45 protein-coding genes and 1 tRNA gene (2 of these 46 cut by a window edge) are annotated in these 57,671 nt (G+C 60.9%); 27 read left to right on the top strand and 19 right to left on the bottom strand.

Annotation, left to right across the window (positions count from 1 at the left end):
• Positions 1-2,300 carry the 5' portion of a DNA gyrase subunit A gene (gene gyrA / locus Q0859_RS04855; RefSeq protein WP_299148143.1) on the bottom strand. The gene continues 445 nt to the left of window position 1, outside the view, so only the first 2,300 of its 2,745 coding nucleotides appear in the window; its start codon is at positions 2,298-2,300; its stop codon lies beyond the left edge, outside the window.
• Between the two features lie 163 nt (positions 2,301-2,463).
• Entirely contained in the window at positions 2,464-3,405 is a 942-nt protein-coding gene (locus tag Q0859_RS04850; RefSeq protein WP_299148141.1) for a radical SAM protein, read from the bottom strand.
• Positions 3,406-3,613: 208 nt separating this feature from the next.
• Here Q0859_RS04850 and zwf point away from each other — a divergent pair, with 208 nt between their 5' ends.
• From zwf to Q0859_RS04790, 12 genes are all read left to right on the top strand, one after another.
• The gene (gene zwf / locus Q0859_RS04845) at positions 3,614-5,065 is read left to right on the top strand and encodes a glucose-6-phosphate dehydrogenase (RefSeq protein ID WP_299148916.1); all 1,452 of its coding nucleotides are present in this window, start codon (positions 3,614-3,616) and stop codon (positions 5,063-5,065) included.
• Complete coding sequence (gene pgl / locus Q0859_RS04840) at positions 5,062-5,730, top strand: 6-phosphogluconolactonase (protein ID WP_299148139.1); 669 nt, start codon at positions 5,062-5,064, stop codon at positions 5,728-5,730. The genes zwf and pgl overlap by 4 nt, the downstream gene beginning before the upstream one ends.
• A gap of 3 nt (positions 5,731-5,733) precedes the next feature.
• The gene (gene pgi, locus Q0859_RS04835) at positions 5,734-7,320 is read left to right on the top strand and encodes a glucose-6-phosphate isomerase (protein ID WP_299148137.1); all 1,587 of its coding nucleotides are present in this window, start codon (positions 5,734-5,736) and stop codon (positions 7,318-7,320) included.
• A gap of 256 nt (positions 7,321-7,576) precedes the next feature.
• A complete protein-coding gene (locus Q0859_RS04830) occupies positions 7,577-9,061 on the top strand; it encodes a peroxidase family protein (RefSeq protein WP_299148135.1) in 1,485 nt (494 codons plus the stop codon).
• A 153-nt stretch (positions 9,062-9,214) separates the two neighbouring features.
• Positions 9,215-10,834 carry a long-chain-fatty-acid--CoA ligase gene (locus Q0859_RS04825; RefSeq protein ID WP_299148133.1) on the top strand — a complete coding sequence of 540 codons (1,620 nt, stop codon included), beginning with the start codon at positions 9,215-9,217 and terminating at the stop codon, positions 10,832-10,834.
• A 598-nt stretch (positions 10,835-11,432) separates the two neighbouring features.
• The gene (locus Q0859_RS04820) at positions 11,433-11,639 is read left to right on the top strand and encodes a hypothetical protein (protein WP_299148131.1); all 207 of its coding nucleotides are present in this window, start codon (positions 11,433-11,435) and stop codon (positions 11,637-11,639) included.
• On the top strand, positions 11,639-12,325 hold the full coding sequence (locus Q0859_RS04815; protein WP_299148129.1) for an adenylate kinase: 687 nt from the start codon (positions 11,639-11,641) through the stop codon (positions 12,323-12,325). The genes Q0859_RS04820 and Q0859_RS04815 overlap by 1 nt, the downstream gene beginning before the upstream one ends.
• 62 nt (positions 12,326-12,387) lie before the next feature.
• Positions 12,388-12,648 carry a DUF4212 domain-containing protein gene (locus Q0859_RS04810; RefSeq protein WP_299148127.1) on the top strand — a complete coding sequence of 87 codons (261 nt, stop codon included), beginning with the start codon at positions 12,388-12,390 and terminating at the stop codon, positions 12,646-12,648.
• A 4-nt stretch (positions 12,649-12,652) separates the two neighbouring features.
• Positions 12,653-14,437, top strand: coding sequence for a sodium:solute symporter family protein (locus tag Q0859_RS04805; RefSeq protein WP_299148125.1), 1,785 nt, complete (start codon positions 12,653-12,655; stop codon positions 14,435-14,437).
• Positions 14,438-14,539: 102 nt separating this feature from the next.
• Positions 14,540-16,360, top strand: coding sequence for a DUF294 nucleotidyltransferase-like domain-containing protein (locus tag Q0859_RS04800; protein ID WP_299148123.1), 1,821 nt, complete (start codon positions 14,540-14,542; stop codon positions 16,358-16,360).
• Between the two features lie 4 nt (positions 16,361-16,364).
• A complete protein-coding gene (locus Q0859_RS04795; RefSeq protein WP_299148121.1) occupies positions 16,365-16,883 on the top strand; it encodes a hypothetical protein in 519 nt (172 codons plus the stop codon).
• Positions 16,884-16,890: 7 nt separating this feature from the next.
• Complete coding sequence (locus Q0859_RS04790) at positions 16,891-18,279, top strand: 3'-5' exonuclease (protein ID WP_366523175.1); 1,389 nt, start codon at positions 16,891-16,893, stop codon at positions 18,277-18,279.
• Positions 18,280-18,330: 51 nt separating this feature from the next.
• On the opposite strand, the gene Q0859_RS04785 is transcribed toward Q0859_RS04790, so the two are convergent.
• The 3 genes from Q0859_RS04785 to Q0859_RS04775 all read right to left on the bottom strand — a co-directional run bounded on the left by Q0859_RS04785 (position 18,331) and on the right by Q0859_RS04775 (position 21,174).
• On the bottom strand, positions 18,331-19,974 hold the full coding sequence (locus Q0859_RS04785) for a pyridoxamine 5'-phosphate oxidase family protein (protein ID WP_299148117.1): 1,644 nt from the start codon (positions 19,972-19,974) through the stop codon (positions 18,331-18,333).
• Between the two features lie 74 nt (positions 19,975-20,048).
• Positions 20,049-20,669 carry a glutathione S-transferase family protein gene (locus tag Q0859_RS04780; RefSeq protein ID WP_299148099.1) on the bottom strand — a complete coding sequence of 207 codons (621 nt, stop codon included), beginning with the start codon at positions 20,667-20,669 and terminating at the stop codon, positions 20,049-20,051.
• Between the two features lie 28 nt (positions 20,670-20,697).
• Positions 20,698-21,174: a nuclear transport factor 2 family protein gene (locus Q0859_RS04775; RefSeq protein ID WP_299148097.1), complete on the bottom strand. Its 477-nt coding sequence runs from the start codon at positions 21,172-21,174 to the stop codon at positions 20,698-20,700.
• A gap of 133 nt (positions 21,175-21,307) precedes the next feature.
• Here Q0859_RS04775 and Q0859_RS04770 point away from each other — a divergent pair, with 133 nt between their 5' ends.
• On the top strand, positions 21,308-22,204 hold the full coding sequence (locus Q0859_RS04770) for a LysR family transcriptional regulator (RefSeq protein WP_299148095.1): 897 nt from the start codon (positions 21,308-21,310) through the stop codon (positions 22,202-22,204).
• An 85-nt stretch (positions 22,205-22,289) separates the two neighbouring features.
• Here Q0859_RS04770 and Q0859_RS04765 read toward each other — a convergent pair whose 3' ends face one another.
• Entirely contained in the window at positions 22,290-23,171 is an 882-nt protein-coding gene (locus Q0859_RS04765; RefSeq protein WP_299148093.1) for a bile acid:sodium symporter, read from the bottom strand.
• A 28-nt stretch (positions 23,172-23,199) separates the two neighbouring features.
• On the bottom strand, positions 23,200-24,921 hold the full coding sequence (locus tag Q0859_RS04760; RefSeq protein WP_299148091.1) for an AMP-binding protein: 1,722 nt from the start codon (positions 24,919-24,921) through the stop codon (positions 23,200-23,202).
• Positions 24,922-25,314: 393 nt separating this feature from the next.
• On the opposite strand from Q0859_RS04760, the gene ugpB reads away from it, so the two are divergent.
• The 4 genes from ugpB (at position 25,315) to ugpC (ending at position 29,511) form a co-directional block, all read left to right on the top strand.
• On the top strand, positions 25,315-26,628 hold the full coding sequence (ugpB, locus tag Q0859_RS04755; RefSeq protein WP_299148089.1) for a sn-glycerol-3-phosphate ABC transporter substrate-binding protein UgpB: 1,314 nt from the start codon (positions 25,315-25,317) through the stop codon (positions 26,626-26,628).
• A gap of 75 nt (positions 26,629-26,703) precedes the next feature.
• Positions 26,704-27,585 (top strand): sn-glycerol-3-phosphate ABC transporter permease UgpA, encoded by an 882-nt coding sequence (gene ugpA, locus Q0859_RS04750; RefSeq protein WP_299148086.1) that lies wholly within the window; start codon positions 26,704-26,706, stop codon positions 27,583-27,585.
• Between the two features lie 20 nt (positions 27,586-27,605).
• Positions 27,606-28,442: a sn-glycerol-3-phosphate ABC transporter permease UgpE gene (gene ugpE / locus Q0859_RS04745; protein WP_299148914.1), complete on the top strand. Its 837-nt coding sequence runs from the start codon at positions 27,606-27,608 to the stop codon at positions 28,440-28,442.
• A gap of 4 nt (positions 28,443-28,446) precedes the next feature.
• Positions 28,447-29,511, top strand: coding sequence for a sn-glycerol-3-phosphate ABC transporter ATP-binding protein UgpC (ugpC, locus tag Q0859_RS04740; protein WP_299148084.1), 1,065 nt, complete (start codon positions 28,447-28,449; stop codon positions 29,509-29,511).
• 16 nt (positions 29,512-29,527) lie between these two features.
• Here the strand turns inward: ugpC and Q0859_RS04735 are convergent, their stop codons facing one another.
• From Q0859_RS04735 to Q0859_RS04720, 4 genes are read right to left on the bottom strand one after another with little or no spacing between them, the layout of a single operon-like run.
• Positions 29,528-31,804 (bottom strand): glycosyltransferase, encoded by a 2,277-nt coding sequence (locus Q0859_RS04735; protein WP_299148082.1) that lies wholly within the window; start codon positions 31,802-31,804, stop codon positions 29,528-29,530.
• Entirely contained in the window at positions 31,789-32,241 is a 453-nt protein-coding gene (locus tag Q0859_RS04730) for a pyruvate/2-oxoglutarate dehydrogenase complex (RefSeq protein ID WP_299148080.1), read from the bottom strand. Before Q0859_RS04730 ends, Q0859_RS04735 begins: the two co-directional genes overlap by 16 nt.
• A gap of 10 nt (positions 32,242-32,251) precedes the next feature.
• Positions 32,252-35,197, bottom strand: coding sequence for a caspase family protein (locus Q0859_RS04725; protein ID WP_299148078.1), 2,946 nt, complete (start codon positions 35,195-35,197; stop codon positions 32,252-32,254).
• Positions 35,181-35,504 carry a hypothetical protein gene (locus tag Q0859_RS04720; RefSeq protein ID WP_299148076.1) on the bottom strand — a complete coding sequence of 108 codons (324 nt, stop codon included), beginning with the start codon at positions 35,502-35,504 and terminating at the stop codon, positions 35,181-35,183. The genes Q0859_RS04725 and Q0859_RS04720 overlap by 17 nt, the downstream gene beginning before the upstream one ends.
• 118 nt (positions 35,505-35,622) lie before the next feature.
• Here Q0859_RS04720 and Q0859_RS04715 point away from each other — a divergent pair, with 118 nt between their 5' ends.
• From Q0859_RS04715 to Q0859_RS04705, 3 genes are read left to right on the top strand one after another with little or no spacing between them, the layout of a single operon-like run.
• Positions 35,623-36,690, top strand: coding sequence for a glycosyltransferase family 4 protein (locus tag Q0859_RS04715; RefSeq protein WP_299148074.1), 1,068 nt, complete (start codon positions 35,623-35,625; stop codon positions 36,688-36,690).
• A complete protein-coding gene (locus Q0859_RS04710) occupies positions 36,687-37,139 on the top strand; it encodes a hypothetical protein (RefSeq protein ID WP_299148072.1) in 453 nt (150 codons plus the stop codon). Before Q0859_RS04715 ends, Q0859_RS04710 begins: the two co-directional genes overlap by 4 nt.
• A complete protein-coding gene (locus Q0859_RS04705) occupies positions 37,136-38,062 on the top strand; it encodes a hypothetical protein (protein ID WP_299148070.1) in 927 nt (308 codons plus the stop codon). Before Q0859_RS04710 ends, Q0859_RS04705 begins: the two co-directional genes overlap by 4 nt.
• 30 nt (positions 38,063-38,092) lie before the next feature.
• Here the strand turns inward: Q0859_RS04705 and Q0859_RS04700 are convergent, their stop codons facing one another.
• Complete coding sequence (locus Q0859_RS04700; protein ID WP_299148068.1) at positions 38,093-39,883, bottom strand: caspase family protein; 1,791 nt, start codon at positions 39,881-39,883, stop codon at positions 38,093-38,095.
• A gap of 201 nt (positions 39,884-40,084) precedes the next feature.
• Here Q0859_RS04700 and Q0859_RS04695 point away from each other — a divergent pair, with 201 nt between their 5' ends.
• The 4 genes from Q0859_RS04695 to Q0859_RS04680 all read left to right on the top strand — a co-directional run bounded on the left by Q0859_RS04695 (position 40,085) and on the right by Q0859_RS04680 (position 44,306).
• On the top strand, positions 40,085-40,687 hold the full coding sequence (locus tag Q0859_RS04695) for an OmpA family protein (RefSeq protein ID WP_299148066.1): 603 nt from the start codon (positions 40,085-40,087) through the stop codon (positions 40,685-40,687).
• A gap of 46 nt (positions 40,688-40,733) precedes the next feature.
• Positions 40,734-42,887 (top strand): serine/threonine-protein kinase, encoded by a 2,154-nt coding sequence (locus Q0859_RS04690; RefSeq protein WP_299148063.1) that lies wholly within the window; start codon positions 40,734-40,736, stop codon positions 42,885-42,887.
• A gap of 127 nt (positions 42,888-43,014) precedes the next feature.
• Positions 43,015-43,596, top strand: a complete 582-nt coding sequence (locus Q0859_RS04685; RefSeq protein ID WP_299148061.1) for a hypothetical protein — start codon at positions 43,015-43,017, stop codon at positions 43,594-43,596.
• Entirely contained in the window at positions 43,593-44,306 is a 714-nt protein-coding gene (locus tag Q0859_RS04680) for a hypothetical protein (RefSeq protein WP_299148059.1), read from the top strand. The genes Q0859_RS04685 and Q0859_RS04680 overlap by 4 nt, the downstream gene beginning before the upstream one ends.
• A gap of 82 nt (positions 44,307-44,388) precedes the next feature.
• Here Q0859_RS04680 and Q0859_RS04675 read toward each other — a convergent pair whose 3' ends face one another.
• The 7 genes from Q0859_RS04675 to speB all read right to left on the bottom strand — a co-directional run bounded on the left by Q0859_RS04675 (position 44,389) and on the right by speB (position 52,650).
• On the bottom strand, positions 44,389-46,296 hold the full coding sequence (locus Q0859_RS04675; protein WP_299148056.1) for a PhoX family phosphatase: 1,908 nt from the start codon (positions 46,294-46,296) through the stop codon (positions 44,389-44,391).
• A 153-nt stretch (positions 46,297-46,449) separates the two neighbouring features.
• Positions 46,450-48,096 (bottom strand): sulfatase-like hydrolase/transferase, encoded by a 1,647-nt coding sequence (locus tag Q0859_RS04670; protein WP_299148054.1) that lies wholly within the window; start codon positions 48,094-48,096, stop codon positions 46,450-46,452.
• 6 nt (positions 48,097-48,102) lie between these two features.
• Positions 48,103-48,351 (bottom strand): nitrate/nitrite transporter NrtS, encoded by a 249-nt coding sequence (gene nrtS / locus Q0859_RS04665; protein WP_299148051.1) that lies wholly within the window; start codon positions 48,349-48,351, stop codon positions 48,103-48,105.
• 96 nt (positions 48,352-48,447) lie between these two features.
• Positions 48,448-48,521 (bottom strand) — tRNA-Gly (locus Q0859_RS04660).
• 36 nt (positions 48,522-48,557) lie between these two features.
• Positions 48,558-49,394, bottom strand: a complete 837-nt coding sequence (locus Q0859_RS04655; RefSeq protein WP_299148049.1) for a methyltransferase domain-containing protein — start codon at positions 49,392-49,394, stop codon at positions 48,558-48,560.
• Positions 49,395-49,419: 25 nt separating this feature from the next.
• Entirely contained in the window at positions 49,420-51,465 is a 2,046-nt protein-coding gene (locus Q0859_RS04650; protein ID WP_299148046.1) for an ASKHA domain-containing protein, read from the bottom strand.
• Between the two features lie 228 nt (positions 51,466-51,693).
• Positions 51,694-52,650: an agmatinase gene (speB, locus tag Q0859_RS04645; RefSeq protein ID WP_299148045.1), complete on the bottom strand. Its 957-nt coding sequence runs from the start codon at positions 52,648-52,650 to the stop codon at positions 51,694-51,696.
• Between the two features lie 118 nt (positions 52,651-52,768).
• Between speB and guaB the strand changes: the two genes are divergently transcribed.
• The 3 genes from guaB to Q0859_RS04630 all read left to right on the top strand — a co-directional run.
• The gene (gene guaB / locus Q0859_RS04640) at positions 52,769-54,217 is read left to right on the top strand and encodes an IMP dehydrogenase (RefSeq protein ID WP_299148039.1); all 1,449 of its coding nucleotides are present in this window, start codon (positions 52,769-52,771) and stop codon (positions 54,215-54,217) included.
• A 44-nt stretch (positions 54,218-54,261) separates the two neighbouring features.
• Positions 54,262-55,419: an RsmB/NOP family class I SAM-dependent RNA methyltransferase gene (locus tag Q0859_RS04635; protein ID WP_299148036.1), complete on the top strand. Its 1,158-nt coding sequence runs from the start codon at positions 54,262-54,264 to the stop codon at positions 55,417-55,419.
• A 245-nt stretch (positions 55,420-55,664) separates the two neighbouring features.
• Positions 55,665-57,671, top strand: partial view of an ATP-binding protein gene (locus Q0859_RS04630; protein WP_299148912.1) — the 5' portion only. 195 nt of this gene lie beyond the right edge of the window; the window shows 2,007 of its 2,202 coding nt (coding positions 1-2,007); it begins with the start codon at positions 55,665-55,667; the stop codon falls past the right edge of the window.

Below are 57,671 nucleotides of genomic sequence, written 5' to 3'. Positions count from 1 at the left end.
ATTTTCAGATACGCGGCCCGTTCGTCGCTGGTGGCGTCAAAGTGGCGGATGATCGACATGGACACGACCTTGTCGGCCCCGTTCAGCTTGATCCCGCGCACCCCAACCGAGCTGCGCGAGTTGAACACACGTACATCCGTTGCCGGGAAGCGGATCGCGCGGCCCGAATTTGTGACCAGCATCACGTCATCATCGTGGCTGGCGATACGGGCATTGATCAGGGTGGTGTTGGCGTGCTCGTCCTCGAACTTCATCGCGATCTTGCCATTGCGCATGACGTTGGTGAAGTCCGACAGCTTGTTGCGCCGCACCGTGCCTGCCGAGGTCGCAAAGACCACCTGCAAGTCATCCCATTCCTTTTCGTCGCGGTCCACCGGCATGATGGCGGCGATGCTGACCCCTTGGGGGATCGGCAGAATGTTGATGATCGCCTTGCCTTTGGAGGTGCGACCGCCTTGCGGCAAGCGCCACGTCTTGAGCTTGTAGACCATCCCGTCGGTGGTGAAGAACAGCAGTTGGGTGTGGGTATTGGCCACGAAGAGGGTGGTGATCACGTCCTCTTCCTTGGTCTGCATGCCGGACACACCTTTGCCGCCGCGTTTTTGGCTGCGGAAATCAGCCAACGGAGTCCGCTTGATGTAGCCGCCCGAGGTGACGGTCACGACCATGTCCTCGCGCTCGATCAGGTCCTCGTCTTCCATGTCGCCAGACCAGTCGACGATCTCGGTGCGGCGGGGGACGGCGAAAAGCTCACGCGTCTCGGTCAGCTCGGCGGCGATAATGCCCATAATGCGTTCACGCGAGCCCAGAATTTCGAGGTATTCCTTGATCTTACCTGCCAGCTCTTCAAGTTCGTCAGTGACTTCCTTGACCCCGATCTGGGTCAGGCGTTGCAGGCGCAGTTCGAGGATCGCGCGGGCCTGGGTCTCGGACAGGTTATAGGTGCCGTCCTCGTTCGCGGTGTGGGTCGGATCGTCGATCAGCGCGATATAGGGCAGGATCGATTCCGCGGGCCAGCGGCGTTCCATCAGACGGCTGCGCGCCTCGGCGGCGTCGGCGGATTGACGGATGGTGGCCACCACCTCGTCGATATTGGTGACCGCAACCGCCAGACCGCAGAGGATATGGCTGCGCTCACGGGCTTTGCGCAACTCGAACGCGGTGCGGCGTGCAACAACTTCCTCGCGGAAGTCTATGAAACTGGTGAGAAAACGGCGCAGTGTCAGTTGTTCGGGGCGCCCACCATTCAGGGCCAGCATGTTGCAGCCGAAATAGACCTGCATCGGCGTGAAACGGAAAAGTTGGTTCAGCACCACTTCGGCGGTCGCATCACGCTTGAGTTCGACCACCACGCGCACGCCGTTGCGGTCGGATTCGTCCTGCACATGGGCGATGCCGTCAATCTTTTTGTCGCGGGCCGCTTCGGCGATCCGCTCGATCATGGTGGCCTTGTTCACCTGATAGGGAATCTCATCAATAACAATGGCGTAGCGGTCTTTCCTAATCTCCTCGACCCGTGTTTTTGAGCGCACAATGACCGAGCCGCGCCCCTCAAGATAGGCTTTGCGCGCGCCTGTGCGGCCCAACATGATGCCACCTGTGGGAAAGTCGGGGCCGGGCACGTAATCAATCAGTTGCTCACTGCTCAGGTCCGGGTCTTCGATCAGGGCAAGGCAGGCATCGACCACTTCGCCTAAGTTATGGGGCGGGATGTTGGTGGCCATGCCGACCGCGATGCCGCCTGCGCCATTGACCAGCATGTTCGGAAAACGGGCGGGCAGGACGGTGGGTTCGCGATCTTTGCCGTCGTAATTGTCCTGAAAATCGACGGTGTCCTTGTCGATATCGGCCAGCACGAAGGCGGCAGGCTTATCCATGCGCACCTCGGTATAGCGCATGGCGGCAGGGTTATCGCCGTCCATGGAACCAAAGTTGCCCTGACCGTCGAGCAGCGGCAGCGACATCGAGAAATCCTGCGCCATGCGCACCAGCGCGTCATAGATCGCAGAGTCGCCATGGGGGTGGTATTTCCCCATCACGTCACCCACGGGGCGGGCCGACTTGCGGTAGGATTTGTCGTGTGTGTTCCCCGTCTCGTGCATGGCATAAAGAATGCGCCGATGCACCGGTTTCAGACCGTCGCGCAGGTCCGGAATGGCACGGCTGACGATGACGGACATCGCATAGTCCAGATAGGACGTGCGCATCTCATGCTCGATGGAAACCGTGGGCCCCGTATATTCGGGGCGTTCGGGCAGTATTTCATCATCATTTTCAGGGGGTTGTGGCGTGTCGTTCACGTGGGGCAGCCCGTTTATATGTGGGGTCTATATCTTGCGGTTCACCCTAGCAGATACAGCATATGAGGTGCAATGCCTGTTGGTGGATCCAGGTCGCCGCGATCCGAAGGCGCGCCCTGCGGCGCACGACATTCCAAAGGCCGTTTGCTGAAACGGGCCGCGATCAGGCCGAGCAGGACGCCCCGCCCAGCACACAGAATTTGGCGCAGTGAGGGTGGTTCAGCGCCACGTCACGCTCTGCCTCTTGCAGGGTTGTACCCAGTTCGAATTGCGGATCATAGGGCAGCAGCGTGCAGGCCAGAACCGCAGGTGCGACCGCCCCTTTGCGTTTGACCACCATGCGTGAGGACGAGCACATGACCGCCTCGGGGTGTTTGTTCAGGATCGACCAGCATTGCGTTGTAATTTCAGGCACTTCGACCTGTGCGTCCATCTCGGGAAACAGAACGGTTGCGCCCGGATTGAACGCGTCGATGTTCCAGCCATGTGCGGCATAGAGGGCGGCATATCCATCACGCGCCTCGCCCTCGCTTTCGGCCATTTCAATGCGCCCCGCCACGGCCAGCCGCGCCCCGATGGAGGACAGCCAGTTGATGCCCGCAAGCGTCTTTTCAAACGTGCCGACACCGCGTTCGGCGTCGTGAATGTGGGCGGCATGGTGATCGACGCTGATGCGGAAGGTCAGCTTGTCACCATATGTCGCGACCAGTTCGGTCAACCCCTCCTTGATCTTTGGGCGCATCATCGGGGCCATGGCATTGGTCAAAACCAGCACGTCATAGCCGCGCACAAGGCTACGCCCGAGCATGTCGAGGAATGCGGGGTTCATAAAGGGCTCGCCGCCGGTAAACGCGATTTCGCGCACGTTCCACTGGCGCGCCTCAAGCTGGTCAAGGTAGTCCGACACCTCGTCAGCCGTGATGTACACCAGCGCATCGTTCGTGGGCGAGCTTTCGATATAGCAGTTTGTGCAGGCGATGTTGCACAGGGTGCCGGTGTTGAACCACAGCGTCTCGGGGTTTGAGAGAGCCACACGCGCGCGGGCCTCGCCCTTGGCGGTGACATCAGGGTCCTGAAACTTGCCCAGATTTGCGAGGTCTTTCATCGAGGGAATTCCGTTTGTTGTCGGCGTGCAAAGGCCTTGTGCCGTGACTAGACCTAAAGCCGCAAGTCTTTGATAGAAAGAGCATCTATTCCGGTTTGACGCCTTTGTGATAAACAGTGCCAGAAGCCACCGTCGCGGGCGCTTTCCTGCGTTGAGTATCCGTTTGAAACTGTTTATGTTTGCGCAAACATATCGAGGAGCACTTGCCATGGTGTCGCGCGTCATTCCGGTCGAACCTTTTGACCTGGTTATCTTTGGGGGCACGGGCGACCTGGCACGTCGCAAGATCTTGCCGGGCCTGTTCCGCCGCTATTGCGCCGGTCAGATGCCTGAAAATTCGCGTGTGATCGGCGCGGCACGCGGTGACATGGACAACGCGGGATATCGCAGTTTTGTTGCCGAGGCGGTGCGTGAATTTGGCGGGCAGCGCAGCTGCGAAGACGGCACGCTTGAGGGGTTTCTTGAGCGCATGGCGTTCGTGTCCATTGATGCGCGCGGTGAAAAAGGCTGGCGCGAGATGGCCGAGCTGATGCGTCCGGACGTGGTGCGTGCGTTTTATTTCTCGGTCGCGCCTGGCTTGTTTGGGGATCTGGCCGAGCGGCTGAACCAGCATGGCCTGACCGATGACAGCAGCCGCATCGTTGTCGAAAAACCCTTTGGCCGTGATCTGGAGAGTGCGCGTGCGCTGAACCGCGATCTGGCCGCCTATTTTGACGAAGGTCAGATTTACCGGATTGACCATTATCTTGGCAAAGAGACGGTACAAAACCTCATGGCCGTCCGCTTTGGCAACATGCTGTTCGAACCGCTGTGGAATTCGCAGTATGTGGACCACATCCAGATCACGGTGGCGGAAACGGTCGGTGTGGGCGGGCGTGGTGAGTATTATGACAAGTCTGGCGCGATGCGCGACATGGTACAGAACCATCTGATGCAATTGTTGTGTCTGATTGCGATGGAACCCCCCTCCAAATTCGACCCTGATGCGGTACGTGATGAGAAACTCAAGGTCATCCGTGCCCTTGACCCGGTTGAGCCGCACCATATCGTGCGTGGACAGTATGACGCGACCGAGGACGAGATGAGTTATCGTGAGGGCGTTGGCGATCCGCGCTCGCGCACCGAAAGCTATATCGCGATGAAGCTGGGGATTTCGAACTGGCGGTGGGCGGGTACCCCGTTTTATCTGCGCACCGGCAAACGACTCAAGGCGCGCAGCAGCGAAATCACCATCGTGTTCAAGGAACTCAACCACTCGATCTTTGGGGATGGGGGCGATCATCGCAACGAACTCTCGATTCGTCTGCAACCCAATGAGGGGATCGAGTTGGGCGTGACCATCAAGGAGCCGGGGCCGGGGGGCATGCGCCTGATCAATGTGCCCCTTGATATGTCCTTTGCCCAGGCTCTTGGGGCGGATGCCGCAGATCCGCCGGATGCTTATGAACGCCTCATCATGGATGTGATCCGGGGCAACCAGACCCTGTTCATGCGCGGCGACGAGGTCGAGGCCGCCTGGGCCTGGACCGATCCGATCATCAACGGTTGGGACGCGCGCGGTGATGTGCCCAAAATCTACGAAAGCGGCAGTGAAGGACCGGTGGATGCGGTCCAATTGCTGGCCCGCGATACCCGTGTCTGGCGTAAGGTGTCCCCATGAAACTGATCGAATATCCCGACCGCGAAATTCTGGCCATGGGTCTGGCCGATACTCTGGCGAGTGAGTTGAAGAATTCTTTGCTGGTGCATCCCTGGGCCTCGTTTGTGGTGCCGGGGGGGACAACGCCGGGGCCGATCTTTGACAGCCTGTGTGCGGCGCATCTGGATTGGGACCGGGTGCATGTCATGCTGAGCGATGAGCGATGGGTGCCCGATGATCACGACCGCTCAAACGCCAGACTGATCAAAGAGCGTTTGTTGATCGAACGGGCAGCGCAAGCGCAGTTCATCCCCTTTCATAAGCCCGGTGAAACCCCCGAGACGGCAGCGGCGGCGCTGTCGGATCAGCTGCACGTCAAGATGCCGATTTCCATCCTGTTGCTGGGCATGGGCGCTGATATGCACACCGCCTCCCTGTTTCCCGGCGCGGAAGGGCTGGATGCGATGCTGGCGGATGATGCGCCCTTGGTGGTGCCTGTGTCGGTCGAAGGCCAGGAGCCGCGCATCTCGTTTTCCGGCCCGGCCCTTGCGGGGGCGCTGGCCAAGCATCTTGTGATCTTTGGTTCCGAAAAGCGGGCCGCTTTGGAGGCCGCGCAATCCCTTGATCCCCGTGAGGCCCCGATCCGGGCTGTGCTGAGCGGCCTGACTGTGCATTGGGCGGATTGAACCATGTGGAGTGAATTACAGGCCAAACAGGCCGATGTGGCGGATCGCGCGATCCTTGATTTGTTTGATGGGGCCCGCGCCGATGCGTTTTCGGTGCGCACCCAGCACATGCGGTTTGATTATTCCAAGACCAACATCGATGCCGACACCCGCGCGCTGCTGCTTGAGTTGGCGGACAGGTGTCAGGTTGCCGCCCGCCGTGATGCGATGTTTTCAGGGGCCAGGATCAACGAGACCGAAGGGCGCGCCGTCCTGCACACCGCCCTGCGCAATCTGGATGGCGATGCGATCGAAGTAGACGGTGTCGACGTTATGCCGGAGGTGCTCGCCACCCTTGATCGCATGAGCGTCTATGCGGACACCGTGCGCGGCTCTGGTATCACGGATGTGGTCAATATCGGCATTGGCGGGTCCGATCTGGGCCCTGCCATGGCGGTGCAGGCCTTGTCACCCTATCGCGACGGGCCACGCTGTCATTTCGTGTCGAACGTGGACGGGGCGCATATTGCGGATACGTTGCGCGGGCTTGATGCCAAGACCACGCTGGTGATTGTCGCCTCCAAAACCTTCACCACAATCGAGACGATGACCAATGCCCGCACTGCACGCGCATGGATGAAGGATCACGGCGGCGATCCGGGTGCGCAGTTTGCCGCACTGTCGACGAATATGGAAAAGACGGCCGATTTCGGCATTCCGGCAGACCGTGTCTTTGGGTTCGAGGACTGGGTGGGGGGGCGCTATTCGCTTTGGGGCCCGATCGGTCTGAGCATCATGCTGGCCATTGGCCCTGAGGCATTCCGGGCCTTTCTGCGCGGGGCGCAGGACATGGATCGCCATTTCTGTGCTGCCGAGGGTGCCGAGAACATGCCCCTGATGCTGGCGCTGGTGGGTATCTGGCATCGGCAGGTCTGTGGCCATGCGACCCGTGCAGTGCTGCCCTACGATCAGCGCCTTGGCCAATTGCCCGCCTACATGCAACAGCTTGAGATGGAGTCCAACGGCAAATCCGTTGGCATGGATGGCGCGCCCTTGCCGGTGGACAGCGGCCCCGTGGTGTGGGGTGCGCCGGGTACAAACGGGCAGCACGCGTTTTATCAGCTGATCCATCAGGGCACCTCGGTGATCCCGTGTGAGTTCATGGTGGCGGCCAACGGGCATGAGGACGATCTGCGCCATCACCACGACCTGCTGGTCGCCAATTGTCTGGCCCAGTCCGAGGCGTTGCTACGTGGCCGCACGCTGGACGAGGCGCGCGCCAGAATTTCCGGATCGTTTGAGGGGGCCGAGTTGGAGCGCCAGGCAGCGCACCGGGTGTTTGCAGGCAATCGGCCTTCGACCACGCTGATCTATCCCATGCTGGACCCGTTTACGCTTGGCCAGATCATCGCGCTGTATGAACACCGGGTGTTTGTGGAAGGCGTCATTCTTGGTCTGAATTCCTATGACCAGTGGGGGGTCGAGCTGGGCAAGGAACTGGCCACAGCCTTGCAGCCCGTGGTCGAGGGCGCGGCGTCCGCGGACGGCAAGGATGGATCCACGCAAAGCCTCGTCGCCTATCTGCACGCCCATCGCCAGGACGCACCCTAAGAATTGAGCGCCTGACGGCGCATATGATGTTTTGCGCCCGCCTTTGGCGGTCGCGCTGCCTCCGGCGGCGGTATTTTTGGTCAAAAGAAACAGGTTTTTTCGACCTACATAGGCCCATACGTGTGCGGTTGTCCGCTTGCGTATGGACCTTATGGGGGATTTCCTGACCTGCGGTGCTGTCCCCACAGCGCGTATCCTGATGTCAGGCGAGACTTATTTTCGCTGATCACTTTCAACATATCAGGAGGCCAATATTATGGCTGGTACACATCACGGGCTGTCACGGCTCGACCAACTTATGAAATCATGCATCAACGGTGAGGGACCCGCACGCCCCTTTGCCCAGACCCTTGGGCGGCTCATGCCGGCCAACCCGGTGCGCATCAAGAATATCACCCATGCGGATGTCATTCAGGCGCTTGATGATCTGTCCCAGACCATGGCCGCGACCGACAATACGGATGGGCCTGCGGATGCGGGCATGACCTTTTTCGGTCAGTTCGTCGATCACGATATCACACTGGATGCCACGTCGGCTTTGGGCACCCGGATTGATCCGTCGACCATCCCCAATGTGCGCACCCCGAGTCTGGATCTGGATTGCGTTTATGGCGCAGGCCCGGAGGCGTCGCCGCATCTTTATGGTGCGGGTGAGGCCGAGCAATTTCTGGTCTTTGGCCGTGATGACAACCATCGCGATCTGGCACGCACCTGTGCGGGCAAGGCCCTGATCGGGGATCCGCGCAATGACGAAAACATTCTGGTGGCCCAGGTCCAGTCGATCTTTATCCAGTTGCACAACATTCTGATGAGCAAGCGGGTGGAGGGCGGCGATGCGGCCCATGACATCAGCACATGTGCCCATGAGGGGCTGCCAAAACATGTCTGGCATGACCACGTCTCGCCCAAGCTGGCGAATTTTCAGGAGGTGCGCCGTTTTATCCGTCTGCATTATCAGTGGATTGTGTGGTGTGAATTGCTGCCATCCTTCGTCACGCAGGACTGTCTGGACTGGGCTCTTGAGAACCACGCCTTTGGCTGGGATGCGCCTGTGATGCCGGTAGAGTTCACCGGAGCAGGTTATCGTTTTGGTCATGCTACGACGCAGTTTGAATATGCGCTGCGTGATGGGGAGGCGGCGCGTGCGCTGTTTGCCTTGCCCGGCTTTGGTCCGCGCCCGGAGGATGGCAATATCGACTACCCGATGTTCTTTGGCATGAATGGTGGTGTGAGCGCGCAAAAGGCACGGCCTGTGGGCCCGAAACTTGGCGCTCCCTTGCTGAGCCTGCCCTTTGTGCATGACACCATTGAATTGGCGGATATTGACGAAGAGTTGACGCTGGCCCAATCGCGCAATCTTGCCCTGCGCAATATGGTCCGGGATCGCTATACCTATCAGCTTGCCAGTGGTCAGCAGGTTGCGGCCCGTTTGGGCACGGACCCTGTCCAAGTGCCCGATGTGCTGAAACACAAGGGCATCACCAAGACCCCGCTGTGGTTCTACTGCCTGCAAGAGGCCGAACAGCACGGCAACGGCAAGTTGACCGGGGCGGGGGGCCGCCTGGTTGCCTCTGTCTTTGCCAACCTGTTGCGCCGTGATCCCACGACCTTCCTGCATATCCCGCATTTCAAGCCCTGGCACGGGTTTGCGGGCCAACCCAGTGTGCTTGCGGGTCTGATCGCCTATGTGGAGGCCAATCGCGGGCATATTGCCCATGCCGACGCCTTGCGCTGCGGGTAGGTGCAAAGATAACGGCATGGGGGCGGGCATTGCGTTCGCCCCCTTTTTGCTGCGCATCAATCCCTTGCCAGTTGCACCGCCCCTTGGCAGGGTTGGTGTAACTGGGGACGTGCGGAGACACGCGCGCCTTGCCACACCAACGGGAGGCCCGCCATGCTTGGCCAAATGATGAACTTTCCCCTGACGATTTCGTCGCTGATCGACCATGCGGCGCGGTTTCATGGGGACACCAGTATCGTGTCGGTCAATACCGGTGGCGGCGTCGAGGACACCACGTGGGGGCAGGTGGGGGCGAATGCGCGTCGATTGGGGGACGCGCTGTTGGGCCTTGGCCTTGAGCCGCAGGCGCGCTGTGCCACGATCGCGTGGAACAACCGACGCCACCTCGAGATCTACTTTGGCGTCTCGGGCGCGGGCCTTGTGTGCCACACGATTAACCCGCGTCTGTTTCCCGAGCAACTGGTCTATATCATCAACCACGCAGAGGACCGCGTGTTGTTCATCGACCGCACCTTTATCCCGCTGGTCAAGGCGATCCGCGACAAGCTGCCGGGGGTTGAGCATATTGTGCTGATGGAGGGTCGGGATGAGGCGGCGGCTGCCGAGATCGAGGGCCTCAAGTTCTATGACGAGTTGATTGCCGACGGCGCGCCCGATTTCACATGGCCCGAGTTCGATGAAAACACGGCCTCATCGCTGTGTTACACGTCCGGCACCACGGGCAATCCCAAAGGGGTGCTCTATTCGCACCGCTCAACCGTGCTGCATTCCTTTGCCTCCAACCTCAATGACTGCATCGGCTTTTCGGCGATGGATGTGGTGCTGCCCGTGGTGCCGATGTTCCATGTGAACGCATGGGGCACGCCCTACGCCTGCGCCATGGTGGGTGCGCGGATGGTGCTTCCGGGGCCGGGGCTGGACGGGCCGTCGCTGGTGGGATTGATCGACACCTACCGCGTGGGTATCGCCCTGGGGGTGCCCACGATCTGGCTGGGACTGTTGGGCGAGGCCCAGAAATCCGGCTCAAAGCTGGAAAGCCTGACGCGGACGGTTGTGGGTGGGTCCGCCTGTCCGCCGTCGATGATTACTGCCTTCCGCGAGGAATACGGGGTCGAGACGATCCACGCCTGGGGCATGACCGAAATGTCACCGCTTGGCTCGTCCAACCAACCGCTGGCCAAGCATATGGACCTGCCGCTGGTCGAACAGCACGCGCTGCGTGAAAACCAGGGGCGTCCGCCCTGGGGTGTCGACCTCAAGATCGTGGACGCCGATGGGGTCGAATTGCCCCGTGACGGGGTGGCCCAAGGCAATCTGATGGTCCGAGGTCACTGGATCCTCGACAGCTATTTCTTGAGCACCCGAGACGAGACGCTGACGGACGATTGGTTCCACACGGGCGATGTCGCCACGTTGGATGCGGACGGATATCTGTCGATCAAGGATCGGTCCAAGGATATTATCAAGTCAGGGGGCGAATGGATTTCCTCCGTCGATCTGGAAAATATCGCCATTGCACACCCCGCGCTCGCGGATGCTGCGGTGATCGGTGCGCGTCACGAGAAATGGGATGAGCGGCCCGTGCTGGTGGCCGTGGCCGCTGAAGGGCAGGACCCGTCCGAGGCGGAGGTACTGTCGATTTTCGAGGGCAGGATCGCCAAGTGGCAGGTGCCGGACCGTGTCGTGTTCACGGATGTGCTGCCGCGTAACGCGACGGGCAAGGTGCTGAAGCGGAACCTGCGTGAATCCTTTGGGGACGTGTTGATCGGGTAGGGGGCTTGGGGGCGGTCGCTGAAAACCGCCATTGGCGGACAGCAAGCCCATCGTTGTCAGATATCGCTTTGAGAAGGTCGATTCGCGCTGTGCCGCGCGCACGGCGGACATGTCGGTTCGGTGCGGTCTTGGGGTTAGCGCCAAAGGGCGGTGACATCCTGCGTGTGATTGGTGGCGCACAGCGCGCGGACACAGATTTCAACTCGGAGTTAGACGGCCGAAATTGCAGGTAAAAACCGTCTTCAAGAAAAATTGTTAACCAATTCACTTCTTTTGACGCAAATGAATTTACAAAAAATACATTCAAGACCAGTATATTGGCGGCATTTTTGCAATTTGGTATAGCCTATCTCGCGGGCGCAGCATTTTCCTAAGATGCGGAAAGCTGTTGGCCAAGTGTGAGGAAGACACCCGTGATCATTGAGAATCTGGAAAGATCGGCACGGACGGTATCGCCCAAGGTGACACGACAGAACCCGTATGCCGCCGCTGACGAGAACGTGCCGATATACGCCGTATCTGTCACTGGCCTGACGTGCATTGGCCTGACTTGACCATGTGCGTCGATACCCTGCCTGATAGGGGGCCGCTGTGTCTGATGGCACAGTTACGCATCGAGATCGGACTGATTGCCAAACCGGACCTCATTCAATGGGTGCCGGGCCTGCCCAAGATACGTTTGCGCAAGATCATCGCCGCAATTTGGGCAAATTCACCGAGGATGAATTCGGCACGCCTGGCGGATATCTCCGTCGTGGACGGCCTCGTCAAAAATCGCATGGACATGAACCGGGGAGAGGCCTGATGGAAGGCGCTGTGACACATACCGTTGCTCCCGTTTTGATCCTGCTCGGGCCGCCAGGAGCGGGCAAGGGCACGCAGGCCCGTATGCTCGAAGCGGCCCATGGGTTTATCCAGCTGTCGACCGGAGATCTGCTGCGTGCCGCAGTTGCGGCCGGAACGGATGCGGGCCACCGGGCCAGCGCCGTGATGGAGGCGGGTGATCTGGTCAGCGACGAGATCGTGATCGCGATCCTGCGCGACCGGCTGTCAGACCCGGACTGTGCCAAGGGGGTCATCCTTGACGGCTTTCCACGCACGACCGTTCAGGCCGAAGCGCTGGATGCGCTGCTGAGTGATAGCGGGCAACGCATCAATGCGGCGATCAGTCTGGATGTAGTCGATGCGGCCATGGTCGAGCGTATCTGCGGGCGCTACACCTGTGGCGGCTGCGGCGAAGGCTATCACGACAGTTTCAAGCCCACAGCGACCACAGGCCTGTGTGATCGCTGCGGCGGTACGAACATGAAGCGCAGGGCGGATGACACCGCTGAAACCGTGGCACAGCGGCTTGCCGCCTATCACGCCCAGACTGCCCCCCTGATCGACTACTATCACAGCCAAGGGGCGCTTTGCCGCGTTCCGGCCATGGGGGCGATCAACGACATCGCCGCCCGGCTCAACGTGGTTGTGTCAGAGGCCACGGCATAACGCATTTCAAAGAAAGGCCCGGCATGGGCCTTGAGGGAACCAACCCAAGGAGGGAACCACACATGTCCCAAGACACTGACAAGAACGCCTATTGGTCCGCCAATGTGCGTCTGATCCTGATCAGCCTTGCCATATGGGCGCTGGTCTCGTTCGGGTTCGGGATCATCCTGCGCCCGCTGCTGTCCGGCATCGCGGTGGGCGGCACCGACCTTGGGTTCTGGTTTGCCCAACAGGGGTCGATCATCATCTTCCTGATTCTGATCTTTTTCTACGCGTGGCGCATGAACAAGCTCGACCGGGAACACGGCGTGGACGAGGAATAGGACCATGGATCAGTTTACACTCAATCTGCTGTTCGTGGGCGCGTCTTTCGCGCTTTATATCGGCATCGCGGTCTGGGCCCGTGCAGGCTCCACGTCCGAATTCTATGCAGCCGGGCGGGGCGTTCATCCGGTAACCAACGGCATGGCGACGGCGGCGGACTGGATGTCTGCGGCCTCTTTCATCTCGATGGCGGGGCTGATCGCCTTCACTGGCTATGATAATTCCAGTTTTCTGATGGGCTGGACGGGCGGTTACGTGCTGCTGGCGCTGTTGCTTGCGCCGTATTTGCGCAAGTTCGGCAAGTTCACGGTGTCCGAGTTCATCGGCGAACGTTTTTATTCCAAGACGGCGCGCATGGTGGCGGTGATCTGTCTACTGGTGGCCTCGATCACCTACGTGATTGGCCAGATGCAGGGGGTGGGCATCGCCTTTGGCCGTTTTCTCGAAATTGACGCCTTCTGGGGCCTCCTGATCGGTGCCTGTGTGGTGTTCGCCTATGCCGTGTTTGGTGGCATGAAAGGAGTGACCTACACGCAGGTGGCCCAATATTGCGTGCTGATCACGGCCTACACGATCCCGGCGGTGTTTATCTCGTTGCAGTTGACGGGCAATCCGATCCCCGCTTTGGGGCTGTTTGGCGCAACCGAAAGCGGTGAGCCGCTGCTGGCCAAGCTGAACCAGATCGTCACCGACCTTGGCTTTGCCGAGTACACGGCGGCGCATGGGTCGACCATCAACATGGTGCTCTTTACCCTGTCGCTGATGATCGGGACAGCGGGTCTGCCCCACGTGATCATGCGCTTCTTTACGGTGCCGAGGGTGTCGGACGCTCGCTGGTCCGCGGGCTGGACGCTGGTGTTTATCGCGCTGCTCTATCTGACCGCCCCTGCGGTGGGTGCGATGGCACGGCTGAACATCTCCGAACTGATGTGGCCCAACGGGACCAGCGGCGAAGCGGTCAGCCTTGAGCAGATCGAGAGCGACCCGGACTACGCATGGATGGCGACGTGGCAGAAGACCGGTCTTCTGGGATGGGAAGACAAGAACGGCGATGGCAAGATCCAGTATTACAATGATGCGAACGAGGATCTGCAAGCCAAGGCGGCTGAGAACGGGTGGGAGGGCAATGAGCTTACCAACTTCAATCGCGATATCCTTGTGCTGGCCAACCCCGAGATCGCGTCATTGCCGGGCTGGGTGATTGGTCTTGTGGCCGCAGGTGGTCTTGCGGCGGCGCTGTCCACGGCGGCGGGTCTGTTGCTGGCGATTTCGTCCGCGGTCTCGCATGACCTGCTCAAGGGCCAGCTGACGCCGAACATGTCCGAAAAAAGCGAACTGATGGCCGCGCGTATTTCAATGGCGGTGGCAATTGTGGTGGCGGTCACTCTGGGCCTCAACCCGCCGGGATTTGCGGCGCAAACCGTGGCGCTGGCCTTTGGACTTGCGGCGGCGTCAATCTTTCCTGCGCTGATGATGGGCATCTTTTCGACCCGCATCAACAATGTGGGTGCGGTTGCGGGCATGCTGGCCGGGCTGGCGGTCACGTTGCTCTATATCTTCCTGCACAAGGGATGGTTTTTCATTCCCGACACCAACTCCTTCACGGATGCCGATCCGCTGCTTGGGCCGGTCAAGTCCACGTCCTTTGGGGCGATCGGTGCCATGGTCAACTTTGCGGTGGCGTTCATCGTCTCTGGTATGACCAGGGAAACCCCGCAGGAGATCAAGGACCTTGTCCAAAGTGTCCGCGTGCCGCGCGGTGCGGGCACAGCGGTTGAGGGTCACTAGCCTGCCGAAAGCCGGGCGTATCTTTTGCGGATGCGCCCGGTGATGCGACACAATCCTGTCCGCACCCATGTGGGCAGGACATGCCACAAGAAGGCCAACTGCATGCCCCTGCCGGCACATCTCGCGCAATTCCTCGCCTCGACACATCCCTATGACGGTGTGCCGGATGCTGCGCTCAAGGCGGTGGCCGAGGCGTCTTCCGAGATGTCCTTTGGCGTGGGCGATACGATCTTTGCATTGGGCGACACGGTTCAGAATCTCTACATCGTTGTAGACGGAGAGGTGGAAATCACCGACGACACAGGCGTCCAAATCTCGCTGCTCGGCGCCCGCAATTCATTCGGCGAACGCGCCTTGCTGCGCGACGGGATTGCAAGCCGGACGGCACGGGCGGTGGCCTCAGCCACGTTGATCGTGATGCCCGCAGAGACGCTCTTTGGGCTGATAGAGGCGCATGCCGGGGTGGCGCGGTTCTTTGACCGCGGCCCGTCCCTGTCGAACAAGGGCGCTGATCTTGCCGTGCTGCAAGTTGCCCAACTGATGAGCCGCGATCCGATCACATGCCTGCCAGAGGCTCCCATCCGTGAGGCCGCCGCGCTGATGCACGCGCACCGCATTTCCTCGATCTGTGTCGGCACGCCCGGACACTTCCAGGGGATCGTCACCCTGCGCGACATGAATTCCCGCGTGATCGCGCAAAACATCGCGCCAACCGCGCCGCTGTCTTCGATTATGACTGCCGATCCACTCACCCTGCCACCACAGGCGCTGGTGACGGATGTTTTGCACCTGATGGTCGAACGGGGCATTGGTCATGTGCCCATTGTGGAGGGGCACGTGCTGCTTGGGATCGTGACCCAAACCGATTTGACACGGGCCCTTGCAACATCTTCAGCCGACCTTGTTGGTCGTGTGGCCCAAGCCGAAACGCCTGCCGAAATGGCGTCGGTCACGGCCGAGATCCCACAGCTTCTTGTCCAACTGGTGAGTGCTGGAAACCGGCACGAGGTTGTGACCCGCCTGATCACGGATATCGCGGACACCGCGACGCGCCGTTTGCTGTCGCTGGCCGAGGCGCAGCTTGGCCTGCCGCCCGTCGCTTATGTGTGGCTCGCCTGTGGCAGCCAGGGACGGCAGGAGCAGACAGGCGTGTCCGATCAGGACAACTGCCTGATCCTGTCGGATGATGTGACCCCGGCGCACATGCCCTATTTCGCCGCTCTCGCCAAGTGGGTGAGCGATGGGCTGGACGGATGCGGATATTTTTACTGCCCGGGCGATATGATGGCGACAAACCCCCGCTGGACCCAACCGCTGCACGTGTGGCGCGACTACTTCAAAGGGTGGATCGCCAGGCCGAACCCCGAAGCGCAAATGCTGGCCTCTGTTATGTTCGACCTGCGACCCATTGGCGGCGATGATACGCTGTTTCATGCCCTACAGGCTGAAACGCTCAAGGCGGCGACGCAGAATTCGATTTTCACAGCGCACATGATCTCGAACTCGCTCAAACACCAGCCGCCTCTGGGGTTGCTGCGCGGGTTGGCCACGATCCGGTCGGGGGATCACCGCAACCAACTGGACCTCAAGCACAAGGGTGTCGTCCCGGTTGTCGATCTGGGGCGGATCTACATGCTGCAAGGCACGCTGGACCCTGTGAACACCCGCGCGCGGCTGACGGCGGCTATGGCTGCCGGGGTGGTGTCCGCTTCGGGTGGTGCTGATCTGCTGGACGCTTATGACCTTATTGCGAACCTGCGTCTGGCGCATCAGGCCGCGCAGATCAAAAGCGATGACAAACCAACCAACTACCTTGACCCGTCCGTGCTGTCCGACTTTGAACGCAGCCACCTGCGCGATGCGTTTGTCGTTGTCAAAACCATGCAATCGGCTGCCGGGTCCGGTAAAGCTGCGCTAGGATGAGCTCATGTTTCTGGAACTGATCGCCACCGTCTTTGCCGGGATCGCCTGCGCGGGCGTCGCATTGCTGCTCAACATCGCCACGGGATGGCGCTTGCCCAAATGGGTGATGCCCGTGACTGCGGGTCTGGGCATGATCGGTATGACCATCTCGAACGAATACACCTGGTTTGAGCGCACGGCAGAACGCTTGCCGCAAGGGGTGGACATCGCCATGACCGTGCAAGAACAAAGCTGGCTACGCCCCTGGACCCAGGTGTGGCCCTATACAAAACGCTTTGTCGCAGCCGATATCGCGACCACGCGCACCAACGAAAACCTGCCTGATCAGCGGCTGACCGATCTGTACTTCTTTGGTCGCTGGTCGCCTGTCACGCAGGTTCCGGTCTTGTTTGACTGTGTCGGCGCGCGCTCGGCGGTGCTGATTGATGGTGCGGATTTCGCCGCGGATGGCACCGTGTCGAACGCAGATTGGGATGTGCTGCTGGTGGACGATCCCGTCCTGACGCTTGTGTGCGAGACCTGACATGGGCATGCGGCTCAACTTGCGCCTGCGGATTTTCCTGTTCTTCTGCCTGTTGGCCATAGCGGGACTGGCGCTGGCCGCCGGTGCGATGGCGTTCGGGTGGTTCCGCGCGCCGGATGTGCGCCCCACGGGCCCTTTTCTGACGGCTTTTGTCGTCTTTGGATTTCTCAACACAGGGCTGATCCTGGTCGTCTGGCTGTTGTTTGATGAACATGTGGCAAAGCCGATCAACCGGCTTTCTGCACACCTGCGCCTGCGCGCCCATGCCGGGGTGGATTGCGATGTGACCCCGGATACCGCTCAGTACCTTGGCGACCTTGCCCCCGCCGTTGATGCGCTGGCGCAGACCGTCAAAACCGCGGGCTCTGGCGATGATACAAAGCAACTGTCAGACGATCACGCGCGGCTGGTCGCCTTGCTGAGCGAGATTCCCATTGCCACGATCCTGCTGAATGCCGCGGATGAGATCATCCTTTATGACGGGCAGGCCGCCGCCCTCCTGTCTGCGGGCGGAACGCCCTGCCTCAAGGCCCCTTTGGCCGAGTATTTTGATCTGAGCGGGTTTGCCGAGGCCAAGAGCCGTCTGTCGGCCAAGACCGATTGCGTCTCCTTTGCGTTGCATGCTTCCGCGCAGGGGGCCGGGCAAAATGCCAAACTGAAAGCACTGGAGGGCGGCGGGCACATGATCTGTGTCGATGTTGAAACCGGGGCGGTGGCGCGCACAGAACCGCGCCCGCTGGTCTTCGATTTCGACCTGATCAACGCCGCCGGGACAACCGAGGTCTCTACAACACCGCTGTCCGAACTGTGCTATGTCGTGTTCGACACCGAGACGACAGGACTGTCGGTCGAACAGGATCACATTATTCAGCTTGGCGCGGTGCGGGTGTTGAACGGTCGCAGGGTGCCCGGCGAAGTGATGGACGCCTACGTTAATCCGGGCCGCCCGATCCCGCTGTCGTCCACCAAAATTCACGGGATTGCCGACGCGGACGTTGCGGATGCAACCGACATCGGTGCTGTCGGGCGCGCGTTTTATGACTTCGCGCGGGATGCCGTGCTGGTCGCCCACAACGCCCCCTTCGACATCGGCCTGCTGCGTGCCGCCGAGGCGCAAATGGGGGTAAAATGGAACCACCCTGTGCTTGACACCGTGTTGTTGTCCGCCGCCGTGTTCGGCACAACCCAAGAGCATTCGCTGGACGCGTTGTGTGACCGGCTGTCGATCACGATCCCCGTGCAAGACCGCCACACGGCTTTGGGCGATGCTAAGGCAACGGCTGAGGTTCTAGTCAAACTGTTGCCTCTGCTGGAGGCGCGCGGGTTCGTCACCTTTGGTGACTTGATCGCGGAGACTCGACGCCACAGTCGGCTGCTTGAGGACCTGAACGCCTAGCCGCACGGGCAGGGGCCTCGCCTGCTATCCCAATGTTCGCGGCAGAGCGGCTTAACTGTGCGCGATGCTCGGCCCGAAAGTCTCAAAATGGACGCGGTCCTTTGGCACTCCAAGGTCCTCCAAACCGGACATGATGGCGGAGATGAACTTGGCCGGGCCGCACAGCAGATAATCCGCATCGGGCCCAACTTGCATCGCGGCGATGTCCTTAGCCGTGATGCGACCGCTGCGGGCGACCTCCCGGTCCGCAAGGTCAGCGTCCTGCGCCCGGCTATAGAAGGTGCGCTGGTGCAGGGTTTCATTGCATGCAATCAGATCGGCAACTTCCGTTTGAAGTGCGTGATCGAGTTGCGAGCGCGCGCCATGCACATACCATGCGGTCCGGCTGGTGGCGGCGGCAGCATGCAGCATCGACACCATCGGGGTCAGCCCGACACCTGCGCTGATCAACACAACCGGCCCGTCGCCCTTGGGCAGCACAAACGTGCCCGAAGGATCGCGCGCCTCTATGATGTCGCCGACGCGCAGGTGATCATGCAGAAACCGGGACATGCCCCCGTGGTCTTCGCGTTTGACGCTCAGCCTGTAGTGCGCCTGATCCGATGGGCTGCCGGACAAGGAATAGTTGCGCGATGTCAGCCCGGTTTGCCCCGGGATTTGCACGGAAATAGGCAGATGCTGACCCGGCGCGAACGACGGCAAAGGGCGGTCATCCACAGGTGCAAAGTAAAACGAGGTGATGCTGGTCGTTTCGGGTGCGCGCCGCACAAGCCGCAGTTGCCGCGATTGAGCGACCGGTCTGTCCCACCGCAACGAGGTGGCACCGGGGCGCCAGATCACGCGGTCGATTTCGACATTGATGAAGCGCCACGCGTCGGGGTCACGGGCGTTTAGAGGGGCCCAATCAACCTCGGCGACCCCGGTCACGTGCAGCAAGCCGCCCGTTTCAAAGTCGACAAACAAAAGCCCGATGCGCGGGTCCGAAATCAGATTGCCGATCGTGTTGAAAAAGTTGTTGCCCGCGTAGTCCGGGATTTGCAGATGGGTGCCGTCCACCACGCGCACAAAACCGGGCGCGCCGCCCCTGTGCGATGCGTCATACCCGTTGGATACTGCACCTGTTTCGCCTTGGTGGCCGGACCCGATGAACATGGTATCCGCCGCACCGATCAAGGCGATTTGGGTGTCACTCAGCGCGTCACTCTGGTGCGCTTCAACCGCGTCGGTCTTGGTGACACGAGCCCAGGTGCGTTCGTGGATATATTGGGGGCAATTTCCAAAAGTTTGCTTGATATCAATCGCATAGCTATCATCCCGCGCGCGCATCACCCCGCTGAAACGGTTACGGCGGCGGTTCGCCAATTCGATCCCCAAAACGCCGATCTCTGTGCCGCTCCGAAAGGCATCGGCCAGCGGATCGGTTGGGTCAACATCTGTGTCCAGTTCAATCAGACGCGGGTGGGGTGCGCGTGCAAAGCCATCGGCCCCTTCAACCATGGTGACCCAGGCACGCCCCTCGGCATCCCCACCAGACACCACAAGGAAGGGCAGCGATGTGTGAAACGTCCGGTGCTGTTCTGGCAGGTGGTCACGAATGAACCCGCCGGCCCATTGCGCCACATCGCCGGCGCCAGCGCGCGCTTGTGCCTCCAATTCACCCGCGTGAAACGGTTGGTCGAGGTCCAGCCTGATCATGGCATTGGTCCTTTCAAGTGGGGGAGGAACGGCAATGCCGAGGCGGAATGTGCCGTCGGCATGCCGCAGATCCACTATGCCAGTTCGGGGACCGGCGATGTCGCCATGCCGATAAAATTCGGCGTGGCCTCGATCCGGGAGAGCCAGCTTCGGATATTTGGATAGGGGGCCAAATCCACGCCGCCCTCGGGGGCATGCGCGATGTAGCTGTAGCCTGCCACATCGGCGATGGTGACGTTGTCCGTGACCAGCCAGTCACGGTTTGCCAAGTGCGCCTCTATCACTTTGAACAGGTCATGTGACTTGGCGAGTGCGGCGGCATGATCATGTTTGGTGCCAAACACCTTGACCAGGCGGGCAGCGCAGGGACCCGAATAGATGTTGTCAGCCGCGATGGTCAGCCACCGCTGCACCTCGGCAGCCTCCTTGGGATCAGCAGGCATCCAGTCTGAACCTTTTGCATAGGTCTGCACCAGATAGATCAAGATCGCGTTGCTGTCCGCCAGCGTGTAGCCATCATCGTCAATCGCGGGCACAAGGCCAAAGGGGCTGATCTTGAGATAATCCGGTGCCTTGTGCGCCCCGTTGGCCATATCGAGGTCAATGGTCTGATAGGGCACACCGAGAAAGGCGAGCATCAATTCGACCCGGTGACAATGGCCGGATTTCGGATTGCGATAGAGTTTGACAGTCATTGTGTTGTCCTTTGAAACCGGGGGAAGGTCAGAGGTTGAGGTCACTCAGCCCAGGGTGGTCGTCCGGGCGACGCCCAAGCGGCCAGTGAAATTTGCGTTCGGTTTCCGAGATGGGCATTTCATTGATCGAGGCGTGGCGTTGCGCCATGTAGCCGTTCTCGTCAAATTCCCAGTTCTCGTTGCCGTAGGCGCGAAACCAGTTGCCGCTGTCATCGTGGTATTCATAGGCGTAGCGCACGGCGATGCGGTTGCCGCCAAAGGCCCACAGCTCCTTGATCAGCCGATAGTTGAGCTCTTTGTTCCATTTGCGTGTCAGGAAGGCTTCGATTTCGACCCGACCTTGGGGAAATTCCGCGCGGTTGCGCCATTTGCTGTCGGGTGTGTAGGCCAAGGTGACTTTGGCCGCGTCGCGGCTGTTCCAACCATCTTCGGCCAGTCGGACCTTTTCCCGTGCGGTTTCTGCGGTGAAGGGAGGCAGCGGGTGGCGGGGGGCTTCTTGTGTCATGGCGGTGATCCTCTAAACGCTGTTGACGCAACAGGTGGTGTGTAAGTTCCACCTTAATTGGGCTTGTCTGGCGAATGAATGCGGATAATCTGAAAGACACTATTTCGCATTATGATTGTAATAGGGTGTTGTTTTGGATCGTTTGCAAAGCCTTGAGGTGTTTATCGCAGTTGCCGAGGCCGAGAGCTTTGCCGAAGGCGCGCGTCGGATGGGATTGAGCGCGCCCTCTGCGACGCGCGGCGTAAAGGCACTGGAAGATCGTCTTGGCGTGCGCCTGTTCTCGCGGACCACACGGCGTGTCAGGTTAACGGACGTTGGCACCACCTATCTCGAAGATGCGCGCCACATTCTGGCGCATGTTCAAGCCGCCGAGGATGCGGCCTCGGGTGCGGCTGCGAACCCCGTGGGGGAGTTGCGTCTGACTTGCCCCAATGAGTTCGGTCGCATCCATGTCATGCCGATCCTGACCGAGTTTCTGGACATGTATACACGTGTGTCCGCCGAGGTCGTCATGCTGGACCGCGTCGCAAACATGGTGGAAGAGGGGTTTGATGTGGCGGTGCGCATCGGCCCTTTGCCGTCTTCGGGGTTGACCGCGGTGCGGGTGGGCACCGTTCGTCGGGTCATTTGCGGGGCCCCCAGCTATTTTGAACGTCACGGGTACCCCCAAACGCTGGCAGACCTGACAGGGCATCAGATCGTGTCCGCCTCGGCGGCTGGTCAGATAACGGATTGGCGTTTCGGTGTGGATCAATCAGAAGTGGTCCGCCTGAAACCACGGCTGCATGTGAGCAGTGTGGCGGCGTCGATCACCGCCGCGCGCCAAGGCTGGGGCCTTGTGCGCGCGCTGTCCTATCAGGTGGGTCCCGAATTGCAGGACGGTCAGCTGCAAAGCATCCTGACCGGATACGAACCAGCTCCATTGCCCATTCATCTGGTCCATGTCGAAGGCAGGCGCGCACCCGCCAAAGTCAGAACGTTCATCGATTTCGCAAAGGTGCGCCTCCGTTCGGCACAGATCCTGCAATGATTCCAAGGCCACCGGGGGGGTACCGTAGCCCCCCGGTGGCGACGTATCGCCCCCCGTCACATATCTGCATGTGGTGCAGTCGCCGCTAAAGCAACCCGTCCGGCATTTTCTGTTCGGCAGCGGTGTTGGCGCGGCGGAAATACAGCGTCACCAGTGTCGACACGATCACGATGAACAGGGAATAAAGCACAGGCACCGCGTTCACCGCCTGCTGTTCGGCCCCTGAAAAGGTGAAGGCGACGATGGCGATGGCCAGCGGGCCGTTCTGAATACCCGTCTCAAGCCCCACGGTGCGCGCATTGCGTGGATGCAGCCGCAGCGCCTTGGCAAACAGATAACCCACCGTGATCCCGATCAGCCCAAGCGCGATGGAGGCCGCATAAGTCGCCCACCCCGTCTCCATCAGGAATGCAAAGTTGCGCGGGATCCACGACACGATCAGGAATGCGATAAAGAAGATCGCCAGCAGCGAGCCCATGAATTCGGTCACCGCGCCCAGATTGGCGTTCAGCTTGCGCAGGACCATCCCAATCGCGACGGGCACCAGCAGCAGGATCAGCGTGATGATGATGTTTTCGCGCGGAATGTCCACGTCCAGCGCGCCGGCATAGACCACCAGCACGATGGGGATCAGGATCACCCCGAACACCGTCGATGTCACCGTCATCAGCACGGACAGCGCGAGGTTACCCTTGGAAAAGTAGGTGAAAATGTTGGACGTGGTACCGCCGGGCATGCAGGACATGAGCAGAATGCCGATCTTGATCGGGTCCGACACCGGCAGGGTCAGTGCCAGAAAAAAGCCGATCAACGGCATCGCCCCATATTGCGAGACGACCCCGATCATCAACCCATAGGGCCGCTTGAGCGCAAGGATGAAATCGCGCGGCGTCAGCGACGCCCCCATGCCAAGCATGATCACAAAGATCATAAGCGCGAGAATTGCCTGTTCGAATTGTCCGACCATGTCGATTATCTACCTGTTCAGAGTGGTCTTAGGACGCGTCGCGCATCGCGGCGTCCAGCTGGCGCAGATCCTTGCGCAGGATCTTACCGACATTGGATTTTGGCAGATCGTCGCGGATTTCGACTGTTTTTGGCACCTTGTAGGCGGTCAGATGCTTTTTGCAGTAGGCGCGGATGGCTTCGGGGCTGAGGGTGGCGTTGTGCAGCACCACAAAGGCTTTGACCGCTTCGCCGGAGGCCCCATCGGGCACCCCGATCACCGCCGCCTCCATGATGCCGGGATGGCGGGCCAGACAGTCCTCAATCTCGTTGGGATAGACGTTGAAGCCCGAGACCAGCACCATATCCTTTTTGCGATCCACGATCGAGAAATAGCCATCCTTGTCCATGATCCCGATGTCACCCGTCAGCAGCCAGCCGTCCCACATGGTTTTGGCGGTTTCGTTGGGTTTGTTCCAATACCCCCGCATAATCTGCGGGCCGCGGGCTGTCAGTTCTCCGGCCTCGCCTTGGGGGACTTCGTTGCCGGTCTCATCCACACATCGCAGCTCGGTCGAGGGCAGGGGGATGCCGATCGAATTGGCACGCGTCTTGCCAAGCGGGTTGAACGTGATGACGGGCGAGGATTCGGTCAGCCCGTATCCTTCAAGCACGGGCTTGCCCGTTACGTCTTGCCAGCGCTCCGCAACCGCGCTTTGCAGCGCCATCCCCCCGGCAGAGGCGAATTTCAGCGATTTGGGGGGCGAGTCCTGAAACCAGACCTCGTTGCTCAGCCCATTAAACAGCGTGTTCACACCGCTCATCCACGTGATCGGATAGTTTTCGAACGCGCGCTTGAGGTTGCTGAGGGGGCGTGGGTTGGGGATCAGGATGTTGCGTGCACCAAGGTAGTAAAACCCCAGCAAATTCACCGTGAACGCAAAGATATGATAAAGCGGCAGGGCGGTGAGGGCCACCTCGCGGCCTTTCTCGACGCCGCTGATCATCTCCATGGTCTGTTCCATGTTCATCATCAGATTGGCATGGGTCAGCATTGCGCCCTTGGCCACGCCCGTGGTGCCGCCAGTATATTGGAGGCACGCGATATCATCAGGCGACAGGGCTCCGCGATAGCCCTCAACCGCGATGTCGTTGCGCTTGCTTTCCTGATGGCCTGCCGCGATGGCGTCCGGCAGGCGGATGTGGGGAAGGGTGATGGAGGCCAGCGTGCGATCCCAATGCTTTTGTACCAGCCGCACGATGCCGCGTGGCATGGCCGGGAAGAACTCGGCCACTTGGGTGACGATGACGTTGGGGATGGGATGGCCCTTAAGGGCTTGGGTCAGTTTGTCGGCAAAGATATCCACGACGATCAGAGCCTGCGGATCGGAGTCCGCAAACTGGTGAGCCATTTCCTCGGCTGTATAAAGCGGATTGACGTTCACAATCACACATCCGGCTTTCAGGATCGCGAATGCGACGACCGGAAAGGACAATCCGTTGGGCATCTGGACCGCCACCCGGTCACCCTGTTTCAGGCCAGCCGTTTCGCGCAGGTATACCGCCAGCCCGTCCGACATTTCGTCCACCTGCGCAAAGCTGAGGGTGCCGTTCATCCCGTTGGGCAAACAGGCCGTAAACGCGGGCTGATCTTTGTAAAGGTGGGACACGGCGCTGACCATGTCGCCGATGGTTCTGTACTGTGCGGTCTCAATCTTGGTGCGCATGGACGGGTCGTAAAACGCAGTCCACGGATGGTGTGATTGGCTCATAATCCCTCCCCAGAGCATTGATCCACAAAACAGCCGTTTGTTCCGTATACGCAAAACCTCGGGGGATACGACTGTTACCCTTGGTCAAATCCATATCCAACGCCGATTTCGCGACGCCACAAGAGGGCCATTCGCGGGTTCTTAGGCATTGGGGCTTTGGTGCAGAGAGGTGTCGGTGGGACACTCTGACCTGAGCAAATGGCGACACCAAAATACCTCACCTGCTGCAACAACGCGGTGCCTTGAATGTTGAATATCGCGTCCTCGCAGAAATTCCGGCCCAGCTTGAGTTTTTGTCGCATGCGTGTCACGTTTTGCAGGTCAAAAGCGCGTGCCGACACAAACGTACGGCAACCAATGGCAACGCACCAATACCGGTGCATGGGAGGAAGAATGAAAAAATCACTGCTCGGCGGTCTTGCCGCATCCACTGCTATCCTGTTTCCGATGGTCGCCTCGGCGCAGGCCGAGGTCCAATTCTGGCACGCCTTCACAGGCCGTCTTGGCGAGTTGGTCAAGGCTCAGGTCGAAGAGTTCAACGCCAGTCAAAGCGACTATGTCGTCGTCGAAAGCCACAAGGGCAACTATTCCGAAACGCTGAATGCCGGGATTGCCGCCTTCCGGGCGGGCGAGCAGCCCCATATCCTGATGGTGTTCGAGGTCGGCACAGCCACGATGATGGCGGCCGGTGGTGCGGTCAAACCCGTGCACGAAGTGATGGCCGAAAGTGGTGCCGAGTTTGACGCCGATGCTTATATTGGTGCTGTGAAAGGGTATTACACCTCGACCGATGGCGAGATGCTGTCGCTGCCCTTCAACTCGTCCACGCCTGTGCTGTGGGTGAACCGGGATGCAATGCAGGAAGCGGGCGTTGACCCCGACACGGACCTGTCCACATGGCAGAACGTCGGTGCGGTGCTGGATCAGCTGAAAGAGGGCGGCGAAGAATGCGGCCTTGTGACCGCGTGGCAAAGCTGGATCCACCTTGAAAACTTCTCGGCCTACCATGACGTGCCGTTTGCGACGCGGGACAACGGCTTTGCCGGGCTCGACACCGAGCTGGCGCTGAACGGCCCGGCACAGGTTGCGCACCTCACGGCGATGGGCGAGTGGGCTCGCGACGGGAAATTCATCTATACCGGTCGGCGCAATGAGGGCGGTGCAAACTTCCGAGCGGGCGAATGTGCGCTCTTTACCGAAAGTTCGGCGGGCTATGCGGGCATAAGTTCCGAGGCCGAGTTTGAATTTGACGTGCGCCCCTTGCCCTATTGGGAAGGTGTCGGTAACGCACCGCAAAACACGATCATCGGCGGGGCCTCCCTTTGGGTGATGTCGGGCCATGAGGATGCCGAATACAAAGGTGTCGGCGAATTCCTCAGCTTCCTGTCGTCCTCGGACGTGCAAGCCTCGTGGCACCAGAACACAGGGTATCTGCCCATCACAGCCGAGGCGGGTGTTGCGACCCGCGCAGTCGGTTTTTATGAACAGAACCCCGGCACGGACGTCGCTGTGATCCAGATGACCGCCAAGGAGCCGACGGCCAATTCCAAAGGTCTGCGTCTTGGGTCATTCGATCAGATCCGCGGCATCATCGACGAAGAGCTGGAAGGTATCTGGGCGGGCGACAAAACCGCGCAAGAGGCGATGGACAGCGCCAAGGAACGAGGCGACGCGCTGTTGCGCCGCTTTGAAGCCGCCAACCGCTAGACGGACGGCAATCGGGGCGGGCCAGCATCGGGCCTGCCCATTTTTCTTTGGGCTAATTTTCGCAGGGGCAGCGACATGGAAAAACGCGTCACGTTTCGTGGCTGGTGGTTGCCGGCGCTTTTGATTGCGCCTCAGGTTCTGATTTCAGCGGTGTTTTTCTTTTACCCCGCAGGGCAGGCGATCTGGCAATCGCTGTTCATTCCGGACCCATTCGGGCTGTCCTCGCAATTCGTGGGTCTGGGCAACTTTGAATTCCTGCTCAGCGACAAATTCTACCGCGCGTCCTTTGTGACCACCGCGGTCTTTTCCATTCTGGTCACGCTGTGTTCGATGATCCCGGCGCTGTTTCTGGCCGTTATTGCGGATCGGCTGATCAAAGGGTCGGGTGTCTACCGCACGCTGCTGATCTGGCCCTATGCGGTCGCTCCGGCGGTGGCGGGGGTGCTGTGGCTGTTCATGTTCAACACCCGCGTCGGCGTCGTGTCATGGTATCTGGGCAATCTGGGTTATGACTGGAACCACGTGCTGAACGGGGGCGAAGCGATGGGGCTGGTTGTCGTCGCCTCGGCCTGGGGGCGGATCAGCTACAACTTCCTCTTTTTCTTTGCGGCCCTGCAGGCGGTCCCAAGATCGGTGATCGAAGCGGCGGCCATTGACGGGGCGCGATTCTGGAAACGGTTCTGGACCATTGTGTTGCCGCTGCTTTCGCCCACTACCTTCTTCCTGCTGGTCGTCAACGTGGTCTATTCCTTCTTTGAGACCTTTGGCGTGATCCACACGATCACCTCGGGCGGGCCGCAACAATCGACCACAATTCTGGTCTACAAAGTGTTTTCGGACGGGTTTGTGGGGCAGGACCTTGGCTCATCCTCGGCCCAATCCGTGATCTTGCTGATCGTTGTGGGGCTGCTGACGGTGATCCAGTTCAAGTTCGTTGAAAAGCGGGTGCATTACTGATGGCGCGCGAAGTTCATGGGATGGTGGAAAAGCGTGGGGCGGGCCTGTGGCTGACGCACGTTTTGATGATTTTGGGCGTGCTGGTGATCTTCTTTCCAATCTGGCTGGCCTTTGTGGCCTCCACCGTGACCCAAGCCGAAATCGTGCGCCCGCCGATGCCGCTGCTGCCGGGCGACCGGTTCTGGGAAAACTACGCGGCGGCGCTGTTTTCGGGCGTCAACGTGCCGGTGGCCACGATGCTGTTCAACAGCCTTGTGATGGCCATCGGGATCGCGGTGGGCAAGATCGTTATTTCACTGCTCTCGGCCTTTGCGATCGTCTATTTCCGCTTTCCAGGGCGAAACGTCTTTTTCTGGATGATCTTTCTGACTCTGATGCTGCCGGTCGAGGTGCGCATCGTGCCCACCTATGAGGTGGTCGCGGGGTTCGGCATGCTCAACAGCTATGGCGGGCTGATCTTTCCGCTGATTGCCTCGGCCACGGCAACCTTCCTGTTTCGCCAGTTTTTCCTGACCATCCCGGATGAGTTGGCCGAGGCCGCGCGCGTGGACGGGGCCCGCCCGATGCGGTTTTTCTGGGACATTGTCGTCCCGATGAGCCGCACAAACGTGGCCGCCCTGTTCGTGATCCTGTTCATTTACGGCTGGAACCAATATCTGTGGCCGCTTTTGATCACCACGGACCCCGAAATGAACACCATCGTCATGGGCATCAAACAGATGTTCCCGTCGGGCGATGATGTCGCCGACTGGCCGGTGATCATGGCCACATCCATCCTTGCGATGATCCCCCCGGTGATCGTCGTGGTCAGCATGCAACGGCTGTTTATTCGCGGCCTTGTGGACAGTGAGAAATAACATCATGGCGACCATTACCCTCAACAACGTCAAGAAGAACTTTGGCCCCACCCATGTGATCCACGGGATCGACGCGGATATTGCGGATGGTGAATTCATCGTGATTGTCGGCCCCTCCGGCTGCGGAAAATCCACGCTGTTGCGCATGGTTGCGGGGCTTGAGACGATCTCGTCGGGGGATGTGCTGATCAATGATGCGCGTGCCAACGACAAGGAACCGATGGATCGCGATGTGGCGATGGTGTTCCAGAATTACGCGCTTTATCCGCATATGTCGGTGCGCCAGAACATGGGTTATGGGCTGAAGATCGCCAGGATGCCCAAGGATCAGATCAACGCCAAGGTCGAAGAGGTCGCAACGATGTTGCAACTCTCGCCCTTGCTCGATCGCAAACCCAAGCAACTGTCGGGCGGGCAGCGCCAGCGCGTCGCGATGGGCCGCGCGATTGTGCGCGAACCGGCGGTGTTTCTCTTTGACGAGCCTCTGTCCAACCTGGATGCCAAGCTGCGCGTGCAGATGCGTCTTGAGATCAGGGAACTGCAATCAAAACTGGGCATCACCTCGCTTTATGTGACCCATGATCAGGTCGAGGCGATGACCATGGCCGACCGGATGATCGTGATGAACGCCGGAATGGTCGAGCAGATCGGCACCCCGCTCGAGGTCTATGAAACCCCGCGCACGCTGTTTGCCGCGCAGTTTATCGGCAGCCCTGCGATGAATGTCATCGATGCCGAGGTGAAGAATGGCAACGTGATGGTTGACGGTCGGGTCGTCTTGGCCACGGCAGGGCCGGACGGGCCGGACGGGCCGGTCAAACTGGGCATCCGGCCCGAGCATATGGATGTGGCCGAAGACGGCCCCCTTCACGCCTTGGTTCAAATGACCGAACCGCTTGGGGCCAACACACTGTTTCACAGCAAGCTGGCCGGATCATCCGACAGTTTCACCATAAGCCTGCAAGGTGTGCATGCGCCGTCCAGCCATGGGCAGATCATGCGCTTTGCAGTGCAGCCGGGTCAGGCGCATATCTTTGACGCCGAGACGGGGGTGCGCCGGACCGTGTGACCGGATGTGGTCCTTGCTAGGCAGGATGCATCTGTTGTGGCAGGTGGCCCGGTGTTGTGTCAGTCGGTTCCTGTGGCTCAGGGTGGTCCGCTTCCATCGGCAACCGTGCAATCGTTGATCCGGCAAGGTCGGTGACAAGCTCTGCCAAGGCGCTGGCCCCGTTGTCCTGCATCTGCTGCCGGGCAAGCCGTGCGCCCGCCTGCGCCATCCGATCCCGATTGGCGGGGTCCAAAAGGTGCGACAGCGCCCCGGCCACGTCAAACGGCGCGTCCCGGCGCACCATCACCCCGCAGCGCGTATCAACCGCATAGCGCGCACGTTCGATTTGCTGATCCATCTGCGCATGCTCATTGGGCACCCAGAGCGTGGGCAGACCGGCGGCCAGATGTTCGCAGAAGGTGTTGTATCCGGGGGCGGCCACCGCAAAATCGAAGGCGGACAGATATTGCGCAAACGGGTATCCGTTCAGCCGCGCGATGGTGTCGGGCACATCCAGACGCTGTTGCGCAATTTGCCATTCAGCGAGGGCGACCCCCACGCCCGCCCGCCCGCTGAGCCCGTCGATAACGCGGGTGGTGATCCCTGCAAGGTCGAAGTTATTGCCCGATCCCGTCGCCACCAGTGCATTTGTGTCTGACGGGTCGAGGCCAAGTGCGGCGCAGGCCTCCGCACGGGCGGGTCGTTCGGACTCATCAAGGATGCGCACGGGCGGCACGCTGCGGGTCTGCGCGGCGTAGTCGACCGTTGGTCCGTGATCATAGGCCCAGGCGGGATCAAGCGGTTCGACAACAACATCGAATGCTGCCCCCCGCTCAAGCCCGACGATATCGCGCCCCGCCCCCCACATCGCACGCCGTACCCAGACAGAGGCGATCCCCGGACGGCGCGCCAAGGCTTTCAGTAAGCCCTTGAACGGCACATTGCCGTCAAAGATCACCGTGTCCGGTTTGTAGAATGCAAATGTGGCCTCAAGTGCGGCGGCAAGGCCGATGTTCCAATGAGCCTGCGCCTGCCCGTAGGTCGTATGATAGGGCAGGTGTTCGCTGACAAAGCCGAACTGGCGGACGGTGTCGACGGCACGCGAATGGCTGACGAACACTGGCTGAAGGCGCGCGGGCAGTCGCCGCGCCACGGCCAGCTGCCGGGTCAGATGCCCCATCCCGATCCCATTGGTCGAATAGAACAGAACGCGGGCATTTGGGGTTGTGTGGATCGCAGGCGCAAAGGGGGTGACCGAGGGTGCCCCGATCAGGGTCGCAACCCGGGCCACAAAGAGGGCGGGCGCAAAGACCTCGCGCCGCATTGCGATGCCTGCCTGCCGCGCGCCTTCCATCAGGTCGGGGTTCAGTGTGAGGTCAACAGCCGCCTGAACCAGCTCGTGCGGATCGCCATAGACCGCCGCACCGCCAAAAATCTCGCGATAGGGTTCGGGCAGGCAGGGCACGACACCTGCCGATATCGCCATCAGTGCCTCGACCGGAACCGGGTCGTCATGGGCAAGGTCCGCATTGGCAAGCAGATCGACCTTGGCCAGAAACGCATCCATCGCCAAGTGGTCATCGGGCCATATCTCGACCGGGGCAGGGTGAGGCCAATCCTCGCCCGCGTCATCAGCCAGCCCCCGTTCGCGCAAGGCAACAAGGGGCGTGGTGCGAAACGGGGCGGGCCATGGGGATGCGGGACGCGTCCGTGCGATGCGTGCACGCCCAAGTGTGGGCCGTGCACGCTCGGCGGCGTCGGCGTGCACATGGCTCAGATCGGGAGCCACGGGTGCCCAGTCCTGATCCGCCAGGGGCCAATCCGGCGTGACATAGACCATGGCATCGCGCGCAATCATCGATGTGGGGGCCCACAGGACCGGGCCGCCCATGACCGTCTCGGCCCGCGCGCGCAGGCGGTTGCGGGCGGGCCTGTCGAGGCTCGCATAGGCGGCCGGACGCTCCACCGTGATAACGCGTTGCCGTGCGTCAATACGGGGGGCACGGGTCAGGCTGGCGGCAAAGAGGCGCGCATCGAAGGCCAAGGCGAGGGTACAGGTCACGGCGGCCTCCGGCCCGATCCAGCGGATGTTGCTTGCCTTGAACAAGGCGCGCAGATCGGGATCGACCGCATAGGGATCGGCCCGCACCGCGTCGCTGATCACCGGAGTGACGGCCACGCTGTATCCGGCCTTTGCAAGGGCGGTGATGGCGGCGCTGTGACATGGCGTTGCGATATCGCCCACGCGGATGTCCGTGAGGATCAGGATATCAACTTCAACCGGTGTCGCGCTGCCGATCAGGTTGCCCGACACGAAAGGCCCGAGGCAAAGGTGCCGCGTTCACCGGGTGCAAAGGCGATTGTCTCGACTTTAGTGGCGGCGCGGCGGGCAGAGGGTCGTGTGGCCTTGCTGACGACGTAAAGCCCGTCACGGGCACCACTGCCCGGCTCGAACATGACATAGCTGTTCAGCTTGTATTCTTCCACGGTGCCATTGGCGGCTGTCGCGCGCGGCCTGGGCGTGCGCGCCTGACCCGATGGGGTCCGACACTGCACCGCCGCATTGATCGGCCCGGTATAGCGCAACGCCATTGGGGTGCCCGAGGGGGTTTGAGCGGCGACGCTGAACCCGAGCGACTGGAGCCGCGTGACGTCTTCAGCGGTTGAACGGTACGACACCGGGGCCTCGTCACAGGCCGTCAAAAACAGGGGAAACGCCAAGGCCGCGGCACAGAAGTATCGGTTCATCATTGTCTGTCTCCTAATAAGTTGCTGAAATAATGGCTAAAATATCAATCGTTATAGGCCCGGAGGGCAGGGGGACACCTTGCTCGGCAAAAACTTCGGCAAGGGCGGTTTGGGTGCCTGCACCCAGTTGTCCATCGGCAGCGCCCGGCTGTTTGCCCGCGCGCGCCAGCATCACTTGCGCGGCGGTGATAAATTCGGCCGCGCTGTAGTTTGCAACACCTTCGGCGACCAGCCGCACAAGGTTTTCATCATCCGACAGGCTGAGCGCTTTGGCATAAAGGGCCAACGCCTCGGTGCGGTTCTGGTCGATACCGCGGCCCGTTTCAGTCAGTTTTGCCAGATCAAGCGCGGCCCATGGCACACCCCCCTCGACCGCCTGGCGATACCATGTCGCGGCGGTCGTAAAATCCGGCTCCACCCCGTCACTTGAGGCAAATACCCGCCCGGCATCGCGCGCCGCCCATGGATTGCCCTTGGCGGCCACGCTGTAAAGCGCCCGTGCACGTATCATGTCCTTGTCGACGCCGCGCCCGGTCTCGTAAAGCTTGGCAAGCGCGCGTTCTGCGCCATAGACCTCTTGCTTGATCGCGCGTTCAAACAGCAAGGCAGCGCGCGCCGGGTCATCAAACAGCGGCGTTTGCGACGCATAAAGCCGGGCCAGCCGGAAATAGGCTTCGCCGTCGCCTTGTTGGGCCGCACGCACATAGAGCCGGGCGGCGGCCTCCACATCAGGGGCGGTACCCTGGCCTTGCTCGTACATGACACCCAACCGGGTCATACCATTGGGCACCTTGCGCGACGCGGCTGTTTCGAACCAGAACCGTGCCTGCTCAAAATCCTGCGCGATGCCATCCCCGTCCTGATACATGCGGGCAAGGCGGGTCTGTGCGGTCAACTCGCCGGATTTGGCCGCCTGAATATACCACCGCTTGGCCTCTTCGGGATTGGCCTCGACGCCCAGCCCTTTCTTGTAGAACTCGCCCAGATTGGTCATCGCCCAATCATTGCCGCGCGCAGCACCCCGTTCGTAGAATTCGCGTGCCTTGGCGTAATCCTGCGGCACACCGACGCCCGCCCGGTGGACCCAGGCCAGCGCGGTCAGCGCCGCTGTGTCGCCCGCAGCCGCAGCCGCTTCAAACAACGCGTAGGCCCGTTCAAAGTCCTGCGCGACGGCCTGTCCATCCAGATGCATCTGGCCCAGATAGACCATGGCGTTGATATATCCCGCCTCGACCGCGCGGACCTGCCAGACACGTGCGTCTTCATAGCGGCCCGCTGCGCGATAGGCGCGCGCCAGTTGCGCCCAGAACCGCACCACATCGGGGTAACGGGCGATGGCCAACTCGCACACGACGATGGCCCCTTCAAAGTTTCGGTCAAGAATGAACTGGCGCGTGCCCGCCGTGACCCGTTCGCTGTCATAGGGGTTGCCCGCCAGCATGTCGCAGGCATCGACATAGCTTTCGACGTCAACCGCGACCGGCTCGGTCGCACCACCTTCGCCCAGCACTTTGCCCTCAAGCGTTTCGCGCCCGCCGTTGGAGCCTACATGGGGTTCGAATTCCGACATGTCACCGACGCGCACGTAATGCACAGCCCCCTGTGCCAATGGGGTGCCATCTGCGGCGCGGATCTCGCCCAAGCGCGGTGCGCGCGACACATAGACCCACCCATCCGCGCCCTGATCTGACAGGGCGACCCGAGACGGACCAACCCCAATCGGAACCGCGTGAGCGTCGCTGTCGAGCCGCGCAATGACATCTGCGCGAAAGTCGGTTTGTGCGGCCTCGGTCCGGGGTTGCAAGGCCGGCAGGGCGGGGTCGGGTGCGCGCACAGCGTCCGGTACCCCCCCCAAGGCCGCGATGCGCGCGCTTGCGTCCGCGGCAAAGGCCCCATCCGGGCTGGTCTTGATATAGGCCTCGAACGCGTCCAACCGGTCGGACCCCTCGATCGCACGCCAGAAGATACGGTCCACGATACGCTGCGGGGGCAGGGTGCCCAATGTGTCGCCTTCGGCCCCGAGCCCGGTTGTCGCACCGCGCAGATTGGCGGTGTCGGGCTTGAAATAGAACGGGTTTTCCAGCGTGCTGGTGGTCCAGGCGATCTGCTGGCCGTCGGTGCGTTCGCGCACGCCGCCGCGCACACGGCGAAACAGCTCGGCCAGTTCCAGGCCCGGCTCGTCGATAGTTTCGGCGATAGAGGCGGTGTAGGGGCTGTGCTGGCCGACACCGTCAAAGGCGACCGCGCCGGGGGCAGTGGCAAAGCTGATCATCGTTTCGCTGTCACCGGCCGTCATCTCGGCCAGCCCACCGGTCGAGGCCTCGGACAGCAGGACCAGCCCGCGCTGCACCTCATCGCGCGACTGCCCGATGGTGATGGCGCGGGTCGCGATCTCGTCCGCATCCTGACTGGTGATGTCCACAAACGGGTTGTTGCGGCAGGCATCCAGCAGCACGATGTTCAGCCGCGCGCCAGAGCCATCCATGATGTCCACGAACAGTTGCGCATCCACCGACTGGGCGCGCAGATCATCGATCGAAGACGGTGCGACCGAGATCGGCAACAGGTAATTGCGCCCGCCCACCTGCACCCCGTGGCCCGCATAAAAGAACAATGCCTCACTGCCCTCGCGCAGGCGGCTGCGGAAGGTGGCGAGGTCGGCCAGCATCGTCTCGCGATCCGCATCAATGCTCTCGATCACCTCGAAACCGGACTCCCACAGCTTTTCGGCAATAAGTCGCGCATCGTTGGCCGGATTGGGCAGAGGTTCGACATTTTGATAGGCGGAATTGCCGATGACGAGGGCCACGCGGGACGCTTTTTGCGGCGCGGTGTTGTCTTGGGACAGGGTGGCGGATCCGACCGTGATTGCGGCCAGCACAACGCAGCAGGCCAGCGCGGGCCGCTGAAACGATGCCCCAAACCGGGGGCGCGGCAGATGGTTAGTAAAGATCCCCACGGCCATCATCTCGTTGAGTGTTACCGGTGGTCTGGCCGGGGCTGGCGGAGCGTCCCGGCACCGAGAGATTGACGCTTTGAGCGATGTCAGAGCGAGAAAAACCTGGGTTTTCGCGCGCCAGCTGGAATTCCACGATGGCCATGAACGCCGCTTTAGCGCGGGGGCCGGTCGGGCTTTGGCGCAGATAATTCTCGGCCTGAGCCTGTGTTGTGAACGTATCGCTGCCAAAGGTTTGGGCCCGCACGGCCCCCGGTAAACCGATGACGCCGATCAGCAAAACCAATTGTCCCACAATCCAACTGCGCATGAGAAGGCCCCCTTACCCTGGGTCAAAGGATAGAAACCGGCACCTGATCGAGTCAACTGAGGCCCCTCGCGCATCGGCGTGGTCTCGCCAAAACGCGCCGCCTGTGCCAGAGTTGGGCATGTTCAATGCCGTTTCTCCCGGTCCGGTTGAGGTGTGCTTCTACCCGGACTACCGTGACTTTAATCCTTATCAGGACCTGCTTTATCGGTCCCTAGGGCCCTCCGTCCTTACGACCCCGCTGGCAGATATCGCAGGCCTTGGGTCAGAGCCGAGCGCTGGCCGCGTCCTGCATCTGCATTGGGAGACGGCGGCCATCTCCAACGGTACCATGACACCCCAGGGGCTTCTGGATGCCTTGTCCGCCTTTCGCGACCGGGGCGGGCGGATCGTGTGGAGCATGCACAATCTTATGCCCCACAACCCGCGAGAGCGCGCGGCAGCCGCACAGATCCGCAACGGCCTGCTGGCACTGGCGGATGTGGTGCACGTGCACTCGCTGCCTGCCCTGGCGGCGGCGATGGCGCATCACACGCTGCCCTTGGACAAGGTGCGCGTCATTGCGCATGGCAATTACGATGGGATCTATCCTGTTGTTCCGCGCGCCACGGCCCGTGCCGCATTGGGGTTGGACGACGCGCATATGGTGCTGCTGCTGGCGGGGCAGATGCGCGCCTACAAGGCCCCCGGCACCCTTGTTGACGCGTTCCGACAGGTGGCCGGGCCGGATGATCGGCTGATCCTTGCCGGTCGCCGGGCCTCTGACGTGGAGGATCTGTCGATCCCGGATGATCCACGCATTATGACCCGGATGGAATTTCTGGATACTGCCGATCTTGCACAGGTGCATGGGGCCGCTGATATGGCGGTGCTGCCCTATACCGACTCCCTGACATCCGGCTCGGCCATTCTGGCGCAGACCCTCGGGCGTGGCGTGTTGGGCACAGACACGCCCGGATTGCGGGACGTGGTGACCATGCCCTCGACCGGGGTGCTGTTCGAGGCAGATGCGTTGGCGGAGGCATTGGGCACCGCCTTGGCTGAGGGACCGGCGGTTTGGGCCGCGCGCGGCAAGGCAGCGGCGCAGGTCAGCCGGGCGCGCGACTGGGCCGTCTTGGGGGCATCATGGCGGGCGCTGTTTACAGAACTCGCTGCTCGGACGCGCCCTGCCAGGGTGCTTGGACCATGACATTTGATGCCATCCCCCCTGATGACAACGCTGACCGGGCCGACGGATCGGAACGCCCCGCCGACGCGTTTGAGGCGGCATGGCCCTTCAACGCAGACAGCGCGCAGGTCGAGGGATTGCTGCACAGTGACCGGTTCATGTCGATCATGCTTGTCGATGTCACAGGGCTGCACTGGGACCAGATCGCACCCTATCTGGACACGGTGCGCGAGACGGCAAGAACCAAGGAAATGGTGCCGGTGTTCATCGTCGATCTGGTCGATTACCGGCCCCTGATCGCGGAAAATCTGGCCTATGACACCCTGCCAAACGCGGCCCTCAATGCGCCCCTTGCGCCCGAGATCGACTGGCGCAGCTATCTTGCGTGGCGGCGGATCCTGTTGCGGGACAAATGGCATCCTGCCGCGATCATCACCTTGGGCCCTCACGCCGAATGGGGAGTGCCATGATTGATCTTGGCACCTGTGACGTGGTGTTCCTCAGCTTTGATGAGCCCAATGCGGAGGACCATTTTGAGCGCATCCAGAAGGTGGTGCCCCGCACGCGCCGGGTGGCGGGGATCAAAGGGTTTGACGCTGCACATCGCCGCGCCGGAGAGGTCTGCGTCTCGCCGCATGTGATCACGATAGATGCGGACAACGTGCTTCTGGACCCGGAATTTCTGTCAGCGCGCTTTGACATCGCGCCACGGGATCGGGCACGGGTGTTTTCATTCAGCGCGCGCAACGGCGTGAACGGGCTGTGCTATGGCAATGGCGGGGTGAAAATCTGGCCGCGCAGCACGCTGCGGACCCTCCAGACCCACGAGAACGCGGCAGGCCCCAGAGGGGCCGTCGATTTCTGCTGGACGGTGCCATATTATCAGGTGAACCGGTTACTGTCCGAGGTGATTGTCACGGGGTCAGACTACCAGGCGTTTCGGGCCGGATTTCGCGAAGGGGTCAAGCTGAACCTCGCCGATGGTCAGATCGCCTATGACGCCTATCCGGACTTGCCACGGGCCGAGGCACTTGCGACGCATATCGGGCCGCGCAACCTTGATCGGCTCAAGGTGTGGTGCTCGGTCGGGGCGGATGTGGAACGTGGGGACTGGGCCATATTCGGTGCGCGCCTCGGCTGTGTGATGGCCGCCCTTGACGGGTTCGACATCGCCAAGGTGGCGGATTACGGATGGATGGATTATTTCTGGTCCGAGCGGATCGCGCCCCATTATACCGACGGCCAGGCGCGGGCGGCGCGGACCGAGGCACTTGGGGTGCAGTTGAACGCGGCGCTGGATCTTGGCCTTGACGCGCTGGATGCGGTGGCCTCCAGATATTTCAAGTCGACCTTTCCGGGGCACCGGGCCTATGGGGCGATGCGCGTGGTATGATGTGCAGGGTAAACAGGCCCGCACGCGCGATCACTCAATCTCGATGATAAAGGCGCGGCCGGTGCGGGGCAGGTCCACATCGTTCCACTCGTTGCCAGTGAATTTTTCGAGGTCCATATCCTTGGTCCATCGGTAAAAAGTCGCATATTCGCTGTCATAATCGACCCCGTTGTTGGGGTTTCCATAGGCCCAGTTTGTAAAGGACACGGGCTGGTCGTTGACCCATGACCAGCCGCCATCCGGCTCGCGGCCTTCTTTCTTCTGGTAGAACCCAAAGGTGGGTCCGTAACTGTGACGCCCCTGGCCTGCGTTGCTGACCTGCCAAAACCGATCATCCCGGCTGACAAGCTGGTAGACGAAATCGTTCTCTTCCGCGTCACCCATCACCGCAAGATATCCGCCCGCGCGTTCGGCCAAGGCCTGTGCTTCGGGCCACTTCATGCGCCATGCCAGCACCCCGATATAGAGATGATCGCCGTACCATCCGTACAGGATTTCCCAGTCCTTCAGGACCTCGGCGGCCCGGATCAGCCGCGGATCCGTTTCGACCTGCACGAGCGCATCAGGAGCCCATTTGCGCGCATCAAGGGACGAATAGATCGGGATGGTGCTGACCTCGAGGCCCGAGACGTCGATATCCATCGCGCGCACCGTAAACTCGGTCATTATCCCGGTCGAAGGCAACTGGTTGGCCTGCTGGAAATCCGCGATGGATTTGCGGGTCTTGTCGCCCATCACCCCGTCCGCGATCCCCGCATCATAGCCCAGGGTGGCAAGTTTCGTCTGGATCAAACGGATGTCGGCCACGCTCAGCCCAAGGGTCCCTTGGTCGCTGCCGCGATCCGTGCTCTCGCTCGCGAGATTTGCGACCGTGATGTTTTCGGATCGGGCAAGGGCGTCGCGTTCCTGTTCGGCAAGGCCCGCGAACTGGCTGTCGGGAAAGCGGTCCAGAAACACGGACCAGCCGCGCAGAGAGTTCATTTCGCGCACCGCCTCATAAAGCGCCTGCTCGCGTTGAAAGGCGAGGGTCTGGCCCGCTTCACCTTCGCCGATGCGCAGGTAAATTTCAGTTGCCAAGTCGTTGTTGATGATCGGGATCTGCTTGTCCTCGGTCTCGAGCTTGACGTCACCGATGACGCGCTTCATTACGCTGAGGATCTCGGAATTCGGAGTGTCCAGATGGCGTGCAACCGAGGCGGCAAAGGGTGAATTCGCGCCCGCCCCATCATAGGCGACCTGACCGGGTGAGGCCGAAAAGACCACCATCGCACCTTGCGCAGACGCCCTGAGCGGCACAAGCCCACGGGTTTGCAATGCCCGGCTTTCGGAAAAATTGTCCTGATAGAACGCATTGGCCAGCGGATTGTCGCGGCAGGCATCCACAAAGATCAACGAGGCATGTGCGGTTTTCTGGATCGCCTTGATGATGGCGTCGATCGGCGTGGTCTCGGATGGAATATCAAATTCGGTGCTCAGCTTTGCATCGGTGCCAAGGAAGTAATTGCGCCCTTCAAACTGCATCCCGTGCCCTGCAAGGTAGACGAATGTGACGTCCGCATTCTCGTTATCGTCCAGAAACTGCGACAGGCTTTGGCCGATTTCGGCGCGCGTGAGGTTCTCGTGCAGGGTGACGTCGAAATCGAGGCTTTCGAGCACCCCGCCGATCAATCGGACGTCGGCAGAGGGGTTTTGCAGGTTGGCGGCATGCGCATAGGCACCATTGCCCAACAGGAATGCGGTGCGCTTTTCGGCCGTGGCCGGCGACATGCCGCCAACCAGAAAAAGCAGTGCGATCAGTATTTGAAAATTCAGTCGAATCATGGCGAAGTCTCCGCTTGACGTAGGGGAATGTTATCCGCGTCAGATCGAATGTCGCAACAAAATGCTGGACGCAAGAAGGACAGAGAGGTTGACCACCCGGCCAGCGTACCCCGAGCCACTGCGGCGAAAAAATTTGGCATGTGTCGCCCGTTGCGATAGGCTTTGGGCAGATTGCTCATATATTTTTATGAAGGAATTCCAATGATACGCCTCGACACATTTCTGGTCGCAGCCACGGTCAGCCTTACTGGCCTCCACGCCCCCGCCATGGCGCAAAACGCGGCCGACCAAACCGTCGAAGAGATGACGGAAAATTTCAAAAAGCAGAAAACGCGCGGGCTGGTGATTGCAACGCCAAGCACCCAGACCGCAACGACAGACACCGCCACGACCAATGACACCACGGTCGCCGCGACCACGACCACCAATGCGCCGGTGGCGGAAGAGCTTGCCGCGATTGTCCCAAGGGACGAGCAGGTGAACGTCAATGTGGCCTTCGATTTTGACTCCGCCGCGTTGCGCGCTGATCAAAGGCCGAAACTGGGGGCGTTATGTGACGCGCTCAAGGCGGCTGACGTCCAAAAGATACGCATTCTGGGGCATACCGATGCGTCAGGCTCGACCAGCTATAATGAACGCCTTTCAAAGCTGCGCGCCGAAGAGGTGAAGCGTTTTCTGATCACTGATTGCGGCTATCCAGCCGAGCGGATGGAGGCGGTGGGCGCGGGCGAGCGGTTCCCGTTTGACCCTGATGATCCCTTGGGCGATGTCAATCGGCGCGTCGAATTCCAAGCGTTGAGCTAAGCGTGGACATGGGCTCTGGCACCAAGATCCGATGCGAGGGCCGATTGTGAGTTCCAGGGCCAATCGCGGCATCTTTCAGATCGGGGATGTGCTCAACAACACCTATCGCATCGACAAGGTGCTGGGCCTTGGCGGCACATCCGAAGTCTATCGCGCCAAAAGCGAGATTTCGGGTCGTGTCGTGGCGGTCAAGGCCCTGCGCACCGAGTTTTCGCGCGACGAAGCCTTTCTGGCGCTGATGACCCGCGAAGAAGAGATGCGCGAAATCCGCCATGATGCGATTGTGCGCTATTACGACAACCAACGCACCGATGATGGGCATGTCTATCTGGTGATGGATTATGTCGACGGCCCCGGTCTGGATCGCAAGCTCAGGGACGGTGGAATGTCGGCTCAGGACCTGTTGATCGTGGCGCGCCGGGTGGCCGAAGGTCTGGTCGCGGCCCATCGCAAGAATATCGTTCACCGCGATCTGTCGCCCGACAACATCATCCTGCGCGATGGTGATCCCAATGACGCGGTGATCATCGACTTTGGCATCGCCAAGGACACCAACCCCGGTGCCGAAACGATTGTGGGCAATGAGTTTGCGGGCAAATACGCCTATGCCGCCCCCGAACAGCTGAGCGGGCAGACCGACGCGCGCGCCGATATCTACGCTTTGGGGGCGTTGCTGCTGTCCACCTTTCGCGGCAAAAAGCCCAATATCGGCAACAACCTTATGGATGTGGTCAAGATCAAGGCGCAGCCCCTCGACACAAGCGGCGTTCCCGAGCCGCTGAAATCCCTGATCGACCGGATGACGACGCCGGATCGCGAAGATCGTCTGCAAACTGCCCAAGCCGTCCTGGATGCGCTCGCGCCCCCCGATACCGCTGACGAGGACCGTACCGTTGTCGTGCGCCGTCCCGCTCCGGACGCAAGGCCTGAGGCATCGACTGTCACACAGGCCCCCATCGCACCAGTCGAGACTACGCCGCCCCCCGTTACGCCGTCCAAGCGGCGGGGCATCGTGCCCATTCTGGCTGTACTCGCCGTCGCAGCCATTGGCGCGGGCGCTTACGTATCAGGTGCTTTGGACGGCTTGCTTGGCCCGCAATACCCGGTGGTCGATCCCTACACGCTGGTGGTGTCGCGCGCCGAAAACGAACAGCCGTTGGCGGTGGGTCATGTCCCCTCCGAAACGGCCCGCGATGCGTTGGACAGTCTGGTCGGGCAATCGGGCGGCACCACCGAGTTGACCTTGGCCACCGGGGACATACCGCCCAGTTGGGACGCTGATGTTTTGCGCCTTGTCGATGCGGTCAGCCATCTGCCCGACTGGCGGGTACACGCAGATGCGCAGCGCGTCCAGATAAGCGGGCTGACCTACGATAAAACGGAACAGGACACGCTGACCGCAGCCCTGACCGAAGGGGATATCAAGGGCGCGCTCGACGTGGTGGCACGCATCGACCTTGGCCCCCGGTTTCTGGACCCGCAGACCCTGGCTCCGATCCTGCAAGCCCATCAAAACTGCGGCGATCTGGACGTCATGGACGCGCCGCTGACGGGCTATCCAAACGGGGGGCAGGTGCTTGTGGCCGGGCGGCTGGACAGTGCCGCAAGCCGCGACAGCCTATCGGATCAGTTGACAGAGGCCATCGGGGACCGCAGCCTCGCCCTTGAGGTCGACATTCTGAACCCCACGCTGTGTCTGATTGATGGCGTTCTGCCAAATGTCCCCGAGGCTGGCGTTGGTATCGAGTTCAGGAACGGGGCTGACGGCACGCTCAACCCCACGGGCGATTTTTATGTTGGCCAGAATCCGGTCATCGAAATCATCATCCCGTCCGAGATGACTGACGGGTATCTGTTCGTGTCTGCCTTGGATGTCTCGGGCAATGTGTTTCACCTGCTGCCAAACCTTTTTATGGCCGACAACAGCCTTGCGGACCTGCGCGGCGGGCGCGGGGGCGACCTGAGGCTTCGGGTGGCGCACAGTGCAGCCGACGGGCAGGACGGCAGCAAGCTGGCCTTTCTGGTTGATGATACGTCCTTGGGCAAAACCAAGATCATCGTCATCCACTCGGACCGCCAGATATTTGATGGGGTGCGTCCGACAACGGAATCCGCGGGTGGATATGCGGATGCACTGGCCCAACGTCTTGGATCACTCAATTCACTGGACAGCCGCATTTTGACGACACTTGAACGCTAAGGCGGGCAGGCACGTTGGCGGGGCGCATTCTGCAGGGCCTGTGGGCGGGCACAACCAGCTTGTCACCTCCTCAAGACGGTGCAACAGTTCCATCATTGATTGAAGCAATTGTCTGGATCGCATTGTTATGGGCCTTGAAAGTCGACTGAAGAAAAAGCTTGTTCTGTACGAAGGCAAAATCCCGCACATGTATCTCGACAGTGTTGGCAAGGTGACCGTCGGCGTAGGGCACATGCTGCCAAATCTGGCAGCTGCTCAAAAGCTGTCATTCGTGAATGCCAAAAATGCGGCGGCCAGCGCGGCCGATATCAAGACGGATTGGGATGCGGTTGTTGCCAAGGGCAAAGGGTTCAAGGCCAGCGCCTACAAACATGACAAGAGCCTGACATTGCCTTCCTCAAAGATCGAGGCGCAGATGAGTGCGCATATCAAGAGCTTTCGCACGGAACTCAAAAAGATATTTCCTGATTTCGCGTCCTATTCCGAAGATGTGCGACTGGCCCTGTTCGACATGATCTTTAACCTCGGCATGACAAACCTGCGCAAAAAATTCCCGACCTTCGTGAAGGCGGTCAAGGACAAGGACTGGACGAAAGCGGCCAGCGAATGCAAACGCAAGGGGATTTCGGGCACGCGCAATGCCTTTGTCAAAGGTCTCTTTGAAGGCGAAGCCAAGAAGTCCGCGGACGACACTGGAGATGAAAAATGATCTCTTACCGATATCTGGCCCGCGCACCCTTGGTCTGCTTGGCCATCGCAGCAGGGTATGAGGGTCATGCGGATGAATTGCCGACACTGGCCCCGTCCGGGTTTGAACGTTTCTTTGTGCTTGATGGGGCGGCAAATGCGCCAGACGCGATTGAACAACTCTTGACCGCGCAATGGCAGGATCAGTTCATCATTCAGGAAGGGGCAGATACGGGACGCGAGATCGCTGTGTCGTCCTGCCCATCCTTCTTTGCGGCACGTGCTGCGGCATTGGAGCCGGACGCCCCGAGTGAGTGGCCGATCTATCGGGATTATGGATTGCGCTGCCTGGCCTTGCAGGAAAGTGTCTATCTGCGCGCGGCCCCTGATCTGATCGCGCAAGGTATGGATGAGGGGGCGCTGGCCACTCTTGACTTGCCGGTATCGGATATGGTTTCCGATGAAATCGTTGCGATCCCGCCGGATGGGCTTGTGCCGATCCTGTTTGAGGACGGGCAGGGCACGTTGACCATCGACGCGGACCAATTCACCTTTGAGGTGGTGGACAGCCTGTCGACCAAGACCGTTCCAAACGCGACTTTGCTGGTGATGATGGCGGCGGCGTCCCTTGAGGGCAGCTATAGCACCGCGACACTGTTCCGCCTCGACCGAACCAAGCCGGACGGCCCCTATTCGGTGTCACGCCGGATCAATGCCCGGCACGAGGATTAAGGCATGAACATGCGCGTCGAACAAACGGGCGCAGATTGCTCTGCACCCGTCAGTGTCGTCAATGCAGCCCGGCCGTGCTTACCTACCCGACCAGCGCCCCATCTGACCGCTTCACCGCCACAATGGCCGAGCGGGGCAGGGAGCCTTCGCCGTCCGGGAAGGGGGCGTCGGGGTGCTGGATGCCGACAAACATCGTGCGCCGGTCACTGGACCATGTGAGCCCCGTCACCTCGGCTCCGTTCGGACCTGTCAGAAAGCGGCGGATTTCGCCCGTCACCGGATCACCTGCCAGCATCTGGTTGTTGCCCATGCCCGCAAACTCGCCCTCATTCTCGTCGTCACCATCCGTCTGGATCCACATGATGCCGGTTGTGTCGAACTGCATCCCGTCGGGTGAGTTGAACATATTGCCCTCATTCACATTTGCCGACCCGCCATAGGCGGTGTCGCCATGCACAACCGGGTTGCCGGCCATCACATAAAGGTCCCATTCAAACGTGTTGGACGCGTGGTTGTCCCCATCGGGGCGCCAGCGTACGATCTGCCCAAAGTTGTTTTCTTCCCGCGGGTTGGGGCCATTGGCGGATGTGTCATCCCCGCCCGCATTGGGTTTCACGCCCCGGTTCTTGTTGTTGGTCAGGCAGCAATAGGCCTCGACCGCTGTGGGGTTCACAGCGACCCATTCGGGGCGGTCCATTGTCGTGGCCCCCACCGCAGAGGCGGCCATACGGCTGAAGATCGCGATCTGGGCGGCATCCATGCCGGTTGCAGCGGGGGTCAGGGCAACCCATTCACCGGACATGTCATCGTTGAACCTGGCCGCATAAAGCTGGCCCTCGCTCAGCAAGGTCGAGGTGTCGCCGCCGGGCACGTATTTGTCACGGCTGAGCCACTTGTACATGAACTCGCCCCGTTCATCATCGCCCATATAGACGGCGACCCGGCCATCGGGGGCGAGCGCATAAGCTGCATTCTCGTGTTTGAAACGGCCCAAGGCGGTGTGCTTGACGGGGGTGCTGTCAGGCTTGGCCGGGTCGATCTCGACGATATATCCGGCCCGGTGCGGTTCGTTCGGGTTTTTGGAGATGTCAAAACGCGCGTCGAACCCGTGGTAGTTGTAGCGGTTGGGGTCGACTTCGGTGTTTACGCCATAGCGGATGAACCCGGCGGCGGTCGCCTCGTCCAGTTCAGGCACTTCGGTGGCACCGAAATAGCCGTTGAAATTTTCTTCACAGGTCAGGTACGTCCCCCACGGCGTGCGTCCCGAGCCGCAATTGTTGAACGTGCCCAAAGACGCAGTGCCGGTCGGATCGGCCTCGGTCTTGAGCAGGTCGTGGCCTGCGGCGGGACCATCGATTGTCATGGGCGTGTTGTGGTGGATGCGGCGGTTATAGGGGCTGTCGATCACGACCTCCCACCCGTTTTCGCCCTCGGTGACTTCCATGACGGACACACCCTGAAAGTTTTGCAGGCGCAACACGTCTTCGGCTGAGGCGACCTTGCCTTCTTCGTTCTGGGGCAGGTTCGTTGTGGTGTTCACATATTCCGAGTTCACAACCAGCAATTCGGTACCGCCACCGATGTTGAACAGCTCCATCCCATCGGTGTTTTCGCCGAACACCCGGTCAGAACCTTCTGTGGGGATGCCGGTGGTGGCATCAAATGCAGGTGCGTCCGAAAACAGCGGATCACCCCACCGCACCAGTATCTTCCATTCGTAGCCTTCGGGGACATGGACGGTGCCGTCTGTCTGGATCGGCAGTTGTTCGAAGGCAAAGCGGTCCGATTGCCCCGCCATGGCAGTCGTGCCCTTGAGCATGGATGTGCCCATCACGGCGGCCCCCGACCCAAACGCAATGACACCGTTCATAAAGCCACGACGTGAAATCGCCGCTTCGACCACGCGGTCGAAATCCTGCACGTCAGGGCGGGGAGAGATCATCTCATCCCAATCATCTGGGGACATGGCGGCTTGATCGATATCTTTCATATCTGGCTCCGTACTGTTGGATTGCTGAGGCGCGAAATAGCGCGTGGTCAGGGCTTAGCCCGGCTTCTCAACACATTTGTGACATGGCCGCAGAAAGACAGGAGCGTTATTCTCGTATGGCGCGAGATACTGGCGGGTCTTTGCCGATACGTTCTAGTCTTTGGGGAGGTGATTTTGCCGGGCGGGGCCGCGATATTTTTCGGTCAGCCGCGCGTCGACCTCGCTGCCATCCTTGAGGAAGGGCAGGATTCCCTTGCCGGTCGAGGCCCCGCGTGACGCCACGATGTCGGCTTCCGATTTTGTGACCCGCTGCGACATGCGCAACCCCCACTCATGCAGATATCCGGTCAGCCGTGCAACGACGTCCCGGTGGGTGTTCCCCTTGCACAGATCGTGCAGTTCCTGCGGATCGTCTTGCAGGTCAAACAGCATGTCGCGCAAGCTGTCGGCGGCGCAGTGCATCAGTTTGTAGCGTCCGTCAAAGACCATGAACAGGCGGCAGTCACGCGGGGCAAGCCCCAGTTTGACTGCGGGGGCCTGGGCGGAAAAGTCGTATTCCGAGATCACGTAGTCCCGCCACTCGGGCGTGTTCCCATGCACCCATGGCATCAGGCTGCGCCCCTCGATGATGTGATCGGGAACCGTGCCGCCTGCGGCCTCGACAAAGGTTGCGGCCAGGTCAATCGATTCGACCAGTACGTCCGACACGGTGCCGCGTGTGTCATCCGCGTCGCTGCGCGGGTCATAGAGGATCATCGGCACCTTGACCGAGGGGTCGTGAAACAGGTTCTTTTCGCCCAGCCAATGATCGCCCAGATAGTCGCCATGATCCGAGGTGAGCACGATCATGGTGTGCTCCATCTGCCCTGTCGCCTCCAGGTGGTCGAGCAGGCGGCCCAACTGGTCATCGCATTGCTTGATCAGGCCCATATAGGCGGGGATCACCTTGGCGCGAACCTCCTCATCCTGAAAGGCGCGGCCCACGGGGCCGTTCATAAAGGCGTCAAGGATCGGGTGGGCATCCTCGCGCTCAGCCGCGTCGCGCATCGGCGCGGGGATGTGTTCGGGACCATACATCGAGGCATAGGGTTCGGGCACAATGTAGGGCCAGTGCGGCTTGATATAGCTCAGATGCGCGCACCACGGGCCATGGGTCGCGTCGATGAACGTGATCGCCTCTGAGGTCAGCCAGGGTGTCTCGCTGTCTTCTTCGCGGATATTGGCGGGCAGATCGGTGTTGTCAAACATCCAGCCCGACGCGATCTGGCCGTCCTTGATGCCTGCATTGGCATAATCCGCCCAGGGGTTGGTGCCGTCATATCCCCTGGACTTGAGGTATTCGTTGTAAGGGCTTCGTTTTTCGTCATAAAAACCGTCCGGCCCTTCGGCCCAAAGCCCGTCATCGCGCACCCATGGATCAAAGCCGCATTCGGATTGGCGCACCCCGATGACGCTGTCAGCGTCCAGCCCAAGCCGCTCCATACCAGCCGCATCGACTTTCATATGCGTCTTGCCGATCAGATGGCAGGACATGCCAAGCGCGCGCAGATGATCACCCATGGTTTGCTCGCCCACCCGCAGCGGAAAGCCGTTCCAATGCGCCCCGTGGCTGGCCGCATAACGCCCGGTGTAATAGCACATACGCGACCCGCCACAGATGGGCGATTGCACATAGGCATTGGTAAAGCGCACGCCCATGGCCGCCACATGGTCAAAATTGGGGGTGTGCAGGGTCGGATGGCCCGCACAGCTCAGATAGTCGAACCGCAGCTGGTCATACATCACGAACAGAATGTTCAAATCGGGTTACTCTCCGAGGGTTTGCAGCCGATCCCGCACGGCCATGACCGAAGAGTAGGTGGAGACGGAGTAGGGCACAAGGAAGGTCAGCATGCACTTGGCCCATGCGATGGTGGTCATGGTGCCGCCCGCGATCTTGTCCCCGTGGTTGATCAGCGCAATCACGATGCCCACGACCAGCGCAATCTTGGTGGCGCGCCGCATGACGGTCGGGTCTGTCGCGATGGACCATATGGAGGGGTGCGTCTGTGCCATGATCCAGACATGGCGCGGGGATGCGATGGCGGCAAGCCATGGGTCAGCCACCTCGCGCGACGGTGAGCGGGCGTGTCGAACTTGTGAAGAGAAGGCTGGAGCGGGTAACGAGAATCGAACTCGTAACTAAAGCTTGGGAAGCTGCCGTGATACCTTTTCACCATACCCGCGCGCTGAGGGTGGGATAGGCAAGCACGCCAATGGCGTCAAGTCGATTTGCGCGCGGTGAACAGATTGATGGAGGCCGGGATGCGCAAGTTGTCGCCCTCTTGATATTGCGCGAAACGGGCCGCGATGCGGTCAGCCACAGCACGGCGTTGGGCCGGATTTGCCTCGTGATGGCGCAGCGCCCGGTCTGCCGGGCCGATCTGACAGCACAGATCGGCAGCTTGGCTGAGGTCACCTAAGGGCGTGAGGTGCAGGTCGATCTGCGTGGCCTGAATATCCTCCAGCCCCGCCGCTTGCAGTAGTGCGCAGGTCCGTGCTGCATCTTCAAAGGCAAAGGGGCCGGGTTCCGTGCGATCCACTTTGGGCATTGACCCAAGCACATCCGCTGCCGCGCCTGCGGGCTCCATGAACCAGGGATTGTGCGGGGCAGGCCCCCAAGCCGCGCAGATGATCCGCCCGCCCGGTGCCAGGGCGCGCGCCATATTGGCGAAAGCGGCTGTGGTGTCGGCAAAGAACATGACCCCAAAGCGCGAGATAAGGGCGTCGTAATCCGTCGTAAAAACATGGGTTTGCGCGTCACTCTTCAATAGGTCGACATTCGCGCGCCCACCAAGTCGCCCTTTGGCCAGTTCCAACATCGATGCAGCAATATCTACGCCCGTGACATGGCCCCTATCACCTACCTGATCCAGCGCCTGCAAAACGCTCGCCCCGGTGCCGCAGCCGATGTCGAGCACGCGCTCACCAGGGCGCAGGCCCGCACGCTCAAGCACAAGATCCAGAACGGGCTGGATCAGCGCATCCATTTGCCCTTGCAAGGCAACCCATGCCGGCCCCGCACTTGCGTCCCAGAATTCTTCCTGATCGTGATTCATGCCATGCACCTGCGTTGAGGGTTCATTATCCTGCGCGCCTCCGGCGGCGACGCCCGCCACCACCTTCACTGTCGCCGCCGGTGTTGAAACTGACATCAGGCAACGCCACAACGCTGTTCAAAATCGGAAACGGATCGACAGAATTGGGAATGGCAGAGGCATTCACGAAATGCTCCTGGAACCGCGGCTCGATCGCGGTTTCGACTTTGTGGATGCGGCGCACGGTTTCCTCGATCTCGTGGCGGGCATCACGGTTCAGCAAGGCGATGCGTGCGCCGGTTCCGGCGGCGTTGCCTGCCGATGTGACCTTGTCCAGCGGCACATCGGGGATCATGCCCAGCACCATGGCGTGTTTGGACGAGATATGTGCGCCAAAGGCCCCGGCCAGCACCACGCGGTCGACGCGGTCGACCTCGAACTTGTCCATGAGCAGGCGCGCCCCGGAATAGAGGGCGGCCTTGGCCATCTGGATGGCGCGAATGTCGGGATTGGTGACGGTGATGCGCCGCCCGCCCGTGGCCGTCCCGTCGTAGAGCACATAGGAATGGGTGCGCCCGTCCTCGATGCACCGGGCGGTTCCGGTCTGGGCGGCGCTGCCGATCAGCCCCGACGGGTCCAGTACACCGACAAGCCGCATTTCGGCAATTGCCTCTATAATGCCCGAGCCGCAAATGCCAGTGATCCCGCTGCCTGCGGCGGCCTCTTCAAAGCCATCCTCGTTCGACCACAGATCGACCCCGATGATGCGAAAGCGGGGTTCTTTGGTCACGGGATCGATCTCGACCCGCTCAATGGCCCCCGGGGCGGCGCGCTGGCCCGAGGTGATCTGGGCCCCCTCAAAGGCCGGACCGGTGGGCGAGGAACAGGCCAGTACCCTGTCCTTGTTCCCAAGCAGGATCTCAGCGTTGGTGCCCACATCCACGACCAGGACGAGGTCCTCGGATTTGTCGGGGGCTTCGCTGAGGGCAACGGCTGCGGCATCCGCGCCCACATGGCCCGCGATGCAAGGCAGCAGATAGATGCGGGCCGAAGGGTGGATGTTCAGGTCAAGATCATCGGCGCGCAGGCGCATGCTGTTGGAGGTGGCGAGCGCAAATGGGGCCTGTCCCAATTCGAACGGGTCGATCCCGAGGAACAGGTGGTGCATGACCGGATTGCACACAAAGACCGCATCCACGATCAGCCCTTTGTCGATCTGGGCCTCGGTCGCGATCTGGGTAAAGAGCGCGTTCATGCCTTCGCGCACGGCGCGGGTCATCTCGGCGGCCCCCCCGGCGTTCATCATCCCGTAGCTTACCCGGCTCATCAGGTCTTCGCCAAAGCGGATCTGGGGGTTCATAATGCCGGATGAGGCCACGACCTCGCCCGAGATCAGGTCGCACAGATGGGCGGCAATGGTGGTCGAGCCAAGATCGACGGCAAGGCCATAGACCGACCCCTCGTAATAGCCGGGCCAGACATGCATGATGCGGGGCGCGTTTTCGGCATCGCCCAGATGGATCGCCGCGGTGACTTTCCACGCCCCCTTGCGCAGCACAGGTTGCAGGGTCTGAAGGATATGCAGATCGGCATGAATATTCGTGATGCCCCATTCGGCCTCAATGGCGCGCGCAAGACGTTCCAGATCGCCTGACGGTTCGTGCATGTCCGGCTCTTCGACCTCGACATAATAAAGCTTGGTCGAGGGGTTCATGGTGATATCGCGCGCCTCGGCCCGTTTGCGCACCACTTGCTTGTGCACCTGACTTTCCGGCGGCACGTCGATCACAACGTCGCCCTGCACGGTGGCCTGACAGCCAAGGCGGCGCCCGTCGATCAGGCCGCGCTTGGATTTGTAGCGCTCTTCGACGGTGTTCCAGTCGGACAGGGCATCCGCCTCGACCGTGACACCGTGCTTGGAAAACTCGCCATAGCTTGGCGTGATCTGGCATTTTGAACAGATACCGCGCCCGCCACAGACGGAATCGAGATCAACACCCAATTGGCGGGCCGCTGTCAGGATCGGCGTGCCGGCGGGAAAGTGTCCGCGTTTGCCGGACGGGGTGAAAACGACAAGTGGATCGGTGCGCATGCGGGGCCTCGGGTCTTTGGATTTGGGCCACAATACCGGGGCGCAGGCTGTGCGAAAGGGGACAAACGACATCTCCTCAAAATGCAGTGTCGTATTTTGATGGAAACCGGCCCTCCGGGGGGAGTTTATCTGGCAAGATGAAGCACGGGGATCCTCTCTTCATCTTGCCCGGCAAACTCCGGGGTGAGGCCGCAGGCCGAGGGGGCTGGCCCCCTGACCCCGCCGGAATTATCGATGACCCCGTGCATGAAAGACAAAACCGAGCAGGTTCATCAGCACTTGTGCGGCCAGAATGGCAGTGCTGCCTGTGGGGTCATAATCCGGTGCCACCTCAACCAGATCGATCCCCACCACCTCATGGGCGCGGCTGACCGTTTGTAGTATCTCGACCGCATCGTAGTAGAGGAATCCGCCGTGGCTGGGTGTGCCCGTCCCCGGTGCGATCGAGGGGCAAAATGCATCGATGTCGATGGTGATATAGACCCGCGCACCCTTGGGCAGACGCGCAACCACGCCTTCGGGGCCGAGGGCACGGGTCTGGCGCACTGACAGGATATCGGACCCCATGGCGCGCGCATCGGCATATCCTTCTTTGGCGGTCGAACTGACATTGCGAATGCCGACCTGTGTCAGCCCCGTCACGTAGGGCCGTTCGGCGGCGCGGCGCATGGGATTGCCGTGCCCGTGCCGCACACCGTGTCGCTCATCCACGAAGTCCAGATGCGCGTCGATTTGCAGAATGTGGATCGGCCCCTGATCATCAAAGGCCCGGATGCAGGGGATGTTGATCGAGTGATCTCCGCCAATGGTGACGGGCAGCGCCTTTGCGGCGAGTGCCGCCCGCACGCCGGTTTCTATGTTGCGGTGTGACCCTTCGGTGTCCGTGTGGATGATGTCCGCATCCCCCATGTCCACGATCCGCACGCTTTCGGGCAGATAGGTCGTATCGTCCTCGTGATCGTAGGCCCCTGCATGCCCGAAGCTGAACAATGTGGACGCCTCACGCACCGCCCGTGGACCAAAACGGGCCCCGGATCGCCACTGGGTCCCCGCATCAAAGGGCGCGCCGAGGATGGCCACATCCGCGTCCAAACCGCTCCAATCCTCGGTATAGGGCCGCTTGCCAAAGGTCGCGATCCCCACAAATGGCAGGTTCAACCGCCCAGCTTCATATCCATGTGTCATACCGCGCACTCTGATCGCGTGCGCCAGAACGCGCAAGACACGCGATTGCCCCTTTCCATTCAACCCGGCCCGTGAAATAGGGACGTGCCAACTGAAACTCCCTGTTGCGAGGTGTGTAATGGAGATTCGTGAGGCCCTTACCTTTGATGATGTTCTGCTGGTTCCGGCCGCGTCTAACGTGCTGCCAAGCACCGCTGACACCCGCACCCGTGTCACCCGCAGCATCGATCTGAACATCCCGCTGCTCAGCTCTGCCATGGACACCGTTACCGAAGGGCGGATGGCCATCGCGATGGCGCAGGCCGGGGGCATGGGCGTTGTGCACCGCAATCTGGATATCGAAGCGCAGGCCCGCGAAATCCGCCGCGTCAAACGGTTCGAAAGCGGGATCGTCTATAACCCCATCACCTTGCGTGCCGACCAGACGCTGGCCGATGCCAAGGCCCTGCAAGACCGCTACCGTGTCACCGGCTTTCCGGTCGTGGATGATCAGGGCCGTGTGGTGGGTATCGTGACCAACCGTGACATGCGCTTTGCCAGTGATGATGCCACCCCCGTTTCGGTGATGATGACCTGCGATAACCTCGCCATCCTTGTCGAACCTGCCGACCGCGACGAGGCGATCAGCCTGATGAAGTCGCGCCGGATCGAAAAATTGCTGGTCACCGACAAGGGCGGCAAGCTGACGGGGTTGCTGACACTCAAGGACACGGAACAGGCTGTGCTGAACCCAACCGCATGCAAGGACGATCTGGGCCGGTTGCGTGTCGCGGCGGCCTCGACCGTTGGCGATGCCGGGTTTGAGCGTGCCGAGGCGCTGGTGGATGCAGGTGTCGATATGATTGTGATCGACACCGCCCATGGGCACTCCGAAGGGGTGGCCGAGGCGGTGCGCCGGGCCAAGAGCCTGTCCAACGAAGTACAGATCGTTGCGGGCAATGTCGCGACCGGTGCCGCCACCCGCGCGCTGATCGATGCCGGTGCGGATGCGATCAAGGTCGGCATCGGCCCCGGCTCGATCTGCACCACGCGCATGGTGGCTGGGGTCGGCGTGCCCCAGTTGACTGCGATCATGGACTGCGCCGCAGCGGCAGGCGACGTGCCTGTGATTGCGGACGGTGGCATCAAGTTCTCGGGTGATTTTGCCAAGGCCATCGCGGCGGGTGCGTCCTGTGCCATGGTCGGCTCGATGATTGCAGGCACAGACGAGTCTCCCGGCGAGGTGATTTTGTATCAGGGCCGCAGCTTCAAATCCTATCGTGGCATGGGCTCGCTTGGGGCCATGGCGCGCGGCTCGGCGGATCGGTATTTCCAGAAGGACGCGGCCAGTGACAAACTGGTGCCCGAAGGGATCGAAGGGCAGGTCCCCTACAAAGGCTCGGCCGGTGCGGTCATTCACCAGCTCGTCGGCGGATTGCGCGCGGCCATGGGATATACCGGCTGTGCCACCGTTAAGGAGATGCGCAAGAACTGTGCGTTCGTGAAGATCACGGGGGCGGGCCTGAAAGAAAGCCACGTGCATGATGTGCAGATCACCCGTGAATCACCGAACTATCGAGTCATGTGATAAATCAATAGCTTGTAGTTCTTTATTAAAGTAAAGGCGGAGCCATGACACCCGGCGCACGCGTGGCCGCGGCCATCGAAATTCTGGATGCGATTGTGGCTGGCCAACCGGCGGAACAGACGCTGACCCGGTGGGCGCGGGGCAACCGCTTTGCCGGGTCAAAAGACCGTGCCGCGATCCGCGATCACGTGTTTGATGCCTTGCGTCACTGGCGCAGCGATGCGCTGCGCGGTGGCGGGGTCACGGGTCGTGCGCGCATGATCGGGCGGATGCGCGCGGCAGGTCTGCATTTGGATGCGGTCTTTGACGGGGTCGGACACGCCCCCCCACCGCTGAGCGCTGCTGAGCGCGCTGCGGGTCAAGCACCGGAAACGCAAGGCGATCAATGGGATATGCCGGATTGGCTAGTCCGAACCTTCGAAGACAGCCTTGGTGATAGCGCAGAGGCCACTGCAATGGCATTGAGCGAACGCGCCCCGGTGACCTTGCGGGTCAACACTGCCAGAACAGATGTGGCGGCTGCCCGAATTGCGCTTGCCTCTGACGGGGTCGAGACTGCGCCCAATGCCCGCGCCGCGAGTGCGTTAACCGTAATTGAAGGGCCGCGGCGGGTCCGCGGTGCGCGGGCGTTCAACGAGGGGTTGGTTGAGCTACAGGATGCCTCCGGTCAGGCCGCTATCGCGCAGTTGACGGGGCAGGGCCGTGCCCTTGATTATTGTGCGGGCGGCGGGGGCAAGGCGTTGGCCCTGGCAGCGCAGGGCTGGACAGTCAGCGCCCATGACATCAACCCCTCAAGGATGCGGGATCTGCCCGAGCGCGCTGCAAGAGGCGGGCATATGATCGAGGTTTTGGCCGCCGACGCGGTCGGCCACAGCGCACCTTTTGATCTTGTTCTTTGCGATGCGCCTTGTTCGGGAGCTGGCACATGGCGCCGCGCCCCCGAGGCGAAATGGACGCTGACACCTGCACGGCTGGACGACCTCGTGGCGTTGCAACGCTCCGTCCTGCAATCGGCCGCGCCTTTGGTGGCACGAACGGGCGTGTTGGCCTATGCGACATGCTCGATTTTGAGGGACGAGAACGAGGTCCAGATCGACTGGTTTCTAGCGGCAAACCCGGATTGGGACGTCTTGAGCGTGACCCGTTGGCCTGTTGATGATCTGGGTGATGGTTTCTTTCTGGCGCAGCTCGCCCGCCGCTGAAGGCAGCACAACCTAAAGTATAGATACAATCGGTAGGGTTGTGTTAAGGTGCTCCGAGCGCCTGTTTTATGCGTCGATTAAGTCGCAGTTAACAGGTTTGCAGGCACAACATGTGCAACGAATCGATAAGGATGAGGTTTTTGGTGACCGACAGCGCGCTCTCTCCGGCCACGAACTCTCGGTTTTCGCAGATGCGCAGTACACATGCCTACAGTGTGCTGGGGGCGGCGGTGTTGCTGGGGGTGATGGCGGCGCTGGCCCCTGAGCGGATGATCCAGATGGGCCTGACCACGGCATCTTTGGGCCTGCTTGGTTTGGGGCTCGCGGTGATGTTTGCGACGCGCAAGGCGACCGCGCGGCGCAATATGACCATTGAGGCGGTGTCGGGCTTTATCGAAAAAGATGCCTCGCCCAGCTTTGTCTGTGATCAGGACGGCGAAGTTGTGCGCGCCAATGCAGCGGCGCGCAAGGCGTATGGCACGCGCGGTGGCGAGACACTTGCGGGCACGTTGCGCAACACGTTTGCCAATCCTGGCGGGATATTGTTCCGCCTTCAAGGTGCGGCCAAAGATGCAGGATCCGCACGCGAAGATATTGTGACGCGCAAGGGTCACATGCGGTTGGCAGTGCATGACATGGGCGATTCCAAGCTGTTGTGGCGGCTTGAGGCGGTGCCTGACACCGGTCAGGGACGCGGCGCAGATGGCCCGGGCTTGCCGATGATTATGATTGGGCGCACGGGCGCGATTTTGTACATGAACGAGCCTGCGCGCACCTTGATCGGGGGGCGCGTCAAATCGCTGGATGCGGTATTTGACAAGTTGCCCGTGGCCTATGGACAAACCAATGGTATCGCAACGGCCGAGGGGCCGGTCGAGGTCTTGGCGACGCGCGTTGATGCAGGTGCCGGGCGCACAGCGGTCTATTTGCTGCCGCCGTCGGGGGGCAAGGCAGATGCCGGTGCATGGTCTTCCTTTGAGGATTTGCCTGTTCCGCTGGTGCGGTTTTCACCGGATGGAACAGTGCGCAGTTTCAACCGCAAAGGGGCTGATCTTGTTGGGGCCGACCTTGTCGAGGGAGTGCACATTTCGGCCATCATGGAAGGGTTGGGGCGACCGATTTCCGACTGGCTCGGTGAAACGATATCAGGTCGCGCGGTTCAGCAATCGGAATTTCTGCGACTGAAACGGACGGACAAAGAGATGTTTGTTCAGGTTGCGCTGAACCGCATGAATGACCTTGATGAAGTGTCTATTGTCGGCGTGCTCGCGGATGCGACTGAATTGAAAACCCTTGAGGCGCAATTCGTGCAAAGCCAGAAGATGCAGGCCATTGGCCAGCTGGCTGGCGGGGTGGCGCATGATTTCAATAACTTGCTTACGGCGATCTCGGGCCACTGCGACTTGCTGTTGCTGCGTCACGATCAGGGTGATTCCGACTATAGCGACCTGGTTCAGATCAATCAGAACGCCAATCGCGCCGCTGCATTGGTCGGCCAGCTTCTTGCGTTCTCGCGCAAGCAAACGCTACGCCCCGAAGAACTGGATTTGCGTGATACGATGTCTGATCTGACACATCTGTTGAACCGGTTGGTTGGTGAAAAGGTGAGCTTGAGCCTGACACATGATCCGGTTCTCAAACCGATTCGTGCAGATAAACGCCAATTGGAACAGGTGCTGATGAACCTTGTCGTCAATGCGCGCGACGCAATGCGCGAGGGCGGGGTAATCGAGATTGAAACCGAATGCATGACCCTGACCGAACCGCTGGAACGTGACCGCGTGAGTGTGCCCGTTGGCGATTATGTATGTCTGCGCGTGAAAGATGCGGGTGTCGGTATCCCGGCGGACAAACTTCAAAAAGTGTTTGAGCCATTTTATACCACAAAACGCACGGGTGAGGGGACGGGTCTGGGGTTGTCCACGGCCTATGGCATCGTGAAGCAAACCGGCGGCTTCATTTTCGTCGACAGCAAATTGGATGAAGGCACCTGTTTTTCAATCATGTTCCCTGTGCTCGAACAGACGGCGGAGAAGCCGAAGAAGGTGGCCAAGCCGGTTGTCGCTTCTGAGCCGAAGCACGGCGATGGTGTCATCTTGTTGGTTGAGGATGAAGCGCCGGTGCGCGCCTTCGCCAGTCGCGCGCTGCGGCTGCGAGGCTATACGGTGCTTGAGGCAGACTCTGCCGAAGCCGCCCTGAAGACTCTGGAAGATGTGAGTTTGAACGTGGATCTGTTTGTCACGGACGTGGTC

Source organism: uncultured Tateyamaria sp. (assembly GCF_947497045.1).
In the GTDB taxonomy this organism is placed as follows: Bacteria; Pseudomonadota; Alphaproteobacteria; order Rhodobacterales; family Rhodobacteraceae; genus Tateyamaria.
Note: the sequence above shows the minus strand (reverse complement) of the source record. Positions and strands in the feature narration are given on the sequence as shown.

Excerpts from the sequence above, each read along its gene's own strand:
- Q0859_RS04850 (WP_299148141.1), bottom strand. The coding sequence starts at position 3,405 with ATGAAAGACCTCGCAAATCTGGGCAAGTTTCAGGACCCTGATGTCACC.
- zwf (WP_299148916.1), top strand. The coding sequence starts at position 3,614 with ATGGTGTCGCGCGTCATTCCGGTCGAACCTTTTGACCTGGTTATCTTT.
- pgl (WP_299148139.1), top strand. The coding sequence starts at position 5,062 with ATGAAACTGATCGAATATCCCGACCGCGAAATTCTGGCCATGGGTCTG.
- pgi (WP_299148137.1), top strand. The coding sequence starts at position 5,734 with ATGTGGAGTGAATTACAGGCCAAACAGGCCGATGTGGCGGATCGCGCG.
- Q0859_RS04830 (WP_299148135.1), top strand. The coding sequence starts at position 7,577 with ATGGCTGGTACACATCACGGGCTGTCACGGCTCGACCAACTTATGAAA.
- Q0859_RS04825 (WP_299148133.1), top strand. The coding sequence starts at position 9,215 with ATGCTTGGCCAAATGATGAACTTTCCCCTGACGATTTCGTCGCTGATC.
- Q0859_RS04820 (WP_299148131.1), top strand. The coding sequence starts at position 11,433 with ATGGCACAGTTACGCATCGAGATCGGACTGATTGCCAAACCGGACCTC.
- Q0859_RS04815 (WP_299148129.1), top strand. The coding sequence starts at position 11,639 with ATGGAAGGCGCTGTGACACATACCGTTGCTCCCGTTTTGATCCTGCTC.
- Q0859_RS04810 (WP_299148127.1), top strand. The coding sequence starts at position 12,388 with ATGTCCCAAGACACTGACAAGAACGCCTATTGGTCCGCCAATGTGCGT.
- Q0859_RS04805 (WP_299148125.1), top strand. The coding sequence starts at position 12,653 with ATGGATCAGTTTACACTCAATCTGCTGTTCGTGGGCGCGTCTTTCGCG.
- Q0859_RS04800 (WP_299148123.1), top strand. The coding sequence starts at position 14,540 with ATGCCCCTGCCGGCACATCTCGCGCAATTCCTCGCCTCGACACATCCC.
- Q0859_RS04795 (WP_299148121.1), top strand. The coding sequence starts at position 16,365 with ATGTTTCTGGAACTGATCGCCACCGTCTTTGCCGGGATCGCCTGCGCG.
- Q0859_RS04790 (WP_366523175.1), top strand. The coding sequence starts at position 16,891 with ATGCGGCTCAACTTGCGCCTGCGGATTTTCCTGTTCTTCTGCCTGTTG.
- Q0859_RS04785 (WP_299148117.1), bottom strand. The coding sequence starts at position 19,974 with ATGATCAGGCTGGACCTCGACCAACCGTTTCACGCGGGTGAATTGGAG.
- Q0859_RS04780 (WP_299148099.1), bottom strand. The coding sequence starts at position 20,669 with ATGACTGTCAAACTCTATCGCAATCCGAAATCCGGCCATTGTCACCGG.
- Q0859_RS04775 (WP_299148097.1), bottom strand. The coding sequence starts at position 21,174 with ATGACACAAGAAGCCCCCCGCCACCCGCTGCCTCCCTTCACCGCAGAA.
- Q0859_RS04765 (WP_299148093.1), bottom strand. The coding sequence starts at position 23,171 with ATGGTCGGACAATTCGAACAGGCAATTCTCGCGCTTATGATCTTTGTG.
- Q0859_RS04760 (WP_299148091.1), bottom strand. The coding sequence starts at position 24,921 with ATGAGCCAATCACACCATCCGTGGACTGCGTTTTACGACCCGTCCATG.
- ugpB (WP_299148089.1), top strand. The coding sequence starts at position 25,315 with ATGAAAAAATCACTGCTCGGCGGTCTTGCCGCATCCACTGCTATCCTG.
- ugpA (WP_299148086.1), top strand. The coding sequence starts at position 26,704 with ATGGAAAAACGCGTCACGTTTCGTGGCTGGTGGTTGCCGGCGCTTTTG.
- ugpE (WP_299148914.1), top strand. The coding sequence starts at position 27,606 with ATGGTGGAAAAGCGTGGGGCGGGCCTGTGGCTGACGCACGTTTTGATG.
- ugpC (WP_299148084.1), top strand. The coding sequence starts at position 28,447 with ATGGCGACCATTACCCTCAACAACGTCAAGAAGAACTTTGGCCCCACC.
- Q0859_RS04730 (WP_299148080.1), bottom strand. The coding sequence starts at position 32,241 with ATGATGAACCGATACTTCTGTGCCGCGGCCTTGGCGTTTCCCCTGTTT.
- Q0859_RS04720 (WP_299148076.1), bottom strand. The coding sequence starts at position 35,504 with ATGCGCAGTTGGATTGTGGGACAATTGGTTTTGCTGATCGGCGTCATC.
- Q0859_RS04715 (WP_299148074.1), top strand. The coding sequence starts at position 35,623 with ATGTTCAATGCCGTTTCTCCCGGTCCGGTTGAGGTGTGCTTCTACCCG.
- Q0859_RS04710 (WP_299148072.1), top strand. The coding sequence starts at position 36,687 with ATGACATTTGATGCCATCCCCCCTGATGACAACGCTGACCGGGCCGAC.
- Q0859_RS04705 (WP_299148070.1), top strand. The coding sequence starts at position 37,136 with ATGATTGATCTTGGCACCTGTGACGTGGTGTTCCTCAGCTTTGATGAG.
- Q0859_RS04700 (WP_299148068.1), bottom strand. The coding sequence starts at position 39,883 with ATGATTCGACTGAATTTTCAAATACTGATCGCACTGCTTTTTCTGGTT.
- Q0859_RS04695 (WP_299148066.1), top strand. The coding sequence starts at position 40,085 with ATGATACGCCTCGACACATTTCTGGTCGCAGCCACGGTCAGCCTTACT.
- Q0859_RS04685 (WP_299148061.1), top strand. The coding sequence starts at position 43,015 with ATGGGCCTTGAAAGTCGACTGAAGAAAAAGCTTGTTCTGTACGAAGGC.
- Q0859_RS04680 (WP_299148059.1), top strand. The coding sequence starts at position 43,593 with ATGATCTCTTACCGATATCTGGCCCGCGCACCCTTGGTCTGCTTGGCC.
- Q0859_RS04675 (WP_299148056.1), bottom strand. The coding sequence starts at position 46,296 with ATGAAAGATATCGATCAAGCCGCCATGTCCCCAGATGATTGGGATGAG.
- nrtS (WP_299148051.1), bottom strand. The coding sequence starts at position 48,351 with ATGGCACAGACGCACCCCTCCATATGGTCCATCGCGACAGACCCGACC.
- Q0859_RS04655 (WP_299148049.1), bottom strand. The coding sequence starts at position 49,394 with ATGAATCACGATCAGGAAGAATTCTGGGACGCAAGTGCGGGGCCGGCA.
- Q0859_RS04650 (WP_299148046.1), bottom strand. The coding sequence starts at position 51,465 with ATGCGCACCGATCCACTTGTCGTTTTCACCCCGTCCGGCAAACGCGGA.
- speB (WP_299148045.1), bottom strand. The coding sequence starts at position 52,650 with ATGACACATGGATATGAAGCTGGGCGGTTGAACCTGCCATTTGTGGGG.
- guaB (WP_299148039.1), top strand. The coding sequence starts at position 52,769 with ATGGAGATTCGTGAGGCCCTTACCTTTGATGATGTTCTGCTGGTTCCG.
- Q0859_RS04635 (WP_299148036.1), top strand. The coding sequence starts at position 54,262 with ATGACACCCGGCGCACGCGTGGCCGCGGCCATCGAAATTCTGGATGCG.